The organism is Nocardia sp. NPDC005366 (genome assembly GCF_040606855.1).
GTDB lineage: Bacteria > Actinomycetota > Actinomycetes > Mycobacteriales > Mycobacteriaceae > Nocardia.
This window is the reverse complement of record NZ_JBEXFQ010000028.1, coordinates 1-57,053: the sequence shown is the minus strand read 5'-3', so window position 1 is coordinate 57,053 and position 57,053 is coordinate 1. Positions and strand designations below refer to the sequence as shown.

The window sequence follows — 57,053 nt, the reverse complement described above, 5'->3', positions numbered from 1 at the left end:
CGCGGGCTATTTCATGTCCACCGCCTCGGCCGCCGGACTGCTCACCCAGATCGGCTCCGCCCCGTATTCGGTGACCAAGCACGCCGCCGTCGGATTCGCAGAATGGCTCTCGATCACCTACGGCGACAAGGGTGTTCGCGTCAGCTGCCTCTGCCCGATGGGCGTCGACACCCGGCTGCTGCACGGCGATCTCATCCCCGGCGACGCCGCCGCCGAACTCGCCGTCAAGGCGGTGACCACCGCGGGCGCGGTGCTCACCCCGGAGCAGGTCGCCGAATCCGTCATCGAGGGTATCGATGCCGAGCGATTCCTCATCCTCCCCCACCCGGAGGTTCTGAAGATGTACCGCCACAAGGGTTCCGACTACGACCGCTGGCTCGAAGGCATGCGCCGCTTCCAGGCCGCGTTGCAGGGCTGATTCAGTCGGTGACAAGCGCGGCCGCCGCCGTGCGGATGACCTCGGGGATCTCGACCGGTTTGCGGGTGTCGGAATCGACGTAGACGTGGACGAATACGCCGGTGGCGGCGAGTTCGAGGTCGTCGCCCGCTTCCCGGAAGATCGCCAGATCGTAGGTGATGCTGGAGCGGCCGAGGCGCGAGACGCGCACGCCGACCCGCAACTGGTCGGGGAAGCTGAGCGACCCGTGGTACTGGCACGAGGTCTGCGCGACCACGCCGAGGGCGGGCAGATTCCGGATATCGGTACCGGTGGCGTCCATCAGCCACGCGTTCACCGCGGTGTCGAAGTACGAGTAGTACGTCACGTTGTTCACGTGGCCGTAGTGGTCGTTATCGGCCCACCTGGTCGGCACCGGCCAGAGCACTGGATACTGCTGCGTCACCCGGCCGACGATAGCTCAGCGGGTGTCGCGCCGTGCCGATGGTCACGCGGGCTGACGCCGAAGTGGCGCTTGAACGCGGCGCTGAGCGCGAAGGCGCTGCCGTAACCGACCTGTCGCGCGATGGCCTCGATGGTGGCGTCCGATCCCTGTAACAGGTCGGCGGCGAGTTCGAGACGCCATTCGGTGAGGAAGGCCATCGGCGGCTCGCCCACCAGCTCGGTGAAACGGCGAGCCAGCGCGGCCCGCGACACCCCGACCGCCTCGGCCAGACCGGCGACGGTCCAGCCGTGCGCCGGATTGTGCTGCAACAGCCGCAGCGCCTTGCCGACCAGCGGATCGCTGTAGGCGTGGTACCAGGCGGGCGCGTCATTGCCCGCGAACCAGCAGCGCAGCGCGGTGATGAGCAGCAGGTCGAGCAGCCGGTCCAGTACCGCGCCCTGGGCCGGTTCGTCCTTGGTGGCCTCGTCTGCGAGCAGATCCAGTACGCGGCTGTCGAATTCGCCGTGCCGCAGGACCACGACCGGCGGCAACGCGCGCAGCAGCCGCCTGCTCACCGCGCCGACGGTTTCGTAGGTGCCGGTCACCATCATGGTGGCGCCGTCCGGGGTGGTCCCCCACTGACGCACGCCGAGAGTCAACGCCTCGCACAACAATTCACCGTCCGGCGTGGTCGTGATCTGGCCGGGGTGAATGATGATCTGCGGTGTCGTCTCCGGGGAGTCGGCGATCGTATACGGCTGCGGTCCACGGAAAATGGCGACGTCCCCCGCCTCCAGTCGACGCGGCGCGGGCGATTCGGCCCGCTTCGGATCCGCGTCGGGAACGATCCAGGCCGTGCCGCGGACGATCGACAGCACCGTCAGCGGTGATTCGTCCTGGATGCGCAGCGCCCAGGGCGGGTCGAGCAGCGAGCAGACCACGAACGCGCCGCGAGCACGCGGACCTTCGAGCAAGCTGGCGAGGGCATCCACCCACCCAGGGTAGACGCCTGCCCGTGGTCTCAGGCCGACGATTGTCACCGCGTGCGCGGATGATCGTGGGTACCGTTGGAGGGGTGCCGGTTCCGACGGTCGACCGCAGGCTTCGTCTGGCCCGCGCGGCGGTATTCGCGGTTTTCGCGCTGAACGGATGCCTACTCGCGCTGTGGGTGGTGCATATCCCCGCCGTCTGCGATCGCACCGGAATCGCGAAATCCACACTCGGCACCTTCATCCTCGCGCTCGCCGGTGCGGCGCTGGTCGGAATGCGACTCGCCGGACCACTGGCCGACCGCGTCGGCAGTCGCACCATGGTCGGGGTGGCAGCGTGTCTGATCTCGGTGACGGTGATCGGTCCCGGCCTGGCGACCGGTCCGCTCACCTTGGCCATCGCGTTGGCCTGCTTCGGATTGGGCAACGGGGCGCTCGACGTCTCGATGAATACGCAGGCGGTGCATGTCGAACGAGCGTACGGCAGACCCGTCATGTCGGCGTTCCACGCCCTGTTCTCCGGCGGCGGACTCCTGGGTTCGCTCGCGGGCGCGGGCGCGCTGCGGGCCGGGATGGATATCCGGCTCACCCTGTCGATCGCCGCGGTGGCGGGACTCGCGCTCGTCGCGGTCTCGCTTCCGCTGCTCCTGCGCGACTCGGCGGCGGAATTCGTCTCCGACGCGGTCGAGGTCGTCCCGATGCCCGTGTCGCTTCATGTCGTCACCGGCACCGGGCCGGCGGCGGTCGAGGACACACGGTGGGCTCCCGCGCGGGCGGCCAGGACCCGGAAGGTGCTCGGACTGGCCGTCATCGCCTTCATCTGCTTGCTCACCGAGGGCGCGGCGGCGGACTGGAGCGCACTGCAGGTTCGCGACCACCTCGGAACCGACGAGGCCACCGCCGCACTGGCTTTCGCCGGCTTCTCGTTCACCATGACCGCGGGACGCTTCGCGACCGATCGCATCGCCGGGGCTTTCGGCGCGGTGGCCGTGGTGCGCTACGGCACCCTGATATGCGCGGGTGGACTCGCGGTCGTCCTGATATCGGTCTTGACCCCGCTGACCCTATTCGGCTGGGCCTGCGTCGGGCTCGGCCTGTCCGGCGTGATACCGCAGATCTTCACCGCCGCGGGCAATCTCGGTTCGGCGACCGTCGCCACCGACATGTCCCACGTCTTCAGCATCGGCTACCTCGGTCTGCTCGCGGGACCGGCTCTCATCGGATGGCTGACCGTGATCGTTCCCCTGACCACCGCGTTGGCCGTGCCGCTCGTAGCCGTCCTGGTCTGCGCACGTTGGGCCGGAATCGTCGCGCCGGTCGCCACCGAGCGGCGCGAGGCCACCGGATAGGTCACCTACAGCGGCGGGGCAAGGCATAACGTCATCGGATCGGGTTTCGGGTAGACGATGGCGTCCTCGTCGGCCGCCGCGCTGTCGCAGGCCGAGCGGTCGGCGGTGCCGCGAATGATCCGGACGACCTTGAAATCGGCGGCGGCCGTGCAATCGACGCGCGTACTCGCGCCCATCAGCACGCTGTTGACGCAGTCACCCTCCGCGACATTGAGGCGAAGACACAGCGTGTATTCGTCACCGCTGGTCTGGTAATAACTCTCGTAATCCCGGCTCGCGCATTCCGCGTCGGCCCCGTCCAGTCGCTGCGCCACCACATAATTGGCGTCGGCGTCGCCGCATTCGGCGACCGTGAATTCGGCTTTGACGGTACTGCCCGAAAGTTTCGCGCACTGGCCGATCGCGATCTTCTGGCCGTCGGTCGCGAAATATGTCCGCGCCGCGAAAATCGCCAACCCCAGCACCAGAAATGCGCCGACGAGCTTGAGAACCTCCACCAGTGTGCTGTCACCGGGCGCGTCACCGGGCGAATCGTCATACGACAGCGGTGGGCGATCTGATGCCTGCGTGGACCGGTGATCGGACATCTGCCGCGGGTATTGCGGCGGCGTGGTCATACGTACACTCCCTGGATCCAACTCACTGCCGTACGCGCGGCGACTCTGGCGGCCAATGTATCGGATTCCGGCACGCGACCGGTGCGCGGCTCGGGCGCACCGCACCCGCTCCGGCCGTCGACTGTACGTTGTCTTCAGGCTGGAATTATTTCGAAGATGAGGAAAGTTCGATGAAGAGCTCGACCAGAGCGCTGCTCTGTACGTTCACGGCGGCAGCGCTAGGGCTCGGCGGTGCGGGGGCGCTGGGTTTCGACGGCGCGATAGCGGCAGCCGAACAGACGGCGGACAAGTCCCGGGTGGTCACCACCGACGACGGCTGGGAACTGCGGATCACCAAATCCGCCGAGAATGTGGACCGGCAACCCAATCTCGCCAATTCGCCACTGAGCCGGGAGGCGTTCGTCAGCCTTTCGGCCGTCGCGGATATCGGCGGAGGCGGCCGGGTCGCGGTGGATTCGGGATCGCTGCAACTCGGCTACCAACTCGGATGCCAGGTCGACGTTTCCAGTGGGCTCACCATGAGCCTCGGGGTGTCCATGGGACCGAGCGTCGGGATTTCGACAACCGGGGTCAATGTCGGGGTGGGCGCTCAAGTGGTGCCGAGTATGTCGATGACGGCCAAACCGGGCAGCATCGTCAGCCTGCCCTTCGGAACGAAAGCGCTGGCCGGAGCACACGGATCGATCAGCACCGATCAGGTGCAGATCAAAGTGGACGGATGCCTCGGCGCGGTGAGCCTGCGTTCCTACGCGATCGTCTCCATTTCCACTGCCACGGCCGATAATTCGATATCCGTCTACGGCGATCCGGTGTGGCTGTGAGGCGCGCGGCCAGGATAGCGGCGGGCGTGGTGCTCTCGGTCGTCGCGCTGTACCCGGTCGCGCAGGCCGCGCCGATCGTGCCCGCCGCACCGGATCGGGAATGCGCCGATACCGAGACCTCCTGCGAGCCGCCGAAGACGACCACGGCGACGCCGCGTCCACCGGCGCTGCCGCAGCAGTCCTCGCCGAGCACGATGATCCCGCAGCAGCGGCCGACCGGGCCGAACGCCAATCCTCCTGCGGGAGCGCTGGTTCCGCCTACGCCGGGAGCGGGGCGCGGCGCCCCGATCGTTCCGGTCGGCTGACCCGGCGGTAGCTCGCCGGAAAACCCACAGCGGCCCCCGTTCGACGTGCGAACGGGGGCCGCTGTGGCGTTAGTGCGTTGTCCTACAGCGCCTTCAGTTCCTCGGTGACCGCACCGACGGACTTCTTGGCGTCGCCGAACAGCATGGAGGTGTGGTCGGCGTAGAACAGGGGATTGTCGATACCCGCGAAGCCGGAATTCATCGAGCGCTTGAGCACGATGACGCTGCGCGCCTGGTCGACGTTGAGCACCGGCATCCCGTAGATCGGGCTGGACTTGTCCTCGCGGGCGGCGGGATTGGTGACATCGTTCGCGCCGATGACGAGGGCGACATCGGTGCGAGAGAACTCGCCGTTGATATCGTCCATCTCCTTGAGGGCGTCGTAGGACACCTCGGCCTCGGCGAGCAGCACGTTCATATGGCCTGGCATCCGACCGGCGACCGGGTGGATGGCGTATTTGACTTCCACGCCCTTGGCCTCGAGCAGCGCCGCCATCTCCTTGACCGCGTGCTGGGCCTGCGCCACGGCCATGCCGTAGCCGGGGACCACGATGACCTGATTGGCGTAGGCCATCTGGATCGCGGCGTCGGCCGCCGAGGTGGCCTTGGCCTGTTTCGCCTCGCCGTCGCCCGCGCCGGGCGCGGTGCCGCCGCCACCGAAGCCGCCCGCCACGATGGCCGGGATCGACCGGTTCATGGCCTTGGCCATGAGGTTGGTGAGGATGGTGCCCGACGCACCGACGATCATGCCGGCGACGATCATGGCGGTGTTGTTCAATGCCAGACCGGCCGCGGCGGCCGAAAGACCGGTGAGCGCGTTGAGCAGGGAGATGACAACGGGCATATCCGCGCCACCGATGGGCAGCACCACCATCAGGCCGAGCACACCGGCCGCGAGCAGCAGCAGCACCATCCACCACCACGGCGCGCCGCCGTCGGAGGCGTTGACGCCGATGACCACCGCCGCCGCCACGGACACGATGAGCAGCAGCAGGTTCAGCGGCTGCTGGAGTTTGCCGACACCGATCGGCTTACCCGGCAGGATCTCCTGCAATTTGCCGAAGGCGATCAGCGAACCCCAGAACGAGATCGAACCGATGATCGCGGCGAACAGCGAACCGACGATGATGTGCACGGTCGGGGATTCGCCGTGCTTGAACGCGGAAAAGCCGCTGGTGTCGATGAATTCGGCCCACGCGATGAGTGCGACGGTGCCGCCGCCGACACCGTTGAACGCGGCGACCAGCTGCGGCATCGCGGTCATCTTGGTGTATTTCGCGGGCGGCACGCCCAACGCGATACCGACGACGAGTCCGGCGACGATCAGGATCCAGTTACCGGTATCGCGGACCGCGATCAGGGTCGCCACCACGGCGATCCCCATGCCGACCGCGGCGATCCAGTTGCCGCGCACCGCGGTCTTGGGGCCGGTCAGGCCCATCAGACCGTAGATGAACAGCGCGAACGCGACAATATAGAGAATATTGACGAGGTTGTCCATGGCCTACTTACCCGCCTTCTCCGCGCCGTCGGCCGCGACAGCCTTCTTACCCTTGAACATGCCGAGCATGCGGTCGGTGACGACGAAACCACCGATGACGTTCAGGGTTCCGAACACCACGGCGACGAACAGGATGATCTGGATCCCGATGGACGGATCCTCCATCTTGCCGAGAGTCACCAGCGCGCCGAGGACGACGATGCCGTGAATGGCGTTGGTACCCGACATCAGCGGGGTGTGCAGGGTGTTGGGCACCTTGGAGATGACGGCGAATCCGACGAATCCGGACAACACCAGGATCGCGATATTCGCGAGCAGTTCGGTATACATCAGGCCTGCACCTCTGAGTTGGTCGGTTCGCTCGGCAAGCCTCGCTCTGAGTTGGTCGGTTCGCTCGGCAAGCCTCGCTCACGGGTAACACAGGAATCGGCGAGCACCTGGTCTTCGAAGTCGGGGACGACCTTGCCGTCCACGAGCATCAGTTCCAGCAGCGCCGCGATATTTTTCGAGTACAGCTCCGACGCGTGCTCGGGCATGGTGGCGGGCAGGTTCAGCGGCGAGGCGATGGTGACCTCGTGCTTGACCACCGTCTCACCGGGTTCGGTGAGTTCGCAGTTGCCGCCGGTCTCCCCGGCCAGGTCCACGATGACGCTGCCGGGCTTCATCCCTCGCACCGCGTCGGCGGTGACAAGGCGCGGCGCGGGACGTCCCGGCACCAGCGCGGTGGTGATCACCACATCGAAGGTTTTTATCGCGTCTTCGAGGGCCTTCTGCTGCTGGACCTTCTCGTCGTCGGTGAGTTCACGGGCATACCCGCCCTCGCCCGCGGCGTCGATTCCCAGATCCAGCCATTGCGCACCCACCGAACGCACCTGATCGGCGACCTCGGGTCGCACGTCGTAACCGGTGGTGCGCCCGCCTAGGCGCTTGGCCGTGGCCAGCGCCTGTAGCCCCGCGACGCCGACGCCGAGCACCAGCACGGTCGCCGGTTTCACCGTGCCCGCCGCGGTGGTGAGCATCGGGAAGAAGCGGGTCGATTCGGACGCGGCCAGCAGGACGGCCTTGTACCCCGCCACATTCGCCTGCGAGGACAGCGCGTCCATCACCTGCGCGCGTGAGATACGCGGGATCGCCTCCACCGCGAAGGCTTGCACGCCCGCGTCGGTGAGCGCGCCTATCTGGTTATCACTGTTGCGCGGCGCGAGGAATCCGATGAGCGTCTGCCCCTTGGACAGTTTCGCCACCTCGGCGTCGCTCGGTGGGGCCACCTTCACGACGACCTCGGCCGACCACGGATCACCGATGGTCGCTCCGGCCTCGATATACGCCTCGTCGGGGATGAGCGCACCCAGTCCGGCGCCGGTTTCCACGACTACCTCCACACCCTGTTTCAGCAAGGCGGGAATTATCTTGGGCACCAATGCGACACGCCGTTCGCCCGCGTTAGACTCGCGAACGACTCCGACACGCGCTCCGCGCGGCGACGAGTCGCCCGCGCTCTGCGTTGTCTCCACTTGTCAGACTTCCTTCTCGTGCTGGCCATTAGCCACCGAACGACGGACCAATGAAGTTACTCGTGAGTAAGTTCATCGAAATCCTCGCAACTGTACTCGGCTCGCGGTGAGCGTAGCTGAGATGCCGATCACACGCCCGGACCACCGTCCGCACGTCGGGACACCCGCACCCGGCGTGACGACAGCACCGACATCCGCGTGACCCCGGTTCCGCCGCGACGCCGCGGTGCTACCGACACTTATCGACGCAGGTGAGCGTGGCGAATCCACTGCCGGCGCGACATCACGCGACGCCGCGCCTGGGCGCGTCCCGGTCGTCGGCCGCGCGCCATGACAGTGACGTGCATCATGCCGAATGCCCGATTCGGGGGTGTTCGGCGTTCGTCGTAGGTCGTATGGTCGCGGTGTGAATGCCTGCGTCTTCTGCCGCATCGTGGCGGGCGAAGCTCCGTCGACGAAAGTCTACGAGGACGACACCCTGTGCGCGTTCCTCGATATCCGGCCCATCGCCAAGGGGCACACCCTGGTCATCCCCAAACAGCACGCCGCCGAATTGGGGGACCTCGACGCCGACCTCGGCGCGGAGATCTTCCGGACCGGACACCGGCTCGCGCTGGCGATGCGCGGCAGCACACTGTCCGCGGACGGGGCCAACCTGGTGCTCAACGACGGCAAGGCCGCGTTCCAGACCGTCGCGCATGTCCACCTGCACGTCATCCCGCGCAGGCACGGCGATCTCTTCGGCTTCGCGAAGGGTTTCCTGCTGCGCAGACCACACGATCCGGCCGGAACCGCCGCCGCCATCACGGCCGGTCTCGCGGCGCTGGACGGGCAGAGCTCCGCACGCGATGTCGAAGGGAAGCAATGATGACCGAGGAGATCCCGGACCGGATCGAGACGATCGACCTGCTGTCGCGACAGTGGCAGGCCGTCACCGCGCTGGTCGCCGACCTGGACGAGGACGGATGGCGCACGCCGACGGCCCTGCCGGGCTGGACCGTCTTCGACGTCGTGGCCCATATGATCGGCACCGAATCGTGGCTGCTCGGCGAGAAGCCGCCCGCCCGTGAGCCGGGCAGTGACGAGACGGATGTGCGCGCGCTCCCCCACGTCCGCAACGAGACGGCAGTACTCAACGAGATCTGGGTCGACCGGCTGCGCCCGCTGTCGGGGGCGGAGTTGCTCGAGATGTTCGGCCGGATCACCGACCGACGTCTGACGATGCTCGGCAAAATGGACGACGCCGTATGGAAGACCCCGACACCGTCGCCGATCGGACAGGTCAGCTACGGCCGGTTCATGCGGGTGCGCCTGTTCGACTGCTGGATGCACGAACTCGATATCGCCGACGCCATCGGCAAAACCATCGACGAGGGCGGACCGCGCGGTGAGCAGGCATTCGCCGAATTCGCCGCATCGCTTCCCCGGGTGCTCGCCAAGCGCGGCAAGGCTCCGGACGGATCACGGATAACCCTCGACCTGACCGGCCCGCTGGCGCGGACGCTGCATATCGCGGTCGACGGCAGGGCCGCCTATGCAGACACATTCGATGATCCGTGCACCGTGGCCATCCGGCTCGATTCGGGGCTGCTGGTTCGCCTCGGCGGCGGGCGCACCACCGCCGAGGAGCATGCCGATGACATCACCGTCACCGGCGACGAGGAACTCGGCCTTCGACTGGTCCGCAACCTGGCCTTCACCATCTGATGCGCCTATTCCTGTCCAGCTACCGATTCGGGGTCCACGCCGACCGGTTGCGCGCACTCGTCGGCGAACCGGGCCGTGTCGCGGTGATTCCCAACGCCTGCGACGCCTGGCCCCAGTTCTGGGAGGCCGCGATCGCCAGCGATATGACTCCACTGCGTGCGCTCGGCTACCTCCCCGAGGTGCTCGACCTGCGCGATTTCATCGGTCGCACAGCGGAATTGGAGCAACGGCTGGCCGAATTCCCGATGCTGTGGGTGCGCGGAGGAAATACCTTCGTCCTGCGCGCCCAATTCGCCCGCAGCGGAGCCGATCTGGTGCTGCCGCGACTACTGGCCGCCGACACGCTGGTCTACGCCGGGTACAGCGCGGGCGCCTGCCTGCTCACCCCGGATCTGCACGGGCTGGAGACCAGCGACGACCCCGCCGAGGTCGAGCCCTTCTGCGGAATCGAACCGCTGTGGGACGGACTGGGATTGGTCGATCGGCCGATCGTGCCGCATCTGTCTTCGGCGCTGGACCCGGAGGGCACCTGCGACCGGCTCGCGGCGCAGTTCCGCGCGAATGGAGTACCGCATTGGGGACTCACCGATGACGACGCGGTCGTCGTCGACGGCGACCGCGTCGAGGTGCTGCGCGGGCCGTCCTGATCCTGGATCAGTGACCGCGTGTCGGCGCCGCGGCGGTCGGACGGGTGCGAAACACCACCCAGCGCATAGCGCTGTACATGAACACCGCTTCACAGCCCCCCGCCAGCAGCCGGGACAGGTGGTATTCGAGGCCGAGCCCGGTGAGGCCGGTGCCGACGCCGAGGATGAACGTCGCGTAGTTGATCGCGACCACCACGACGTAGATCGCGGCCTGCCTGCCGACCGGGGCGTGCGAATGGAAGTTGAAGGTCCGGTTCAGGACGAAACTCAGCGCGAACGCGCAGATGTATCCGACCGTGACCGCGAGCCATACCGGCAGGCCCCACCAGCCGTGGAAGATCGTCAGCAGGATCAGATCCACGCCGAACGTGCCTCCGTTGATGAGCGCGAACCCCAGAAGGGTCGGCGGCACAAGGCGATTCAGCCCCCACGGCAGACGCGCGACGACCACTTCGCACCACCGGGTGAACCGGTCGGGAAGGGTTTCGGTGGTGACCGCCGGATCGAGCACGACGTCAGCATGCCAGCGGTAGGTGGCCGTCAGGTGAGCACTCGGCAAACCGATCGGCGTCTCAGCCGAGCCGGGTGCGCGTTTCGGGGCGGTCGAGTGCCGTCCATTCGGCCATGGTGCGCCGCCTCGTGACGATGTCCGCGTCCGCGAGCAGGGCGTCGAGCAGCACCGTCGGATCCGCGCGCCACTGTTCGGCGATCTTCGCCAGCGCGTCCTGGCCGAACAGTCCCGAGTGATCGAGCGCGGTGAGCCACTCCCCGAAATCCCCCGCGCGGATTCGCCGCAACACCGCGGCGTCGAGACCTCCGTCCGCCGCCTCGCCCGCGAATGCGGCACTCACCAATTCGCGGTAGTCCGGCGTTTCGCTCGGCATCGCACCAGCCCTCCCATCTCGTCGTATCCCGGAACCACGGGTGTTCCGGCGCACCCGCGCCCACCGTAGCGCCGACGCGCGGTGACGCGCGCGGCCCCGCCGTGCGGATCCCGCCGTGCGCATCCCGTCGTGCGGCCTCGCCGTGCGGATCCCGTCGTGCCGGGATCGGGACGTTACCGTGGACGACTGTGGAACTGCATGACCTGATCGACCTGCTTCCCGAGGGCGCGGTACTCACCGATCCCGACCTGCTGACAGGTTACCGCCACGACTGGGCCCGCGACCCCGACGCGGGAACACCGCGCGCGGTGGTTCGCGCCACCGGCACCGCCGACGTGGTCGCGACGCTGCGCTGGGCGCACGAGCACCGGGTGCCGGTGGTGCCGCGCGGCGCGGGCTCCGGGCTGTCCGGGGGCGCGACGGCCGTTGACGGCGGAATCGTGCTGAGCACCGAGCGGATGCGCGATATCACCGTCGATCCGGTCACCAGGACCGCGGTGGCGCAGCCGGGACTGTTGAACGTCGAGGTCAAACGCGCGGTGGCCGAACACGGGCTGTGGTATCCGCCGGACCCGTCCTCCTTCGAGATCTGCTCGATCGGCGGCAACGCCGCGACCAACGCGGGCGGGCTCTGCTGCGTGAAGTACGGCGTGACCGCCGATTACATCCTCGGAATGGAGGTGGTGCTCGCCGACGGCACCGCGGTGCGGCTCGGCGGGCCGCGGCTGAAGGATTCGGCGGGGCTCTCCCTGACCAAACTCTTCGTCGGCAGCGAGGGCACCCTCGGCGTCATCACCGAGGTGACCTTGCGACTGTTACCCGCCCAACCGCGCCAGAGCACCGTCGTCGCGACCTTCGCCACAGTGACCGCGGCCACCGAGGCGATCCTCGCGATCACCGGGGCGCTGCGCCCGTCGATGCTCGAATTCATGGACGCGGTGGCGATCAACGCCGTCGAGGACGAAATGCGCATGGGGTTGGATCGTTCGGCGGCGGCGCTGCTGGTCGCCCGATCGGACGCGCCGGGCGAATTCGCCGCCCGCGAGGCCGAGTCGATGGTGGCCGCCTGCGAGAAGGCCGGAGCGTCCGAGGTTTTCCATACCGAGGATCCCGAGGAGGGCGAGGCGTTCACCGCGGCGAGACGCTTCGCCATTCCCGCCGTGGAACGTATCGGCCCGCTGCTGCTCGAGGATGTCGGCGTCCCGTTGCCCCGGCTCGGCGATCTGGTCACCGGCATCGCCGCGATCGCGCGGCGCAACGATGTAGTGGTCTCGGTGATCGCGCACGCGGGCGACGGCAATACCCACCCGCTGATCGTGCACGACCCCACCGATGCCGCGAATACGGCGCGCGCGCATCGCGCCTTCGGCGAGATCATGGAACTGGCCATCGAACTCGGCGGCACCATCACCGGCGAACACGGTGTGGGCCGACTCAAGAAGGCCTGGCTGCCCGCTCAGCTCGGACCCGATGTCATGGCGCTGACCCAGCGCGTCAAAGATGCCCTCGATCCGCGCGGCATTCTCAATCCCGGCTCGATTCTGTGATCCGCGAACCGTCGCGGTCACACCTATACACTCGGTTTCGAGCGTGGCCCGGCCTCGGTCGGGCCGGAACATATCCGACCACCGAGGAGTTTTCCCACAACATGACCACCAGGCTCGAGCACAATGTCGCCGACACCCGTTTCGAGATCTATATCGACGACACCCTCGCCGGGTACGCCGACTACGCCGAACGCGAGGACGCGAAGGTTCGCGACTTCCACCACACCATGACCTTCCCGGAGTTCCGTGGTCATGGTGTCGCGGGCCAAGTGGTCGGATTCGCGCTCGACGAATCACGCTCGCAGGGTTTCACCATCATTCCCACCTGCTGGTACGTGGACAAATACGTCGCCGAGCACAGGGAATACGCCGACCTGGTGGCATAGCCCACCCCTGTCGTCCACCCCCGTCATACACCCCTGTAGTCCACCCCCGTCGTCCACCCGCTCAGCGTAACCACTCCGCGATGAGCGGGCCGAATTCCTCGAACGCCTTCGCGCTGGTGAGTTCGTTGTGCGCGCGGGCGGACCGGTGCTCGACGATCGCACCGGTCACGTAGGGACGCCAGGTCTCGGCATTCGGGCTCATGCCCGGGCGCGTGCTCGTGCTGCTGATGAAGTGCAGATCCCCGTCGAACACCTCGGGGCGATGCGCTGCCGTCTCACGGATCAGCTCGCGGTAATCGTCGTAGAGATGACGCAGGTCGGCGGCGGTGAGCTCGGCGAAAGCGCCGCCCGCCGCGCGCAGGAGTTCGGCGGCGCGCTCCGCCGTCGCGACGCCGTCGGCGGGGAGCAGGTCCGGATCGATGCCGCCGAATTCCGCCAGCAGGACTTCGGGGGGCGGAATATCGTCGGCGCTCTCCGGTGCGGAATCGGCGCGACCGTCCATGACGATCAGGGTCGAGACGGCCGTACCGCGCCGCTGGAGTTCCACGGCGACGGCGTGGGCGATGGGCCCGCCCGCCGAATAGCCGAGGACGCGATACGGCCCACTGCGCTCGACCCGCTGAATTTCGTCGGCGTAGTGCGCGGCGCGGGCCCGCAGGGTCCGTTCCGGTCTCGCGTCACCCGCGACGCCGGGTGACTGCAGGCCGTAGACCGGGTGGTCGTCGTCGAGGTAGCGCACCAGTCCGGCGTAGCCCCACGCCAATCCGATGGCCGGATGCACGCAGAACAGTCCGGGCCCTCGGCCGCCTTCGCGCAGCGCGAGCAGGGTGCGCAACGCGGGATCGACACCGCGAGGATCGGTGTCAGCGGCGATGCGCTGCGCCAGCGCGCCTGGTGTCGGGTCGCCGAACATCCACTGCACCGGCATGGGGAATCCGAGTTGTTCGCGGATTTCGGCGACCAGCCGGACGGCGACCATGGAGGTGCCGCCGAGTTCGAAGAAGTTGTCGTCCAGCCCGACCCGTTCGGCCCCGAGCACCGTCTCGAAGGCGGCGACGACGGCCTGTTCGGCCGGTGTCACCGCGGGGCGGTAGGGCAGATCGGCACGGCGCGGCGCTGGCGGCGGCTCGTACACCACGGTTCCCGGCGGCGCGGTCACATCCAGGTCGCCGATGACCAGCCCCGGATCGGCCGTCAGGGCGTCGAGCGCCTCGGTGAACCGGCGCGTGAGGGTCCGCGCGGTGGACGGCTCGAACAGGTCGAGAGCGTAGGTGAGATTTCCCGCCATCCCCGCCGGTGCGCCGTCGGCGTCGAATTTCTCGGCGAGCATCCATTCCAGGTCGAATTTCGCGCCGACCGCGGGGATGTCGATGAGGCGAATATCCAGGCCGGGCATCGTGATCGGCTGGCGATCGAAGTTCTGGAATATCAGCAGCACCTGGAACAGCGGGTGATGCGCCGTCGACCGGGCAGGCGCGAGTACTTCGACCAACTGCTCGAACGGCAGGTCGGCATTGCCGAAGGCGTCCAGGTCGCTGTCTTTGACCGCGGCGAGCACTGTCTCGAAGGTGGCGTCGATGTCGATGCGGCTGCGCAGCACCAGCGTATTGACGAACATGCCGACCAGATCGTCGAGTTCACCGTCACCGCGGCCGGCGATCACCGAACCGATCGCGATATCCGTGTCGCCGGACAGTCGGGCGAGCAGTACGGCCAGCACCGCGTGCGCGACCATGAAGGTGCTCACCCCGTGCCAGCGGGCGAGCCGTCGAACCCGCTGCTGCACCGCGACGTCCACCTCGAACTCCACCATGCCCGCGCGGTGGGTCCGTACGGCGGGGCGCGGATGATCGCTCGGTAGGGCCGCGACCTCGGGCAGACCGTCCAGCGCGGCTCGCCAATACGCCGACTGGCGGAAAGCCACGCTGTCCGGATCGTCGGCCGCGCCGAGCAATTCCCGCTGCCAGAGCGCGTAGTCGGCGTAGTGCAGCGGCAGTGGCGCCCACAGCGGTGCGGCGCCCGACCTGCGCGCGCCGACGGCCACCATCACATCGCGGGTGAGCGGCGCGAGCGACCAACCGTCGGAGGCGATGTGATGCAGCACGAGTATCAGCGCGCAGTGCCGCGGTGTGTGTCGCAGCAGTACGACCCGCACCGGTAATTCGCTGGTCAGGTCGAAACCACGCGCGCTCACCCGCGCCGCCGCCTCGGTGACCTCGTCCGGGCCGACATCCGATACGCACACCGGCACATAGGCCTTCGCGACGGGGCGCACATCCTGGTAGGGCTCGCCGTCGGCGTCGACGGGGTAGACGGTCCGCAGCGATTCGTGTCGTGCCACTACGTCCATGAGCGCGATCTGCAGGACCCCGATATCGAGTTCGCCCTCGATATCCACCGCGATCGGCACATTGTGCGCGGGCGACCGTGGGTCGTAGCGGTTGAGGAACCACATGCGGCGCTGGGCGGCCGAGAGCGGGATATGCCTCGGCCGTGGTCGTGGACCCGGTCGCGGACCGGGCACCGCGGTGGCCTTCCGCACGGCCTCGGCGAGTTCGGCGACCGACGGCGCGTCGAATACCGTGCGCACGGCGATCCTGGTGTTCAGCGCCGCGCCGAGTCGCGCGACGATGCGCGTCGCGATGAGCGAATTGCCGCCGAGGGCGAAGAAGTCGTCGTCGAGTCCGACCCCGGGCACCCCGAGCAGATCGGCGAAAGTCTCCGCGATGACCCGTTCGGTGGGGGTGGTCGGCGGGCGGTAGCGCCCGGACCGGATATCGGGGGCAGGAAGGGCGCGGCGATCGAGTTTTCCATTCGCCGTGCGCGGCAGCGCGTCGAGGACGACGATCGTCGCGGGGACCATATACGAGGGGAGACGATGCGCGACAGTGCCTTTCACCGTCGCGATCCGCAGGTCCGCGCCCGGCTCCGGCACCACGTAGGCGACGAGTACCTCCCCGACGGCGGGATCGGTATGGACAACCACCGCCGCCTGACGCACCGACGGATCGCTTACCAGCGCCGATTCGATCTCGCCGAGTTCGATACGCAGGCCGCGTAATTTCACCTGGAGATCGGAGCGGCCGAGGTACTCGAGATCGCCGTCGCGCCGTCGCACCAGGTCGCCGGTGCGGTACATCCGTTGTCCCCGTGGCCCGTGCGGATCGGCGACGAATCGGGCGGCGCTGTGGCCGGTGCGGCCGTGATAGCCGCGCGCCAGCGCGGGACCCGTCAGGTACAACTCGCCGACGACGCCGTCCGGCACCGGGTGCAGCCGCGCGTCGAGCACCCGTGCGCACATCCCCGCGATCGGCGTGCCGATGGTGATCGTGTCGCCGGGGCGCAGCGGGGCGCTTCCGGTAGCCCAGATGGTCGCCTCGGTCGGGCCGTAATCGTTGAAATGCGTGCGTCCCGGTGCGGCCCATCGCGCGACGAGTTCCGGCGGGCAGGGTTCGCCCCCGGTGACGATCGCGCGCAGCGCCCCGCATCGCGCGGCCGACGGGTTTCTCGTCGCCGAGGCGGCGTCCGGCTCGTGCCGATTCCCGCCCACCAGAGACGGATCGACCGAGCCGAGCGCCGACGGCGTCAACGCGATATGCGAAACCCGCTCGCGCATAAGCAGTTCACCCAGTTCGACACCGCCGAACGCGGTAGGTCCGGCGACGACGAGGGTCGCCGCCGCGCCGACGGCGAGCAATATCTCGAGTACGGCGGCGTCGAAACTCGGTGAGGCCACGTGCAGGATCCGGGAGTGACGGTCGATGCCGAGCCGATTACGTTGTGTCACGGCCAGTTCGGCGAGTCCCGCATGGGTGACGACGACGCCCTTCGGCCGCCCGGTGGACCCGGAGGTGAAGATGACGTAGGCGGGATTCGCCGTACGCGCGACACCGTCGGGCTCGACCGGCGTTGGCGCGGTCTGTGCCATGGCTGCGGCGGTCTCGGGATCATCGAGCGCGAACCACCGGATATTCCCCTGCGTTTCGTCCTCGGCGGATCGCGCCGCCGCTCCCGCGATGGCCAGCTGCGCGGCGCGCGTGACGCCGAGTCGCGCTCCGGAATCGGCGAGTATCTGCGCGACGCGTTCGGCCGGATAGGCCGGATCGATCGGGACGAAGGCCGCCCCGGTCTTGGCCACCGCCCAGACCGCGAGCACGGATTCCATCGAACGGCGCACGGCCACCGCGACCAGCCCCTCGGGCGCGGCTCCGGCCTGAATCAGCATCCTGGCCAGCCGATTCGACTGTTCGTCCAATTCTCGGTAGGTCAGGGTTCGCGCGCCGTCGACCACGGCGACGCCGTCCGGATAGACCGCCACCGCCGCGGCCAGCAGATCCGGCAGGATCACCGGTTCGGCGGCGACGGGGCGCGGCGCGGCGAGAACCGAGGTCCGCTCGGCCGGGGTGAGCAGTTCGATATCGCCGACGACCAGCTCGGGCCGGTCCGCGACGGACCGCAGTACTCGCAGGAAACGGTCTGCGAAATGGCCGATGGTATCCGCGTCGAACAGGTCGGTCGCGTAGCACAGGCGCAGAGACAGACCGCTGTCCGATCGAGTCACCGTGACGCTGAGGTCGAAACGCAGTGTGGGCTGATCCAGGTCGACCGGCTCGATGGTCAGCTCGGGCAGTGTCAGTCGCACCGGCGTCAGATTCTGGAAGATCAGCATCACCTGGATCAGCGGATGCCGCGCCGCCGACCTGGCGGGGTCGAGCACGTCGACCAGGCTCTCGAAGGGCACGTCCGCGTGGGCGAATGCGTCGAGGTCGGCGCGGCGCACCCGGTCGAGCAGGGTGGTGAACGGGAGCTCGGTCGCCACGTGCGTGCGCAGCACCACGGTGTTGACGAACATTCCGACCACGTCGTCGAGTTCGGGTGCGCCGCGTCCGGCCACCGGGGTGCCGATCGCGATATCGGAGGTCGCGCTGAGCCGGGCCGACACGACGGCGAGGGCGGTATGCACCACCATGAACAACGAGCAGTGCTCGGCACGGGCCAGCGCTTCGAGCCGCGTGGTCGTCGCCGCGTCGAGTTCGGCGCGCACCGTACCCGCACGCATGGACGGGGTGGCCGGGCGCGGCCGGTCGGCGGGCAGGTCGAGACGATCGGGGAGGCCGTCGAGGGTTTCGGTCCAGAACGCCAGTTGGCGGGCGAGTAGCGAATCCGGATCGTGCGCCGATCCCAGCCGTGCACGCTGCCACAGCGTGTAATCCGCGTACTGCGCCGGCAGCGGAGTCCAGCGAGGGACGGTGCCGTGCGCGCGGGCCTGGTAGGCCGTCATGACGTCGCGGGCCAGCGGCCCCATCGAGAATCCGTCGGCCGCGATGTGGTGCACGACCAGGACGAGCAGGTGGTCGGCATCCGCGCCGTCGGCGTCGGTGATCCGGAACAGTGCCAGGCGCAGGGGAACCGCGCCGGTGACGTCGAATCCGGTGATGACACAGCGCATCACCGCCTCCGCCAGCTCCCGCTCGGCGACCGGCACCGGATCCAGGGCGAGACCGACCTCGTCGGCCGGCAGCACGACCTGGTAGCCGATGCCGTCGTGACCCGGATAGACGGTGCGCAGGGATTCGTGGCGGACGAGGACATCGGTGAGCGCCGCGCGCATGGCGGACGTATCGAGGCCGCCGCGCAGCCGCAGCACTACCGGGATGTTGTACGCGCCGGATTGCGGATCGTATCGGTTGACGAACCACATCCGCTGCTGAGCGGGTGCCAGCGGAATGCGATCGGGGCGCGGGCCTGGCCGCGGCAGGATCGTCTCCGTCGCCGGTCCTTCGGCCGCGAGTGTGCCCAGCCGCGCCGCGAGCGCGCGGACCGTCGGCGCTTCGAACAGCATCCGCACCGGCACCTGCGTGTGCAACGCGATCCCGAGCCTGGCGACCACACGGGTGGCCGAGAGCGAATCGCCGCCGAGGGCGAAGAAATCGTCGGCCGCCCCGATTCCGGTGCGATCCAGCACCGCGCCGAAGGCATCGGCGACCACTTCCTCGACACCGACCGGTGCCACGTATCGCGCCGCGCGTTCCGGTTCGGGCAGCCCGCGCAGATCGACTTTGCCGTTCGCGGTCAGCGGCAACGCGTCGAGCACCGTCACGGTGGACGGGACGAGGTGCCGGGGCAGGCGGTGCGCCAGATAGTCGATGAGTTCGGCCGGATCGAGGTCGCCGCCGCTCGCCGTCGCGTAGGTGTCGAGCAGGTGCTCACCGTTGGCGCCGACGTGCGCCACCGTGACCGCGAGCGTCACGCGCGGATGACCGCGCAGCATCGCGTCCACTTCGCCCGGCTCGACGCGGATGCCGCGCAGTTTCACCTGGTCGTCGTTGCGGCCGACATATTCCAGTCGCGAACCCGAGATCCTGCGCGCCAGATCGCCGGTGCGATACATCCGCGCTCCCGTGCCTCCGAAAGGATCGGCGACGAACCGTTCGGCGGTCAACCCGGCCCGTCCGGTGTATCCGCGCGCGATGCCCGGCCCCGTCAGGTACAACTCCCCGGTGGTTCCGGCGGGCACCGGTCGCAGCCACGGGTCGAGCAGCGCGACGCCGACCCCTGGCAGCGGCGCGCCGAGGCCGGGACGTTCGCCGACCTCGAGCGCGGCGGTGAAGGTCGCGGCCACAGTGGCCTCGGCGGGACCGTAGGAGTTCAGCAGCGAGCGCCCTACGCCGAGCCGCGCGGTCAGATCGGGCGGGCACGCCTCACCGCCGGTGACGAGTACCCGTACTCCGTCCAGCGCGTGGGTGGGCAGGGTCGCCAGGACGGCCGGGGTCGAGAACACATGTGTCACCGACGATTCCGCGATCACCTCGCCGAGTTCCGCGCCCGCGTTCACCCTCGGTGGGGCGATCACCAGTGTCGCGCCCGCGTAGGACGTCGTCAGCCACACCATGATCGCGGCGTCGAAATTCGGGTTCATGCTCAGCAATACCCGCTCCCCCGCGCCGAGGTCGGTCACGGCGCACACGCCCGCCGCCAATCCGTTCAGTCCGGCGTGACTCACCACGACACCCTTCGGCGCTCCGGTGGAACCGGAGGTGTAGATCAGGTAGGCGGGGTTCCCGGCGCGCAGCGGCCGGAGCCGGTCTGCGTCGGTGACCGGCGGGCTCGAGACCGGCACCGGGTCCGTGAGATCGATACGGTGCCAATTGAATCCGTCCGGCATTCGCTCGCGGTAGTCCGCTACCGTCACCCCCAGCCGGGCGCCGGAGGCGAGGGCGATCGCGGTGATACGCGACGCCGGGTAGTCGACGTCCACCGGGACGAAGGCCGCGCCGGATTTGGCGATGGCCCACGCGGCGACGATCCACTCCGCAGAGCGCGGGGCCGCGAGCAATACCGTCGTCTCGGGACCGGCTCCCGCCTCGATCAGGGTTCTGGCCAGCCGGTTCGAGCGGGCGTCGAGTTCCGCGTAACCGAGTCGGGTCGTGCCGTCGACGACCGCGTCTCGGTCGGCGCGGACCTCGCGGCGCAGCAGATCGGGGAGCAGCACTATCGGCCGCGGACGGGAGGACGGTTGCTCGATCCGGTCCGTTCCGCGCACCGCCGCGGTGGGCCGAGCCGGATCCCGCGCGATCCTCGCCAGTATCCGCGCCAGCCGCGCGGCGTTCTCGTGTGCTTCGTTCTCGTCGAAATACCGGGCGGAACAGGTGATCACCAGGTGCAGACCGTCGCGAGCCTGCGCCGCGACCGAGAGCGGATAGTGCGTGCCGTCGCGGCCTCGAAAACCCCTCAGCCGCAGATTCGCTCGCTCGACCGCCGCGGCCAGCGCCGCCGCGTCGACCGGATACGACTCGAAGACGATGGTCGTGTCGAACAGCGGTCCGAGACCGGCGGCCGACTGGATCTCGTTGAGTCCCAACGTGTGGTGCCCGATCAGCGCGCCCTGTTCGCGCTGCACCCGCGCCAGCAGTTCGGCCACCGGTTCGGCGGGCGCGAGCGCGATGCGGACCGGGACGGTGTTCACCATCATCCCGATCATGCGCTCGGCGCCTGGCAGTTCGGCCGGGCGATCGGATACCGTCGCGCCGAAGACGACATCGGTCTGTCCCGTGGACTCGGCGAGCAGCAAAGCCCAGGCGACCTGGACCACCGTGTACATGGTGAGGCCGCGCTCGGCGATCAGGCGGGACAGCGCCGCTGAATCCGCCGCCGCGAACGGGATTTCGAGTTCGTATTTCGCGGATTCCGGTGATCCCGGCGTCGGTTCGCGCCCCGCCGTGACCAGCGTCGGGCCGCGGAGGTCGGCCAAGGCCGACGACCACGCGGTTCGTGCCGCCGCCTCGTCGCGGCCCGCGAGCCATTCGAGATAGTCCCGATAGCCGGCCGGTTCGCCCGATCCCGCGCCGAGTCCCTGGCTCTCGTAGAGGGTGAGCAGTTCGCCGAACAGCAGCGGCATCGACCAGCCGTCCAGCACCAGATGATGATTGGTGATGATCAGCCGCACATCCCGCACACCGCAGCGGACGCAGAGGAAGCGGATCAGCGGCGGGCGCCGCGGGTCGAACGGTGTCGCCAGTTCCGCCGCCGCGAGTTCGTCGCACTCGGCCGGGACCGCATCGACGGACCGCCACGGCGTCGCGACGTCGGCGAGCACCACCTGCACCGCGGTATCGACATCAGCCACGAAGGCCGTGCGCAGCACCTGATGACGGCGGATCAGCGCGGCAGCGGCGGCGGCCAGGCGGTCGACATCGGCCTGGCCGTCGAATTCGAAGACCGATTGCACGGAATAGGCGTCGGTGTGCCCGGATTCGAGCTGGGCATGGAAGAGCAGTCCACGCTGCAACGGAGCCAGCGGCCACACATCCTCGACGGACGGATACCGTGCCGTCCACTCCTCGATGCGCTCCTGGGTCGAGCGGACCAGGGGCAGATCCGAGGGGGTGAGACCGCCCGCATCCGGGGTTTCCAGCATTCGGGCGATCCCCGCCAGCTCCGAAACCCACTGCGCGACGAGCTTTTCCACATTGTCGCGATCGATCGCGCCGGAGGCGAAACTCCACACCGCGTGCAGCACGGGGCCTTCACTGGATTCGGCGATGATCGCGTCGATCGTCAAGACCGCGGCGGCGGGCAGATCCGCGGCGCCGACACCGCCGAGCCGCGCCGCGAGGGACACCGGCAGCCACGGCGGGGTATCGCCTTCGGTTTCCGCAGCGGCGACCTGGCCGAGATAGTTGACGCCGAGCTGAGGCAGCGGGGCCGCGCGCAAAGTTGCCGAGGCGCGCGGATCGAGGTGGCGCAGCAGTCCGTACCCGATGCCGCCGTGCGGCACCGCACGCAACTGTTCCTTGACCGCTTTCACCGCGGCGTCGGTGGTATCGGCCGCGCCGATGTCGAGCCGCACGGGGAACTGGCTGGTGAACCAGCCCACCGTGCGTGACAGATCCGCGCCGGGAACCAGGCTCTCGTCGCGCCCGTGCCGTTCCAGCATCAGCAGACGAGGCCCCGCCGCATGGGCCGATACCAGGGCCGTGGCCGTGAGCAGGGCTTCTTCCACACCGCACCGGTAGGCCTTCGGCATGCGGTCCAGCAGGGTGGCGGTCACGTCGCGCGGCAACCGCACCTCGACGTGGTCGAGCGTGCCGCCCACGTCGACGGCCGGGTCCAGTGGTCGGTGGCCGAGTGGCGGTTCGGGTGCGGCGAGCACCGCCTCCCAGTAGCGCAGCTCGTCGGCCCATTCCGGGCGCAGGGCCGCCGCCCTGACGGCATGGGCCCAGGTGCGCATGGATGTGCCGGTCGCAGGCAGTGCGGGCGCTTCGCCCGCAGCGACCCGCGCCCACGCCGCCATCAGATCGGCGATGATGATGCGCCACGAGATCGCGTCGACGGCCAGGTGATGGATCACGAGCACCAGTCGTCCCCGCCCTTGCGCACCGGGATCCATCCAGGTCGCGGCCACCATGACCCCCGCCGTCGGGTCCAGACGTCCGGTCGCCGCCGCGATCGCCGCGTCGATGGACACCGCATCGATGGACACCGTGTCGATGGACACCGCATCGGTGGCCGTTTCGTCCAAGGCCGTTGTGTCGACAGACCCGCACGGTAGGTGCGCCAGTATGCGGTCGGCGGATACCGAGCCCGGCGGGCGCACATCGAAACCACCGGGAATAACGCGGGCGCGCAGCATGTCGTGGCGATCGAGTACCGCCTGCACGGTGCGAGTCAGCCGCGGGCGATCCATCCCGGTCGGCAGCGCCAGCACCATCGATTGCGCGAAACGCTCCCAGCCCGGCTGCTCGAGCAGCCAGTCCACGATGGGGGTGCGTGGCACGAATCCCACACCACCACCGGGCATTTCAGGCAGCGTCCGGGGGCGGTCCGCTGAGGTGACGACCGCGGCGAGCGCGGCGGGCGTCGGATGTTCGAACACATCGCGGGCCGAGAACACCAGGCCGTCGGCACGCGCCAGCGAAACCAGTTGGATCGACAGGATGGAATCCCCGCCCATCGCGAAGAAGGACGATCGCGCCCCTACCTGTTCGACGCCGAGCACCTGGGCGAACAGCGCGCACAGGGCCCGTTCGGTATCGTTCGCGCCCTCGGTATCCGCGCATTCCTCGGTCGGTTCCGGCAGCGCGCGCCGATCGACCTTGCCATTGCTGTTGAGCGGCAGGGCGTCCAGCACCGTGATGACGCTGGGCACCATATGTCCCGGCAGTCGTCGCGTGCTGAACTGCCGCAGCTCGTCCGGGTCCGCCACCGAGGTATCCGGGTGGGATACCGGCACCACATACGAGGCGAGCACCGTCCGTCCGGTCACCCCGGCGCGCGCGACGGTGACCGCGGCCTCCACCGAAGGGTGGGTCTCCAGCACCGCGTCGACCTCGCTCGGCTCCACCCGCATACCACGCAGCTTCACCTGGAAATCGGTGCGGCCCAGATAATCCAGGCTCATCGCGCCGTCCCCATCCCGATCGGTGGCGGCACGCCAGCAGACCAGATCGCCGGTGCGATACATCCTCGCGCCGCCCCGATCGAACGGATCGGCCACGAAGCGCTGCGCCGTCAGTCCCGCCCGCGATATATAGCCGCGAGCCAGGCCCGCCCCCGTGATGTACAGCTCCCCCGGCGTCCCGATCGGCACCGGTCGCAGCCGTCGATCGAGGACGAGTACCCCGGTGCCGGGCACCGGCCTGCCGATCCCGCCCGCACGTTCGTCGGTGAAGGTGGCCGCGATGGTCGTCTCGGCCGGGCCGTACGAATTGAGCAGCCTGCGCCGGGAGCCGAAACGTGCTGTCAGCTCCGGCGAGCAGGTCTCACCGCCGGTCACCACGACCTGAACGCTGGCGAAGGCATCCTCGGGCAGCGTCGCCAACATCGACGGTGTACCGGTCAGGTGGGTGACGCGATGTTCGGTGACCACCGCCCCGAGGTCGGACCCCGCGACCGCGTCGCCCGCGGCGATCACCGCGGTCGCACCGGAGCTGAGGGCTACCAGCAGTTCCAGCAGCGCCGCGTCGAAAGCGGGGTTGAGGCAGTGCATGATCCGCGCACCCGGAGCGGGCCGGTACGCCTCGTGCGCCCCCTGGACCAGCCCCGCCAACCCCGCGTGGGTCACTACGACACCCTTGGGCGTCCCGGTCGACCCGGAGGTGAAGACCACGTAGGCCGGATGCTCGCCGCGCAATCGCCGGGGTGGATCCACCGCGGGGCGGTCGTCACGGGTCTGACCGTTGCCCCGCGCCTTCCCCGCGACCGGCTCGGTGTCGGCGTAAGCGGCGGGGCGAGTTGCGCCGTTGCCATCGTTCCCAGCCCCCGCGCTCGGCTCGTCGAGCAGTATCCACCGCACACCGTCCGGTAGCGACTCGCGCACCGATGACACCGAAATACCCAGTCGCGCACCGCATTCGACGGCCATGTCGGCGACTCGCGCCGCCGGATTCGCGATCCCGACCGGTACCTGGGCGGCCCCCGACCGCGCGACGCCCCAGAGCGCGATCGCCGATTCCACCGAACGCGGCAATGCGACGAGAACACAGCATTCAGGACCGCACCCGGCATCGATCAGTCTGCGCGCCAGGAGATTCGACTGCCGGTCCAACTGTCCGTACGTCACCGTGCGCGCCCCCGCACGCACCGCCACCGCCCGAGGACCCGCGGCGCGCAACCCCCCGGCCAGCAGTTCGGGCAGCAGCAACGGCGCGGGGGCGGGCGGACCGTTGACGCCGTCGAGCAACTGTCGCTCGTCATCGAGGAAACAGTCGAGATCGCGCAGCGCAGTGCCCGGATCGGCGGCGAGCAGCGATTCGAAGATCCGCATGAACCGATGATGATGGCGGGCAAGGGAATTCGAGTCGTAGAGATCGGGATTGGCGTGGAAGTCGACGTGTATCGGACTGTCGGCGCCGTGCTGGTACAGATTGACGAACAGGTCATCGATCGGTCCGGACGTGAGCACGTGCAGATTCGATTCGATGCCGGTGAAGTCGACCTCGGCCGGGAACAGCATGATGTTGAAGACCGGGCCGATGAATCCGCGCCCGGCGGGACCGGCGCCGGAATCGCCCGCGTCCTGCCGGATCTCCTCGTACCGGAACCGTTGATGCCGCAGCGCTCCTGACACCTCCAGCCGCACCGCGTCCACCACATCGGCCACCGTGTCGGCGTCGTCCACAGTGATCCACAGCGGCACCACATTGGCCAGCATCCCGCCGGAACGGCGCAGGACGGCGGTGGTGCGCCCGGAAACCGGCAGGCTGAGCACCACATCCGGCGATCCGGTCATCCTGGCGTAGTAGGCCGCGAGTGCGGCCATCGCCAGCGCGGGCGATCCGACTCCGAACCGCGCCGCCGCGCCGTCGAGCAACTCGGCCATCCGCGCCGAGAGCGTGATCCGGTGCTCGCGTCCGACGGCATGGGCGGGCGCGGCCGACTCGACCAGGCTGCACCGCCGTGGCATCCCCTCGACCCGTTCGGCCCAGTAGGCCGCGTCCGCGGCGAATCTGGTCGACCCGCGGTAACTCGCCTCCGCGTCGAATACCGCGCGCAGACTCGCCGCCGACGCGGGTTTCGGCGTGTTGCCCGCGAGCATCGCGTTGTACAGCTCAGCCACCCGGTACAGCAGGCCGACCGAACCGAATCCGTCGAGCACGATGTGGTGGACCCGCGAGTACCACAGCACCCGGTCCGGCCCTACCCGGATCAGCGTGGAGATACCGGGCCGATCGTGGAGCAGATCGATCGGCGCCGCGACATCGGCCCGCATCCAGCGCATGGCCTCGCCGTCGGGATCGGTGGCATCGGACAGATCCAGATACGCCACCGTGGATTCGATCGTCTCGTCGATGATCTGATAGGGCTGGGAATCCTTTTCGGCCAGCCGCAGGATCCCCGAGCCGAATTCACGCGCGGCGCGCAGGGCCGCGTCGATCAATACCTCGATATCCAGCGGGCCGCGCATCTCGATGTACTGCGCCTCGTACAGCGGCACATCGGGGTCCAACTGCTGGGCGTACCACATCCCCAGCTGCGCCGGCGAGAGCGGGAATTCCGTGACGGTGGCCGGGACATGCGACAGTGCGTGTGACATCGGTGCTCTCCCCCCGACATCATCGGGCGCGCATCGGGGCGACGCGCACCGGCTTGTCAGCCGCCCCGCCGCCCGCCGCCGTAGCCGGTTCGGATTCGCGTTCGTAGACGGGCACCTCGGGGCCCCTCCCCGCGATCAGCCTGCTCACCACCGCTTTGCGGACATGGGCGGGCAGGGCGGGCGCGAATTTCTTCACATACGAGGACATCCACTCCGGGCGCTCGACCAGGAACGGGAAGTCGGTGGCCATCATCGTGCGGACCACGAGCATCGCGATGGGCGCGTCGAGCGGATGGAAATCCTTGTTCCAGAGTCCCGGCTGCGCGCAGCCCGGGTAGAACTGGCCGAGCATGGTGCCGAGTTCGACGAAGCCGGTCTTGAGTTCGCGGTGCAACTCATCGATGAGGGAGTAGTCGTGCAGATCGGGGAAAACCGTGATCAACGCCCGCAGCACCGCCGCGCCGCCGCCGGTGGGGGGTAGTCCGAGGTACAGATCCTTGGCGTCGGCCAGGACGAGCCGGACGAAATCCGGCCACGGGTGCGCGCCGGGAATGCGGCCGATCCACATCAGATCGCGCCGCATGGATGGCGCCGCGTACGGGCATACCGGTCCGTCCCTGCCGAGCGCCGGATGCGGCGCCGTCAGATATTCTCCTGCCCAGTTGCGAATGACAGCGATCGCGGCTCCGGTGAAGTCGGATTCGATCTCGGTCGCGGACAGCGGGAACCAATACATTCCCGACCGCGGCCCGATAACGATCTTGGTCATCACTCACCTCATCACTCCACGAAGTCGAGTATCCACCCAGCGACCACCGATTTAAACCTGTACTGCCCTACCCGAATTTATGGGTCGATTCTTCTGTAAATCGAGTGATGAATATCGCCTGCCCGCGCCCCGCGCCCGGCGAATCACGAGAAGACGCTGTTCACAGCTAGAACCAACGGCCGAAGGGTCGACTTCTTCCACGTTCCTTGACTGATCATCGAACTCCCGAGCGATGTCGTTACCATTTCCCGTCCACACCGGGTATCGAATCGGTACGCACCCCGGATACAAATAGACAAACAAATGGATTCAACTGCATCGCGCAAAATGTTTCGCCGTCCCGAAAACGGAGAGAGTATGGACGAACCACACTCGGACGATGTGCGCATCGGGGTTCAGCGACGGTGTAACCCACAGGAGTAGCGCCCCCGCCCCACCGGCCGACCAACTCCTCGATGAACCGTTACGCCGCCCCCCACCGCGCCCACCCTGGCGGGCCGATTCGTGACTGTCATGTGTTTTTCGGGGTTGCATTCGGTACCTGGGTCACATCTGTCGGCCGGGACCTGGCCGCACGGGAATCGGCGTGCTGTTCGTCCTTCACCTTCACCTTCGAACCCGCCGACGCCGGGACTGTGATGCGGATCGAGGCACCCGCCACCTACGTCGAGGTGCTCGATGCGTTGGACCGCTGCGCCCGGGCCGCCGTCACCGGGGCCGGTCGATGACGGGTATGCGTAGCGGGGAACTGGCCGCCGCGGCCGGAGTGAACGCGCAGACGTTGCGCTACTACGAACGCCGCGGTCTGCTCGCCGAACCGGACCGCTCTCCGGGCGGGCATCGCATGTACCCGGAACAGGCACTGTCGGTGCTACGGGTGATCAAGGCCGCCCAACGTCTCGGGTTCACCTCGATGAGGTCGCCGATCTTCTCGCCGCTACCCAGCTCGGGCATCGCCGTGCCGATGCATCGCCGCCGGAATCCTCGGCAGCGGAACACTATTGGTGAGCCTGTCGTGGCTCGAACCCCTCGGCTTCGTTCTGCTTGCCGTTGGTGCGGCGGGACTGATCTGGTCGCGCACGCGCGGTCGCCGCACCAGCGGCACCAGCCCTTCCGCCGACGGCGACGACGGCGGGTGCACGAGCGCTGGATGCGGATGCGCCGCTACCGCGACGCCGTGCGTCCGGGTTTCGTAGGCTCGCCAGCCATGACCGTTCTGCGTTCGATCCTCTTGTTCGCCCTGGCCGCCGTCGCAGAGATCGGCGGCGCTTGGCTGGTCTGGCAAGGAGTCCGTGAACAACGCGGCTGGGCGTGGATCGGCGCCGGTGTCATCGCCCTGGGGTTGTACGGGTTCGTCGCCACCCTGCAACCCGACGCCGATTTCGGGCGCATCCTCGCTGCCTACGGTGGCGTCTTCGTCGCCGGGTCGCTGCTGTGGGGCATGGCGTTGGACGGATTCCGCCCCGACCCTCTCGACATCACCGGCGCTACGTTGTGCCTGATCGGGGTCGCCGTCATCATGTACGCACCGCGTTCCGCCTGAACTACGGCCGCCGCCCAACGAACGATGCAGATCCCGCGCTTCGACGGACTGGGAACATCTCACGGCCCGATAGCGGCCTGACGATGCGAACCCGGTCCGATCGAAGCACCTCGCGAGTGACGGATCTACCCCTTGAGCAGGGCACGCGACATGACGACGCGCTGGATCTGGTTGGTTCCCTCGTAGATCTGGGTGATCTTGGCATCGCGCATCATGCGCTCCACCGGGAAGTCGGTGGTGTAGCCGGCGCCGCCGAAGAGTTGGACGGCGTTGGTGGTGACTTCCATGGCCACATCGGAGGCGAAACATTTCGCAGCCGCCGAGATGAATCCGAGATTCTTCTCGCCACGCTCGGCGCGGGCGGCCGAGGTGTAGACCATCAGGCGCGCGGCCTCGATCTTCATCGCCATATCCGCGAGCATGAACTGGGTGTTCTGGAAGTCGGCGATGGCGGTGCCGAACTGCTTGCGGTCCTTGGTGTAGGCGATCGCCGCGTCCAGCGCGCCCTGGGCCAGGCCGACGGCCTGCGCACCGATGGTGGGGCGGGTGTGATCGAGAGTCTGCAGCGCGGTCTTGAAACCGGTGCCCGGCTCGCCGACGATGCGGTCACCCGGCACCCGGCAGTTCTCGAAGTAGAGTTCCGCGGTGGGCGAGCCCTTGATGCCGAGTTTGTGCTCGAGCGGGCCGACGACGAAACCCTCGTCGTCCTTGTGGACCAGGAACGCGGAGATGCCGTTGGCGCCCTTGTCCGCGTCGGTCACCGCCATCACCGTGTACCAGGAGGATTTGCCGCCGTTGGTGATCCAACACTTGGAGCCGTTGATGATCCAGTCGTCGCCGTCTTTGCGCGCGCGGGTACGCATACTCGCCGCATCGGAACCGGCCTCGCGTTCGGACAGCGCGTAGGAGGCCATCTCGCCGTTGACGATATCCGGCAGCACCTTCTGCTTCAGTTCCTCGGAACCGTTCAGGATCATGCCCATGGTGCCGAGTTTGTTGACGGCGGGGATCAGCGAGGAGGAACCGCAGACGCGCGCGACTTCCTCGATCACGATGCAGGTGGCGACCGAGTCGGCGCCCTGGCCGCCGTACGCCTCCGGCACGTGCACCGCGTTGAAGCCCGCGGCGTTCAGCGCGGTGAGCGCCTCCTCGGGGAAGCGGGCGTTGCCGTCGACATCCTTGGCGTGCGGGGCGATTTCCTTCTCCGCGAGTCCGCGGATGGCCGCCCGCAGTTCGTCGTGGAAGTCCTCGAGCTTGAAGAGGTCGAAATTCGGATTTCCCGCCATGGGGGCACTCTCCTGGTCTGTGGGTCTCGATCGCTGCGCTGCGCAGAGTATCCTGAGCGGCACTCAGTGCCACATCACGACCGAGTATACGCCGAAGATCCACGTCACAGGGGGATACTTAATGGCACTGGGTGTCAGTTGGCGTGCTGGACGACGGTGCCGCACTTCAGACCGCCCACAGCGCGTGATCTCGGCCGAGGCGTTGTTCGCCGGTTCACAGCGTACCGAGTTTGCGGGCGAGCAGATCGGCGACCTGACGCGTCGGCATATCCCGCGGGAAGACCGCGACCACCAGATCCTCATCGCCGCGCACCGGGCCGCGACCGCGCGGAATCGCCGCCAACTCGATCCGCAGATCCGCCGCGCCCGCGTCCGATTCACCGCGGACCATGCGCCGCAGCAGATAGTTGTGCGTCGCGGTCACCGCCGCCGTGAACTGCACCCTGGCCAGATCGGGCACCTCGGGCAGACGCTCGCGCAGGTAGTCGGTGAACAGCCGCTCGTACCGGAAGACCGTCACGATCTCGCGGTCCCGCAGTGCGGGCACCCGGCGCACCACCCGGTACCGTCTGGCCGCGATCTCGCGCCACTGGGTGAACCGCTCGAAAACCTGCACCACCGCCGCGCAGACCGCCTCCCACGGATCCTCCTGCGCGCCTTCGAGATACGCGGCCGCCTGCGCCAACTGCGATTCGTGATCGGCGAAGACCACATCCTCTTTCGACCGGAACTGCCGGAAGAACGTCCGCCGCGAAATCCCCGCCGCCTCCGCGATCTCGTCGACGGTCGTCGCTTCGTAGCCCTTCTCGGCGAACAAGCGCAGCGCCTGATCCACGACCGTCAGCCGGAAGCGGGCGGCGTCGCTGTCCATCCGGGCCCGAGCGCTTTCGCCAATGTTCACCGGACCACAGTACTGGCCGACACAGACCGCGAATCCGCGTGACCGAAGCGGTTTCGATCGGTTCCGGATATTTCGTCTGAATTCGGCCTGGTAGAGGCTGGCGAAGCTGATCTCCGACGAGGCACTCGGGACTCTGCGCGCTCCGTGACGGCCGACTCGGCTGACTAACCGAGCAGCTTGGTGCGCAGGGCTTCGTCCTTCTCCAGCACCATGGTTTCCAGGCTCGCCTGGAACACCGCCATGCGCTCGCGGAGGTCGGGATCGCTCGCGCCGAGAATGCGGGCGGCGAGCAGCCCCGCGTTGCGGGCCCCGCCGATCGAGACGGTGGCGACGGGGACGCCCGCCGGCATCTGGACGATGGACAGCAGTGAATCCATACCGTCGAGGTATTTGAGCGGGACGGGCACGCCGATGACCGGCAGCGGCGTGGCCGAGGCGACCATACCGGGCAGGTGGGCGGCGCCGCCCGCGCCCGCGATGATGACCCGCAGACCCCGACCGGCGGCGTCGCGAGCGTAATCGAGCATGCGCTGGGGCGTACGGTGCGCCGAGACTACGCCGACCTCGAACCGAATCCCGAACTCCGCCAATGCTTCCGCCGCGGCCTCCAGCGTCGGCCAGTCGGAGTCGCTGCCCATGATCAGGCCAACAAGCGGATTACTCATGGGGATCCCATCCGTCGGTCCATACCGCGTGCGACATCCAATGCGCCGCCCGCTCTGCCTGCTCTCGCGCCACCGCGACATCGTCGCCGAGCACGTTGACGTGCCCGATCTTGCGATCACGGCGTTCGCCTTTGCCGTAGAGATGCACCTTCGCCCGCGGCAACCGCGCGAACAGATGGTGCAGCCGCTCGTCCATCGACATCTGCGGCGCCTGCGGCGCACCGAGGATATTCGCCATCACCGTGACCGGCGCGAGGGGCGCGGTGTCGCCGAGCGGGTAATCGAGCACAGCGCGCAGATGCTGCTCGAATTGGCCGGTCACCGCGCCGTCCATCCCCCAGTGACCGGAATTGTGCGGACGCATAGCGAGCTCGTTGACCAGCAGCTCGCCCGCGCGGGTCTCGAACAGTTCGACAGCCATCACACCGACGACGCCGAGTTCGCGCGCGAGTTTCAGCGCCAACGTCTCGGCCGCTGCGGCCGATTCCTCCGCCAGATCCGGCGCGGGCGCGATGACGACCGCGCACTGTCCGTTGCGCTGCACCGTCTCGACCACCGGCCAGGTCGCGGCCTGCCCGTAGGGGGAGCGGGCCACCATCGCGGACAGCTCGCGGCGCAGATCGACCTTGGCCTCGGCCAGCAGCCGCACGCCGTTGGCCACCTGGTCGGCCACCAGGGCCTCGGCCTCCGCGGCGGAGGCGGGCATCCAGACGCCGCGTCCGTCGTAACCGCCGCGCACCGCCTTCAGTACGAAGGGCCAGCCGTGCTCGTCGCCGAAACGCACCGCGTCGGCGGGTTCGGCGACCGGCGTGAAGGCGGGCACGGGGACGCCGAGTTCGGACAGCTTCACGCGCATCGCCAGCTTGTCCTGCGCGAAGACCAGGGCCCGCGGCGGCGGCTGCACGTTCACCCCTTCGGCGACCAGCGCCTCCAGATGTTGTGTCGGCACGTGTTCGTGATCGAAGGTCAGCGCGTGCGAGCCGACGGCGGCCTTGCGCAAGGCCGCCAGGTCGGTGTGACTTCCCAGCACGACTTCGGGGCTCACCTGGGCCGCCGGGTCGTCGGGATTCTCGGCGAGTACGCGCAAACGCTGGCCGAGCGCGATCGCGGCCTGGTGGGTCATCCGCGCGAGCTGGCCGCCGCCGACCATGGCGACGGTGGGCATTGTGGACGGATCGAAGGAACGGGGCGTCACGTTCGCCAATCTTGTCATGTCAGGTGGCAATGAACGCTACCGGTACACTCGGCGCTTGTGTCATTCGTCGACGGCGTGGTCAGCGTCCTCCCCCAGCCCCTCCGGGAGATCGCCTTCCGTCATCACGAATTGATCAAATTCGCCATCGTCGGCGCCACCACCTTCGTCATCGACGGCGGCATCTTCTACGCGCTGAAGTGGACGGTGCTGGCCGAGAAACCGGTCACCGCGAAGATCATCTCCGGTGTCATCGCCGTCATCGCCTCCTATGTCCTCAACCGCGAGTGGTCGTTCAAGAACCGCGGCGGACGCGAGAAACATCACGAGGCGCTGCTGTTCTTCGTCGTCAGCGGCATCGGCGTGATCCTGAGCAATATTCCGCTGTGGATCTCCAGTTACGTGCTGGACCTGCGGCAACCGGATGTGAGTTTCACCGTCGAGAATGTCGCGGACTTCGTCAGCGCGTTCGTCATCGGCAACCTGCTGCAGATGGCGTTCCGGTTCTGGGCGATGCGCCGATGGGTTTTCCCCGACGAGATGAGCGAGATCGTCGAGGAGTTCGAGGAACTGCTCGAAGAAGAGCGACTCGACCGCAGTTAGCGCGGTTCGGTGACCGCGACGTTGCCCTGCCTGCTCGTCGGGGACGCGCCGAGGAATACGGCGAACAGCGCGGGCCTGCGCCGCTGTAATTCCAGCCTGCCGCCGTCCGCTTCGATCAGCGCCCTGGCCAGCGCCAGCCCGACGCCGGTCGAACCGCCCGCCGAGAATCCCCTGTCGAAGATGTGCGGGGCCAGTTCGTCGCGCACGCCGTCACCCTCGTCGGCGACCTCTACGCACACCAGTGGTTCTCTCGCGTTTCCGGGACGGACGGTGCGCACCGACACCGTGCAGGTGCCGCCACCGTGCATGAGCGCGTTGTCGACCAGCACTGCCACCGCCTCCCGCAACCGCTGCGCGGTGATCGGTGCGCTCAGTGTGCGATCACCGGTGAGGACCAGGGTCCGGCCCGCCTCGGTGAACGGATGTTTCCACTCCTCGACGACCCCGCTCAATTCGTCCATCACCGGAATCGGATCGCGGTCGGCGGCATCCTCGTCTCGTGAGGCGCGGACCAGATCATCGATCGCCTCCGTCAGCCGATCGACCTGAGCCATCGCCTCCTCGGCCTCGTGCACCACCGCGGGATCCGAATGCGCGGACAATTCGTCCAGCCGCAGCCGCACCGCCGTCAGCCTGCTGCGCAACTGGTGGGAGACATCGGCGACGAGCGCGTGCTCGCGTTGCAGACGGCCCGCGATCTCGACGGTCGCGGAATCGAGTACATCGGAGACGCGGTCCAGTTCGGAGATACCGTGCCTGCGCGGATCGGGCCGGAAATCGCCCATGGCCAGACGCGCGGCACGCGCTGCCACATCCCGCAGCGGATCGGCTACCCGGCGCGCGGTCACCACCGCGACCGCCGCCGCCGCGGCGAGCGAGACCAGCACGGCCAGCGCCACCACCGCGACCGCTTGGCGCTGCATGGCATGCATCGGCGCGGAGGGCACCTCCAGCCGCAGCGATCCCGACGTCCCCATCGACAGCGATTCCACCAGTGGATCTCGGACCTCCACCACGCCGACATCGAGCCGCGAGGCATTGTCCTGCGGGGTCGGGTAGACGACGGTGAGTTTGCCGTCTTTCGGCACGAGCGGGCCGACCGAACGGGTATCGAGGCCGCCGCGCACCATGCCGTCCTGCTGTTCCTGACCGATCACCTCGGTGGCGATCCGATCCAGGCGGTCCTGCAGATCGTTGCGGGTGATGTCCTCCACCCACAGCCAGGCGGTGTAGATGAGCGGTACGCCGAGCACCACCGTGGTGATGGTCAGCACGGTGAGCATGGAGCGCAGGATTCTGCGACGCACGTCAGTCGGTGTTCAGCCGGAATCCGACGCCGCGCACGGTGACGATCCGGCGTTCCGCCATCGGCCCCTCATCGCCGATCTTCCGGCGCAGCCACGACATATGCATATCCAAGGTCTTCGAACCGCGTAGCTCGGCGTCGCCCCACACCTCGCGCAGGATGGTCTCGCGCGCCACCACCTGACCCGCCCGGTCGATGAGCACCTTGAGCAGTTCGTATTCCTTGTTCGCCAAGCCGATCTCGACGCCGTTGACCAGCACCCGGCGCGCGGCCGGTTCCAGCCTGATCCCGCCGACCTCGACCGCTTCGTCGCCGATACCGCTGCGCCGCAGCAATGCCCGGACGCGAGCCAGTAACTCGGCGAGGCGGAACGGCTTGCCGACGTAATCGTCTGCGCCCGCGTCCAGGCCGACCACGAAATCCACCTCGTCGGTGCGCGCGGTCAGCATCAAGACGGCCAGATCCGCACCGCGCGCCCTGACCTGGCGGCACACCTCGAGCCCGTCCATACCCGGCAGGCCGAGGTCGAGGATCAGCAGATCGTGATTGCCCTCGAGGGCGCGGCGCAGGACGGCTGGGCCGAAACTCTCCACCGTGACGGAATAGCCTTCCCGCCCCAGTGCCCGCGAGAGCGGCGCGGCGATGGCCTCGTCGTCTTCGGCCAGCAGTACGGCGGTCATGGTCTCAGATTACGGACAGCGGCGGACACGGCGCGCGTGACGGGCCACGGGTGCGGTGTGACCGCGCGGGGCTCGTCGCGCGTCACGGAGTCGGCCGGGTCATCAGTAATCGCCGTCCGGGATACGGCTGCCGCGGTGCCCGTGGCCGCCGACCTGGTCGCGCTCGACCTCGAAGACCTGGCGGTAGAGAAGGGCGTGCACGCCCTCCACATCCGGGATGTCGTCGTATTCCAGCGGCTCGTCGGAGGACGACCCGATGATCAGCGTGCCGGTGCCGAGCATGCGGTCGAACAGTCCGTGCCGGAACTGGACACTCGAGATCCGGTTCATCGGTATGTCGATGCCGGAATGCGTCAGCACTCCCTGGCGGACGAGCACGCGCCGCTCGGTCACGATGAAATGCGTCGACTTCCAACTGACAACCGGTGCGACGCAACGCCATCCGAGAATGGCGAGCCACAGCACCAGCACCACGATCAGTAGTATCGAGCGCGTCGGCGGATCGGTGGTGCGGTAGACGAATCCCCCCGCGAAGCCGGCTACCGCCGTGGCGAGCAGCAATGTCACCGCAGGCCAGAACAGCATTTTCCAATGCGGATGGCGATGGAGTATCAATTGCTCGTCCGGCGCGAGCACATCCTCCGGATAACCCATGCAGGAACCCTACCGCGTCGAGGTGTCCTGATACCTGACACCGAACACGGCGTGCTGCACAGTCTTCAGCCCGCGGGGGTGAATTCGCCAGTCCGGTCGTCGGCGAGAACCGATTCTGTCATTCAGTATTCGGCGCGCAAATGGGTGACGTCGCCCGCGGAGACGGCGCGGTCTCCGATCACCACCCGGCCGTGCCGGTCGATATCGGTGGCGACGCCGATGAGGACTTCCCCGCCGGGCAGTTCCGCCCGCACCCGCGCTCCCAGGGTCGCGCATCGTTCGCGGTAGGCGGCGGCCAACTCGCCGACATTCCATCCGGCATCGCGCCACGCCGTGAAGCGACGGGCGAATTCGGTCAATATGCTCGCGGCCAACTCGGTGCGATCGACGCTGGACGCTCCGGCGAGCGTCAGTGAAATCGCGTGCGGCACCGGCAGTTCCGCCTCGTCCAGGCTCACATTCAGCCCGACGCCGATCACCACGGCGGGCGCTTCGCCACCCGAGGCGACCTCGGCGAGGATGCCGGCGACCTTACGTCCGCCGATCAGCACATCGTTGGGCCATTTGAGATTCGCGTCCACGCCCGCGGTCGCGCGCAGCGCGTCGACCACCGCGACTCCGGTGAGCAGCGGCAGCCAGCCGAGTACCGCGGGATCGATCCCGCGCGGTCGCACCAGCAGCGACATCGCTATCTGCGCCCGCGGCGGACTCACCCAGTTGCGCGCGTGTCGCCCGCGCCCGGATTCCTGCGCCTCGGCGATGAGCACGCTGTTGTCGGCCTCACCGCGCCCGGCCCGCGCGATCAGGTCGGCATTGGTCGATCCGGTCGACTCCACCACGTCGACGCGGGTGAAGAACGCGAGTTCCGGCGACTCGGCGACGACGCGCCGCAAACGCCGCGCGTCCAGCGGTGGTCGCTGCGCGGATTCCGACGGTGGCGTTGTCACCCGGGGCACGCTACCCGGCCCGCCCCGGGTGACCCGCCTGGGATTCACCCGACGAGACCGAAGTTCGCGGCCGTGACGCGGTTCGCGATCGCGCCGAACCCCCGTGTCGACGACGCGCTCCGGCTCCGGAGCGAACTCAGCGAACTCAGCGAACTCCATGGCACCGGAGCCGTGGTGGCCTCCCCTGCCGATCCTTCAGATCCCTCCGGTGCGGGTTCCCAGTACTCCGGATCCAGAATCGTCGGTTCCGTCTCCACGGCCCGCGCACTCGTCCACGCCGCGGCCGCGGCGTATTCCGCGACTCTTCTTCCCCACTCCCACATGGTCCGGCTCCTCCCCAGAGCTGAAATTCGGACCACGCCACGGTATCCGGGGTCGCGGGGCGCAGGCCATCGAATTTCGCCATGCGCCGGGCACTGTCGGTGACCGGATCCGTTGTGGGACCGCACAATCTCCAGCCGCGATCGACCAGGAACTTTGACCCGTCGAACCTGGTCGGAACATGATCTAGCTGCGGTTATTCTACTGACGGGTAGCCCATGCTGGGTTACGGAGCGGCACCGCCTCTGGTTACACTCGGCGACCATGACGAGTGTCCAGCAGCAGTCCGCCTCGGGTTCGGCGGACTCCCCCGATATCCACACCACCGCCGGGAAGCTGGCTGACCTGCGGAATCGGCTGGAAGAGGCGCAGCACCCGATGGGTGAGGCCGCAGTCGACAAGGTGCACGCCAAGGGCAAGATGACCGCGCGCGAGCGCATCATCGCCCTGCTCGACGAGGGTTCCTTCGTCGAGCTCGACGCACTGGCCAGGCATCGCTCGGTGAATTTCGGCCTGGAGAGCAACCGGCCGCTCGGCGACGGCGTCGTCACCGGTTACGGCACCATCGACGGCCGCGACGTCTGCATCTTCAGCCAGGACGTCACCGTCTTCGGCGGCAGCCTCGGCGAGGTCTACGGCGAGAAGATCGTCAAGGTCATGGACCTGGCACTCAAGACGGGCCGCCCGCTGGTCGGCATCAACGAGGGCGCGGGCGCGCGTATCCAGGAGGGCGTCGTCTCTCTCGGTCTGTACGGCGAGATCTTCCACCGCAACATCCAGGCCTCCGGCGTGATCCCGCAGATCTCGCTCATCATGGGCCCGGCCGCCGGTGGTCACGTCTACTCCCCCGCGCTGACCGACTTCGTGGTGATGGTCGACGGGACCAGCCAGATGTTCGTCACCGGTCCCGACGTCATCAAGACGGTCACCGGCGAAGACGTCACCATGGAGGATCTGGGCGGCGCGCACACCCACATGACCAAATCCGGTGTCGCGCACTACGTCGCCTCCGGTGAGCAGGACGCCCTCGACTACGTCAAGGATCTGCTGTCCTACCTGCCGAGCAACAACCGCGCCGAGGCCCCGCGTTTCCCGGCCACCGACCCGATCACCGGGGCCATCGAGGATTCCCTCACCGACGAGGACCTCGAGCTGGACACGATCATCCCCGACTCGCCGAACCAGCCGTACGACATGCACGAGGTCATCCGGCGCCTGCTCGACGACGACGAATTCCTCGAGGTCCAGGCCGAGCGCGCGATGAACATCATCGTCGGCTTCGGCCGGGTCGACGGCCGCAGCGTCGGCCTCGTCGCCAACCAGCCGACCCAGTTCGCCGGCTGCCTCGATATCGACGCCTCGGAGAAGGCCGCGCGCTTCGTGCGCACCTGCGACGCGTTCAATATCCCGATCATCACCCTGGTCGACGTTCCCGGCTTCCTGCCCGGCACCGGACAGGAGTACAACGGCATCATCCGGCGCGGCGCCAAACTGCTCTACGCCTACGGCGAGGCCACTGTGGGCAAAATCACGATCATCACTCGTAAGGCCTACGGTGGCGCCTACGACGTCATGGGTTCGAAGCATATGGGCGCCGATGTGAACCTGGCCTGGCCCACCGCCCAGATCGCCGTGATGGGCGCTTCCGGCGCCGTCGGATTCGTGTACCGCAAGCAGTTGCAGGAGGCTGCCAAGGGTGGCGCCGACGTCGATGCGCTGCGGCTCGAGCTCCAGAACGAGTACGAGGACACCTTGGTGAACCCCTACGTGGCCGCCGAGCGCGGATACGTGGACGCGGTCATCCCGCCCTCGCACACCCGCGGTCAGATCGTGTCCGCGCTGCGGCTGCTCGAGCGCAAGATGGTGACCCTGCCGCCGAAAAAGCATGGCAACATCCCGCTGTGAATCCGCGATACCCTCGGTAGGCCGCGCACACTTGTTGCATAGACGCAATGAGTGGATCTGAGGATGACCATTTCATCATCCGGAGACATCGAGCAGGGGTGTCCGGCCCTCGGGCTGGACACCCGATCGAGGTAGAGAGAGGATCTGGCACTGTGACGACCGTGGCAGAAGAAGATTTGTTGACCACCGCCGAATTGGAGCTCACAGTCGACCCGATCGCAGACGAGGTCGAGGCGATCGTGGAGACCGCCGTGGCCGAAGGCGCGGGCGCGGCGGAGCAGCCATTCATTCGCATCATCAAGGGATCGCCCAGCGACGCCGAGATCGCGGCGCTGGTCTGCGTACTCAGCGCCGCGGCGAACGGCGCGGCGGTGAGTGACAACGGACCGTCGGATGCCTGGGGTCGCCCGACCCTGATGCACCGTGGCACATCGCCCTTCTCACCGTACGCTTTCCCACAGCTGTCGCATCTGCGCTGACGTGAGCGGGGGCGGCGAGCGAACGATCGATACCGTGCCGGACAGGCACGCCGGGAGCGGACTCGGCGCTCGAGGGGCGCGGCCGTGACGCGACTCGTTCTCGCGTCCGCGTCCCCGGCCCGCAGAGAAGTACTTCGCTCGGCGGGTATCGAGCCCGTCGTCATGGTCTCCGACGTGGACGAGGACGCGGTGGCCGCCGCCCTGCCTGCGGGGACGCCGCCGCAGGTGGTCGTCATCGAATTGGCCAGGGCAAAAGCCGAGTCCGTCGCCGCCGGATCCATCACATCGAAGGCCGGCGGTCTCGGCTCCGATTGCGTTGTCGTCGGGTGCGATTCGATGTTGTCGGTCGATGGCGAGCTCCAGGGCAAACCCCACACCCCCGAGGTCGCGCGGGCGCGCTGGGCCGATATGGCAGGCCGCAGCGCCGACCTCATCACGGGCCATTGCGTGCTGCGCGTGCGCGAGGGCAGGATCGTCGGCTCGGCGGTCGACTGCAGTTCCACCACCGTGCATTTCGCCAAGCCGGAGCCGGAGGAACTGAACGCCTATATCGACAGCGGTGAACCGCTGGCCGTCGCGGGCGCGTTCACACTCGACGGCCGCGGCGGCTGGTTCGTCGACCGGATCGAGGGCGATCCGTCGAGTGTCATCGGAATCGGGCTACCACTGCTGCGCCGACTGCTTGGCGATGTCGGTGTCGGCATTGCGCACCTGTGGGCCCATTCGCCCGACTGACGTCGACGTCAACGGCGGCTCTCCCACCGACGCTCGATCCGCCCCCACCGGCACCGCCAGATCGCGATTCTCCGGGTTCCTGCGCGCAGCCACGAGTTCGAGCCGCACCACGCATAGTTCCGGCTCGACGAAGGGATGCAGCCGCGCATTCACCACACCGCGGGCACCGTTGCGATCCAGGACTTCGTCGATGAGGCCGAGATGGACGTTGCAGACCACCTCGGAGTGGGTGCGAGCCAGATCGCGCAGCGGGCACGCCGTCATCTTGACGAGCACCTGCTCATCGCTCTCGCCCGCCGGATCGCGTTCGGGCGCGAAGCCGAGCTCCGAGAGCAGCGTCACGGTGACATCCTTGGCGTCCTCGAGTGATTCCACCGCGTGATCGCCCGCGTCCAGTTTGGCGCCCCAGGTGCGGCCCGCGGTGACGGCGGCTTCGGAGCGGCGGCGCGAATCGGAGCCGAGCTGATCGGCGAGCACCTCCGCCAACTCCTGGTAGCCGACCGATCGCTGAACGGCGCTATAACCGATACGCGGGCGACCGCGACCGCGCGGCGGCTGCTGGAATTGTCTTACCAGTGATTCCTTGGTGAGAACGTCGAGATGAAATCGAACAGTGGTGACATGTTGTCCGGTAATTCGGGCCAGTTCCTGGGCATCGAGAGGTTCGCTGGCGCCACGTAGGATCGCGAGCAGTCGACGTCGCGGCCAAGAATCGGACATAGCTCACCCCTCCTCCCGGGAGATTTTATCGGATGCCGGTGCGATTTATTCGCCCATTCAGCCGATTCGTGATCTGAAACGAGTTTCACTTTCGTCCCACACTTACCATCGCTGTGATATCCGAACCGCCGTAACCACCCGTCTACCTCGCGTGAAGGACCCCATACCGTGCCCGTCGCTCCGGACCAACATCCCGCTTTCGGTTCCTACGCACATCCACACCGATTAGTAACCACAGAGTGGCTGTCGGCAAACATAGGCACGCCGGGACTCAAGATCATCGAGTCGAACGAAGATATCCTTCTCTATGACATAGGCCACGTTCCCGGGGCCGTCAAGATCGACTGGCGGGGCGACTTGAACGACCCGGTCGCCCGTGACTATATCGACGGCGCCCGATTCACCGAACTGATGCGCGCCAAAGGAATCGAGCGCGACGATACCGTGGTCATCTACGGAGATCGGAATAACGCGCAGGCGGCGCACACATTGTGGTTGTTCACGCTGTTCGGTCACCAGGATGTCCGACTACTCGACGGCGGGCGCGAGAAGTGGATCTCCGAGGAACGCGACACCACCTTCGAACCCGCCTATCCGGCCCGCGTCGACTACCCGACGGTGCGCCGTGACGACGCCGTCGCGCGGGCGTTCCGCGACGACGTGCTGGCCCACCTCGGCAAGCCGATGGTCGACGTGCGCGCGCCACAGGAGTACTCGGGCGAGAGCGCGGGCGAACCGGAGGAGGCCGCGCTACGCGGCGGGCATATACCCACGGCCGTCAACATCCCCTGGACCCGCGCGACGACCACGCACGGGCGCTTCCGTCCCCGCGCCGAATTGGACGAGATCTACGGCGCGCTCGCAGGCAGCGACGACATCGTGGTCTACAGCCGCGTCGGCGAGCGATCCAGCCACAGCTGGTTCGTGCTGACGTATCTGCTCGGATACGAGACCGTCCGCAATTACGACGGTTCGTGGGCCGAATGGGGCAATTCGGTGCGACTGCCGATCGCCAAGGGGGATGAACCGGGGCCCGCGCCCGCTACGGCGCCGAGGCGCGCCCGCTCGCGCTAGCTCGACGCCCCGTCTGATCTGGGCGTATCTCACACCGACCGCGATGGTGTGATCCGCGACCTACTGCCGAGTAGGACTATCCGAGTTCGGAGTCTGTTGACAGACTGCCTACACTCGCCCGAGACGTTAATAGTCGACCACGGGAAATGGAGCCTGCGCAGCAACCCACCCCCGCGACGCGACCAAGAAGATTGCAACCAGGAGGCTCAGTGCCCAGCCATGCCAGCGAGCGGATCACAAAGGTACTCGTAGCTAACCGAGGCGAGATCGCCGTGCGCGTGATCCGGGCGGCCAAGGATGCCGGAATCGGCAGTGTCGCGGTCTACGCGGAACCGGACGCCGACGCCCCCTTCGTGAAACTCGCCGACGAGGCGTTCGCCTTGGGCGGTCAGACCTCGGCCGAGTCGTATCTCGTCTTCGACAAGATCCTCGACGCCGCCGCGAAATCCGGTGCCGACGCCATCCACCCCGGCTACGGATTCCTGTCCGAGAACGCCGACTTCGCCCAAGCGGTCATCGACGCCGGGCTCATCTGGATCGGTCCCTCCCCGCAGTCCATTCGCGACCTCGGTGACAAGGTCACCGCGCGTCATATCGCCGAGCGGGCCAAGGCCCCGATGGCCGCGGGCACCAAGGATCCGGTCAAGAACGCGGCGGAAGTGGTGGAGTTCGCCGAGCAGTACGGCGTTCCGGTCGCGATCAAGGCCGCGTTCGGTGGCGGTGGCCGCGGCATGAAGGTCGCCCACACCATCGAGGAGATCCCCGAACTCTTCGAATCGGCCACCCGCGAGGCGGTCGCCGCCTTCGGTCGTGGCGAATGCTTCGTCGAGCAGTACCTGGACAAGGCCCGCCACGTCGAGGCGCAGGTCATCGCGGATCAGCACGGCAACGTCGTGGTCGCGGGCACCCGTGACTGCTCGCTGCAGCGCCGTTTCCAGAAGTTGGTCGAGGAGGCGCCGGCGCCGTTCCTCACCGACGATCAGCGCGCACGTATCCACGCCTCGGCCAAGGCCATCTGCAAGGAGGCCGGCTACTACGGCGCCGGCACCGTGGAGTACCTGGTGCAGGGCGACACCGTCTCGTTCCTCGAGGTCAACACCCGCCTGCAGGTCGAGCATCCGGTCACCGAGGAGACCGCGGGCATCGACCTGGTGCGTCAGCAGTTCCGTATCGCCGAGGGCCACGAACTCTCGATCACCGAGGATCCGACCCCGCGCGGGCATTCTTTCGAATTCCGCATCAACGGTGAGGACGCCGGCCGCGGGTTCCTGCCCGCCCCCGGACCGGTCGCGGTGTACCGCGAGCCGTCGGGCCCCGGTGTGCGCGTCGATTCCGGCGTGGTGCAGGGCAGCGTCATCGGCGGCCAGTTCGACTCGATGCTGGCCAAGCTGATCGTCACCGGCGAGAACCGCACCCAGGCGCTCGAGCGCGCCCGCCGCGCACTGGCCGAGTTCCAGGTCGAGGGCCTGGCCACGGTCATCCCGTTCCACCGGGCGATCGTCGAGGATCCGGCGTTCATCGGTGACGGCGAGACGTTCGACGTCTACACCAAGTGGATCGAAACCGAGTGGGTCAACAACGTCGAGCCCTACACCCCGGCCGGTATCACCGAGGACGAGGACGAGGACCTGCCCCGGCAGAAGGTGGTCGTCGAGGTCAGCGGCCGTCGCGTCGAGGTCTCGCTGCCCGGTAGCTTCTCCGTCGGCGGCGGCGCGGCCGGTAGTAACGGCGCCGGTGTGATCCGCAAGAAGCCCAAGCCGCGAAAGCGCGGCGGCGCGGGTGGCGCGGCGGCCTCCGGTGATTCGGTCACCGCACCGATGCAGGGCACCGTGGTCAAGGTCGCCGTCGAAGAGGGCCAGTCCGTCGAGGCGGGCGATCTCATCGTGGTACTCGAGGCCATGAAGATGGAGAATCCGGTCAACGCCCACAAGGCGGGCGTGGTCACCGGCCTGTCGGTAGAGGCGGGCGCCGCTATCACCCAGGGCACCGTGCTGGCCGAGATCAAGTAGGACCGCCGGATCGTAGGAAAGCGGGCGTGGACAACGGAGTCCACGCCCGCTTTCGCGTCCTGGAGACGCTCGGTGACCGGCGATGTGCCGTCCACCCGGGCCTGTCGTATCGTGATCCGGTGACCAGTTCCTCGATCGGCCCCACCGTGGCAGAGGTGATCCGCGCGCGCCGGGAGTCGGCGAGCCGGGCCGACGGATATCGCCTGGTGCTCGTCATCGAAGGCGGCGGCAGCCGCGGGGTGTACGCGGGCGGCATGGTGCAGGCGCTCGAGGAACTCGGACTCTCGGGTGTCTTCGACGCCGTGTACGGCACGTCCGCCGGTGCGCTGAACGGCGCGTGGTTCCTGTCCGGCCGGGTCGTGCCGGGGATGCGGACGTGGACCGATCCGGTCATCATGCGCACCACCGTCGACCCGGCCCGGGTGCTGCGCGGACGCAGGGCCTTCGATCTGCACTACCTGGTTCACAAGGTCTACGAGGGCATCGAGCCGATGGATTTTCCGGCGATCCTCGGCAATCCCACCACCTTCCACCCCGTCGCCACCGATATCCATACCGGGCTCGCGGTTGACCTGCACCCCCACATCGTCGACCAGCACACCCTGCAGACCGCCCTGCGCGCCTCGGCGGGCCTGCCGATCCTGGCGGGACCTCCCGTCGCCCTCGGCGCATCGCACTACTTCGACGGCGGTCTGGCCGAATCCGTGCCGATCCGGCTCGCGGTCCGCGACGGCGCCACCCACTCGCTGATCCTGCGGACCCGCCGCACCGACGAAAACCGGCCGCGCGCGTCCCGCCTACATCAGGTCGTCGGCGGCGGCTACCTGCGGTGGCGCGCCCCCGGCGCGTACCGGGCTTGGCTGGCCCGCGGTGGTCAGCAGAGCGCCGAGGACCGCTTCACCGCAGGGCTCGCCACCGCTGCCCTCCAGATCCATCCCCCACTCGGCTCTCCCGATATCGACAGCTCCTCCCGCGACACCGATCTGCTCACCGCCGCCCTCGAAATCGGCCGCCAGGCCACGCACGCCGCCCTGGCCGCCACCGTGAACGCCGCCTGAGTGCGGGGCGCGGATAACCCGTCGGCCGTGCCGCCCGACCGCTACCAGAGGTAGACGGAGGTGCCGCCGGACAGGATGAAGTCGTGTAGTTCGAGGTGGTTCGGGGTGGCATCGGCGGGGATGTCGAAAACCAGTTGGGTGGTGGCGGACCCGCCGGGAGCCACTTCGAAGGAGTAGCCCTGGCCGTGGCCGAGGGTCTGCCACGCGGTGGCGGTGGTGTCGTGGTCGATGGCGCGGGATCGGCTGTCGACGAGCTTCTGGCCGAAGGGCAGGAACCACTTGGTCTCGTCGGAGATATTGCGCACGTCGAGGCTGACGATGAGGTAGGTACCGCGCGGCGATTGCAGGCCGACGCGGTCGACCCCGGATTCGACGCCGGTCACCGCGAATTCGAATTTGCCGTCCCGCACCGCCGTTCCGGCGGGCGCGGGTCCCGACGATGATTCGCCGGGTCCGGGACTCTCCTCGGCGACGACAGGTGGGCGGGCCGCCGTCGAACCGTCCGAGCCCGAGGTGCCCGTCGCGATGAGCGCGAAACAACCCGCCGCGAAGGCGAAGGGGGCGAGGAAGATCACGACGAGCGCGCCGATCACTTTGGTCAGCACGCCGCCTCGCCGCCGCTTCGGCGCCCGACGCCGCCTCGGCACCGGACGATGCGGCGGCATCACCTGCGCCGGCCCACGCGACGGCCACCGCACCGTACCCCACTGGCCGCCTACCGGCGGACGCCGCGGGTACCATCGCCGCCCCGGCGGCGGCGCCGGCGGACGGACATACGGGTTCGGCTGGTATACCGCCGGTACCGGCGGATAGTCGCCGGCGGCAACATCGAGGCGAGTCTCGACCCGGGTCGGCGTCGGACCCGGCTCCGGCATGACCGCAGTCGGAGTCGGCATCCGCGCCGCGGGAGCCGGATACGGCTGCGCCGATCCGGGATTCGGCTTTCGGGTCTCGACCCGCGTCGGCGTCGGTGCTTCGACGCGGGTCGGCGCCGGCCCGTCGGGGAGGCGCTCGGTCGGTGCGGGCTGCGACCCGGCGGGGATCGAAGAGGGCTGGGGCGGAAAGTCTTCCGGGGGCATGCCGGTGGCGGCCCGTGCGGCGCCGGCGAATTCGCCCGCGGTCGGGTATCGCTCTGCGGGTTCCTTCGCCATGCCACGGGCGATGACGTGATCGAGCGCTCGGGGGATCGCCGGATTCAGGGTCGCGGCGGGGGGCGGGTCGATCAGCAGGTGCCCGCGCATCTGCTGGGCCGGGTCGGTGTTGCCGTAGGGGCGTCGACCGGTGAGGCATTCGTACAGCACGCAGGCCAGCGAATAGACGTCGGTGCGCGCGTCGGATCTGCCGCTGAAACGTTCGGGAGCCATATAGGCCCAGGTGCCGATGGCGAGACCGGTCGCGGTGACAGCCGTCTGCCCCGCCCGGTGGGCGATGCCGAAATCGATCAGATAGGTGAATCCGTCCGGCCGCACGAGAATGTTGGCGGGCTTCACGTCACGATGAACGAGGCCTGCCCGGTGCGCGGTATCCAGCGCCGCGGCGACCTGGCCGAGGATATCGACGGCGACCCGCACGGCCATCGGCCCTTCGGCGGCCAGCCGGGCCGCGAGGTCGGTGCCTTCGACGAATTCCATGTCGATGTACAGCCGCCCGTCGATCTCGCCGTGCCGGTGGATCGTCACCAGATGCGGATCACGCAGGGCCGCCGCGAGTTCGGCCTCCCGCTCGAATCGGATGCGGTAGCTCGCGTCCGCCGCCAGTTCCTGGGGTAGCAGTTTCAGCGCCACCCGGCGGCCGTCGGGGTCGCGCGCGAGCCAGATCTGCCCCATCCCGCCCTTGCCGAGCAGCCGTTCCAGTCGGTATCGACCGAACCGAGCCTCGCCCATCGCGAACCTCCCCGTCACCATCGACGTGCGCCGCCGGAGCCGGTCCCGCCTCTCGAATGACCAGATGCCGCACTACCCGGCCTCACTGGGAGCCTAGCGCCGCCCCGGCTCGGCGAACAGCACGAACCGTGTGACCTGCCCGACGTCGTCGCGCCGGCGGTGACGCGACCCGTCGCGCGCCCGCGCTAGCCTTGACTGGTGGCAGAACTACCGGAGGTCCGGATCGGCACCGCCGAACGCGAACACGCGATGCGGCGGCTGTCGGATAATTTCGCGGCCGGGCGGCTCAGTGTCGCGGAGTTCGATGAGCGCAGCGCGATCGTCGCGGCGGCGGTGACGCGCGGCGATGTGGCACAGGTCTTCTCCGATCTGCCGCCGGAGCCGTTATCCGCCGCCGACGCGCCCGCCGAGCGTGAGCGCCGATTTCTGTCGCAATGGCCGGAGCGGATCATGGCGGTGATTCCGATCGTCGCGCTGATCCTGTTCTTCACCACCGGCAGTTGGCTGTGGTTTCTCGCCATCCCGCTGTCGGCCGCGCTGCTGTTCGGCGGCAGGCACGATCGTCGCGAAGATCGCTGATGGAGCCCATCGAGATCAACGCCGGCAGCTGGTATCTGCGTGCCATGCGCGCCGACGAGCGCATCGATGATCGCCCGGCGCTCGCCGAGGGCGGCGTCACCGATCCCGAGTACATCGCCAGACGAACCGCCCAGTGGGATAACGAAACCCACTTCTCCTGGGCGGTGTGCGAGCCGACGACGGCCGAGATGGTCGCCGAAATCGGCGTCACCCCGGCCGAGGACGGCTCGGCGCGGATCACCGGGTGGGCGCGCGCGGGTTACGAGCCCGCCCTCCAGGACGGCCTGGGTACGGTGCGACGTTTCGTCGCGGGCGCTCTCGGCCTACGACCCGCCTGAGTCGGTAACGGGACAACCGAGGATTCGCCGCCGCCGGGGTCTCGCCCGTCCGAGGCACAGGGCCGCCGCGCACGATCGGCGAGGACGCACCGGATCAGTCGACCGACTCGAGCACCCGTTCCAGCGCGTCGACGGCGGTATCCAATTCCTCGACGGTGACGGTGAGCGGCGGACGGAAGCGGATACCCCTTTCGCCGGTTCCGAGGAGCATGACGTGCTCGCGTTCCCGCAGCGCGGTCACCAGATCATCGCGCAGTCGCGCCGAGGGCAGGGTGATCGCGCACATGAGTCCGCGGCCACGCGGTTCGGTGACGCGCGGATGCGCCCGTGCCAGGTCCTCGAGACGCCGCAGTAGGTGCGCACCGAGCGCCGGGACGCCTTCGACGACTCGGTCGCGTTCCATCACCTCGAGGATGCGCCGGGTGCGCACCATATCGGTGAGGTTGCCGCCCCAGGTCGAGTTGAGGCGGGAGCCGACCGCGAACACATTGTCGGGCACCTCGTCGACGCGCCCGCCCGCCATCACTCCGCACACCTGGGTCTTCTTGCCGAATGCCACCACGTCGGGTTCCAGGCCCAGTTGCTGATAGGCCCAGGTGGTTCCCGTCATGCCGACCCCGGTCTGCACCTCGTCGATGATGAACAGGGCGTCGTTGTCGTGGCACAGCCGCTGCGCGGCCTGCAGGAATTCCGGTCGCATATGCCGGTCGCCACCCTCGCCCTGGATCGGCTCGGCGATGAAACATGCTATGTCGTGCCGGTTTTCGGCGAATGCGCGGCGCAGTTGGTCGAGCGCGCCCGCCTCGTCGGCCTCGATATCGCGTCCGGCGGCGCGGTACGGGGTGTCGATGCGCGGCCAGTCGAACTTCGGGAAGCGCGCGGTTTTGACGGGATCGGTATTGGTCAGCGACATCGTGTAGCCCGAGCGGCCGTGGAACGCGCCGGTCAGATGAGCCACCTTGGCGCCGAGTTCGGCAGGCCTGCCGTGGGATTCGTTATGCCTGCTCTTCCAGTCGAAGGCGATCTTGAGCGCGTTCTCCACCGCGAGGGCGCCGCCGTCGATGAAGAACAGATGCGGTAGCCGCTGATCGCCGAGGACGCGCGCGAAGGTGTCGACGAAGCGGGCCATCTCGACGGTGTAGATATCGGAGTTGCTCGGCTTGTTCAGCGCCGCGGTCGTCAGCGCTTCACGGAATTCGGCGTCGTCGGCGAGCGCCGGATGGTTCATGCCCAGCGTGTTCGACGCGAAGAAGCCGAACATGTCCAGGTAGATGCTGCCGTCACGTTCGTCGACGAGTCGGCAGCCTCGGGACTTCCGTAGGTCGAGCACCAGGTCGAACCCGTCGGCGAGGATATGCGCCGACAGGATCTCGTGTACGCGGTTGGCGGGGGTGACCGGTGCCGTATCACCGCCCCTTCGGGTGCGTTCCAGTTCGATGGTCACACCGGTAGGGTACGTAAAAATTTACGCTTTCTCTACATGAGGGCGGATAATTTAGCGTCAGCGGCTAGCTATCGTAGAATGTCTGCAGAATGATGGTACTTCGAGTCCTGACGTTGGCGGTCGCCCTGATCTCCTGTAGCAACTGTTCGAGGTGCCGCGGCGAAGCCACCCGTACCAGCAACACGTAACTCTCGTCGCCCGCTACCGAGTGGCATGCCTCGATTCCGGGGATGTGTTGCAGCACGGCGGGGGCGTCGTCGGGTTGCGAGGGGTCGAGAGGAGTGATCGCGACGAATGCCGACAGCAGCTGTCCGAGCGCCTCGGGGTCGACATGCGCGGTGTAGCCGCGAATCACGCCACGCGCCTCCAGCCTGCGCACCCGCGATTGCACCGCGGAGACCGATAGGCTCGCCTTTTCGGCCAGGTTCGACAGGGTGGCGCGACCATCGGCCATCAGTTCACGAATCAGCAGTCGATCTATGTCATCGAGTACGGGTCTTGCCGGTGTATCCGCCATCAGCGAAGGCTAACCCAGCGAACGCTACTCGTGGCGGAAACGTCGACTCGTTCACATCCGGCAACACGACAGCACCCAAAGGCGTAGCGGAGCAAGCAATGACAGATACTCTCAGCGATCAGCTCACCCTCGAACTCGCCCAGCGGGCAGCCGCGTTGTTGCGCGGTCTCGGGGCCGAGATTCCTGACCCCGGCGACCTACCGGTCCGCACCCCCATCACCGGGGGGCGTCTGCTGACGCTGCGGACCGACACCCTGGCCGAGGCCGAGGCCGCGATCACCCGCGCCGACGCGGCCTTTCGCGCCTGGCGCACCGTTCCCGCCCCCGGACGGGCGGCGGTGGTGCGCAGGCTGGCCGAATTGCTGACCACACACCGGACCGAACTGGGCGAACTGGTCACCCTGGAGGCGGGCAAAATCGGCGCGGAGGCCGTCGGCGAGGTCCAGGAGATGATCGATATCTGCGAGTTCGCCATCGGGTTGTCGCGCCAGCTCTACGGCCACACCATGCCGTCGGAGCGGCCGGGACATCGCCTGATGGAGACCTGGCACCCGCTCGGTGTGGTCGGCGTGATCTCGGCATTCAATTTCCCCGTCGCGGTATGGGCGTGGAATACCGCGCTCGCACTGGTCTGCGGCGACACGGTGGTGTGGAAACCTTCGGAGACCACGCCGCTCACCGCGCTCGCCTGTCACACGCTGGTGCGTCGCGCCGCCGTGGATGTCGGCGTCGATCCCGAAGTGCACCAACTGATTCAGGGCGGTTCGGAGATCGGCGCGCGGCTGGTCGACGACGAGCGGGTCGCCCTGGTAAGCGCGACGGGTTCGGTGCGTATGGGCCGGATCGTCGCGCCGCGGGTGGCGCGGCGTTTCGGGCGGTGCCTACTGGAACTCGGCGGTAACAACGCCGCCGTCGTCACGCCGTCCGCCGATCTCGAATTGGCCGCCCGCGCCATTGTTTTCGCGGCGGCGGGCACCGCGGGCCAGCGGTGCACCACATTGCGCAGACTGATCGTGCACGCCGATGTCGCCGGGCCGCTGCTGGATCTGATCGAACGGGCGTATCTTCAGCTGCCCGTGGGCAATCCGCTCGACGAGGGGGTGTTGGTCGGACCGCTGATCAACGCGGCGGCCCACGAGAGTATGCGCGGCGCGTTGGAGCGCGCGCTCGATGACGGCGGCGAATTGCTCTGCGGCGGCGAGCGCGTCGAGATCCACGGCGACGACGCGTACTATGTCCGGCCCGCGATCGTGCGGATGCCCGCGCAGACCGCCGTGGTACGCGAGGAGACCTTCGCCCCCATCCTCTACGTGCTCGCCTATCACGATTTCGATCAAGCCATCGCACTGCACAACGCGGTGCCACAGGGGCTTTCGTCCTCGGTTTTCACGACCGACCAGCGGGAGGCCGAAAGGTTCCTGGCCGCCGACGGTTCCGACTGCGGCATCGCCAACGTCAATATCGGCACCTCGGGCGCGGAGATCGGCGGCGCCTTCGGCGGCGAGAAACAGACCGGCGGTGGTCGCGAATCCGGTTCGGACTCGTGGAAGGCCTACATGCGCCGCGCCACCAATACCGTCAACTACTCCACCGAACTTCCGCTCGCACAGGGCATACAGTTCGGCTGACCGTCCGTGACCTGGCGATTAGGCCACCGGACCGTCCGCGTGTAGGGTTTGAGATACCCAACGCGGGGTGGAGCAGCTCGGTAGCTCGCTGGGCTCATAACCCAGAGGTCGCAGGTTCAAATCCTGTCCCCGCTACAACAGGTCCAGGCCAGAGAGATTTCGGTCTCTCTGGCCTGGACCATTTTTCGGGTTCGGGGTCTTTTATTCGCCCCTATTGTCGGGGAACACGGCATTCTGGATGGTTTGCGCCATGCGTTTGCTGGGTCTGCCTCGGGTGGCGTAGGTGTTCAGGGTTTCGCTGGGGTTGGCGTGGCCGACCTGGTCGGCGACCATGACCGCGGACAGGCCCGCGTCCAAGCCGAGGTCGACCATGAGCTTGCGGAACGAGTGCGCGGTGATCGAGTCGGGGATGCCCAGGGCCAGGCGCACGCGCCGCCATTGGTCGTTGAAGTTGGTCGGGTCACGCAGGGTGCCGGTGCTGGACTGGAACAGCGGTGTGGTGCCGTCTTTCATCGGTTTCAGGGTCGGGATGCGTCGTTGGAGCATCACCATGCAGAACTCGGGTAGCTGGATCTCGTAGTAGCGGTTCTTCGCGTTGCCGGGAGTCTCGTCGACAGTTTGGCGGATCAGTCCTGTGCCGGGTACGCGGATCACGTGGGCGCGGACGGGGATGATCCCGGTGTCGGGGTCGTAGTCCTCGAGCAGGAACGCCAGCAGCTGTGAGATGCGGGCTCCGGTAGCCGAGAACATGGTGATCGGGTCGGCGAGGTCGGCGCGGTCGCAGAACTGCGCCACGGTCGGTATCCGATACTTGGGGTCGGGTGGGACGAGTACGCCGTTCTTGGTGACCGGCAGGGGCAGGCACGGGGTGTCGCTGTGCCGGAGGTCGACCAGCAGCGTTCGGAGTTCGGGCAACGTGAGCGCGGTCGACCCGTTGGCGGGCTTCTGTTCGATGGGTTCGGTCTCGCGCACCGGGTTGTGTTTCCAGACATCGAATCTGACACCCAAGCCGCACATCCCGGACAGGACCGTGCGGGCGCCCTTGGCGTCGGCTCCGCTGTGTTTGGTGTATTCCTGGAGGAATCGCTCCAGCCGTTGGGTCGAGAGTTCACGCAGCCGTACGCTGCCGAGCGCTTTGACGATGGCTGCGGCGACGCGGTCGTAGCGCAGGATCGTGTTGGTGGCGCGTTTCTTGACCTCGATCAGGTATCTGCGATATTCGGTCCACAACTGCGCAACGGTTGTCTCACCGTTGATTTCCCCGGCACCGGCGTAGGTCCGTTCCCGCAGGTGTTCCAGGAGTCGGCGTTCGGCGGCTGCGCCAGTCCGGTCGGTGGTGCCCGCGGGTGAGGCGCGTTTGGCCTTGCGGGTGATCCCGTCGTGGTCGCGGACTTTACATTTCGCTTCCCAGTGGTTGAGCCGCAGCTGTGAGCGTGTGATCTTTCCCCAGGTGCCCAGGGGCATCGGTGGTCGACCGGCCATCAGCGGGCCCCCGTAGTCGGGGCATGGGTGTACGCCATCGTTTTCGTCTCCCGTAGTTGTGCGTCACCGTGGGCTAAGACGGTGTGTATTCACATCAATTCTACGGGGCGCGAACACAATTGAATTCCACACCTACTCTGTGCGGAATTTCGATGCGGCTATTTCTTGTCCGGTGTATCGGAGACGACCATGATGCCGGTGGTCTGAATCCGCAAGGGAGGGCGCGGGTGTCGGTTGGTCGCGGCGAGGGCGCGGATGAGTTCGTTGACGAGTCGGCGTTGTTCGCGGCCGAGGATGCCCGCTTCCGGGGCGGGGACGAACGGTTCGACCATCTCGAGGTAGAGGCCCGCCCAGTGGGCGACGTCGCGGGTGTCGAGTTCGAGTGTGTCGGCGACGGCGCGGATGGTCTCGAGGGAGGTCTGGTGGTCGGGGTCGTCGATGAGTCGGGCGACGGTGGTGGCGTGGATTCCGGCGGCGGCGGCGAGTTCGTTTCGGCTGGTAAGGCCGACCGCGGCCATCGCCGAGGCCCAGGGTTCGGGGACAGCGCGCTTGCGTGGCATGTTCCACACACTAGGGCATCAGTAGACACTCGCATAAGAGATGATGCGGAACTATTCACATCGGTTCGGAAGCGAGTGGCCGAATCCCTTGCTGTACAGGCGAATACCCATTGCAGAATCTACCGACCCGATAGACACACTGCTGCTGTGGTGGTAGGTTCCTGGGAGGGGAGTATCCAGGAGGGAGGGTGAGACCGATGGCCTATCGAGCAAGGCTGAGATCACCGACCGCTCTGCGAGAAGCGATGTCGGCCGAACGGATTCCGGTGCGCGTGCTGGCACGGCGCGCGGGATGCGGGAAGTCCATCGTCGGTCTGCTGCGCTCGGGCGCACGAACCACTTGCACTCCCGCGACTGCCGCGAAACTGGCTGCGGGCCTGGATATCCCCGCCGAAACCTTGTTCAGGATCGAGGGTGAGGAGTAGCGGCAGGCACGCCACAGATTTGTCTACGGGAGAAATTTAGTTGACCCGGCGGGCTTAGCCCCCCGCCGGGTCGGCACACATCTACGGGAGTAGAACATGCAACCCAAGTCTAACCCGGCCACCACTTCATTTGTGGCCGGGTCCGCCCAACATCACCGAATCGGCTGGTGGTGGTGATGGTGATCGAATTCAAACCCGCGGTACGCCGCAAAAGCCCCGCCCGCCTCGCCCTGGCCGGTCCGTCCGGTTCCGGCAAGACCTACACCGCGCTGAGCTTGGCGTGGGAATGGGCGCAACGCGACGGCGGCGGGATCGGGATGGTCGACACCGAGCGTGGTAGCGCCAGCAAGTACCAGGGCACCAACGGCTGGCAGTGGCAGACCCTCGAACCCGACCGGTTCTCCCCGACCAGCCTGGTCGAAATCCTGGGAGCCGCTGCCGGACAAGGGTTCTCGGTGTTCATCATCGACACCTGGTCGCATTATTGGATGGGCCAGGACGGCATGCTCGAACAGGTCGACCGCCGCAAAGCCGGGAACAACAGCTTCTCGGGGTGGAAGGAAGTCAACCCCGACGAGCGGCGCATGATCGACGCGATGCTCACCTTCCCCGGGCACCTGATCGTCACCCTGCGCACCAAGACCGAATACCTCGTCGTCGACGACGACAAAGGCCGATCGGTCCCGCGCAAGGTCGGCACCAAACCGATACAGCGCGACGGCCTGGAGTACGAGTTCGACATCGTCGCCGACCTGGACCTGAGCAACAACCTGCACATCTCCAAAACGCGCCTGCCGTTCCTGAACGGGCAGGTCATCCAAACACCGGGCGCGGAGCTGGCGACCCAGATCGCGGATTGGCTCGAGGGCGGTGAAGAAGTCCCGACCGTGTCGGAGTTCCGCCAACGTGTCCTCGACGTCGAGTCCTTGGACGACCTGCGGGAGCTGTATCGCGAGATCGCCTCCTACCGACTGCTCGGCGCACCGACCGTGGACCACGAGGGCACACCGACGACGCTGCGTGAGCTGGTGGTGGCGATCAAGGAAGCCCTCGAGGCCGTGGACGCCAAACTCGCCGCTGCACGCGGCGCACAGGATCACGACGGGGAGAGGGGGTGAAACAGAATGGCGAGACGATGTGACGTTGCGGGCTGTGGGCACGGGCTGCTCAACACCGACGAGATCGCGGATCGGCTGCGGGTGAGTCGGCAACTGCTGTTGCAGTGGCGAACCCAGCCCAAACCCCACCGGCTGGCGAACAAAGGGTTCCGGCTCAACGGCGAGTCGGGACCGCTGCGGTGGCTCGAATGCGACTGGCACGCCTACCTCGAGGCTATCGACGCACAGAGGTCGGCGTGAGTCGGGTGCGCGGGCGTTCTGGGCCTCACGCCATGAGCATCGAAGCCCAGGACGCCCGCCGCATCTTCATCGAGGAATACCGGTTCCTGCGCGAAGGCCAGATGTCACACGAGTCGATCGCACGCAAGTTCGGCATCAGCGTCGCGACGTTGCAGACCCGCGTGATGCGCTACGGCTGCATGGTGTTGACCGCGGTCGAGCAACGCGCCTCCGACCACCTCGACGCGCTGATCCAACGCGGTGAGCCGTTCACCCTCGACGAACTCGGCGGTGTCGAGGACACGGTGGTGTTCTGGCTGATCGGTACAGCGCTCAAACGCGGCCGTGTCCGCTCCTCACAGACCGAGGCCGGGCGCAAGCACCGCGCCTCGGTCTACACACCGGTCGGAGGCGACCGCTGATGAGCGCATCCGAGACCGCCCCCGCGCACCCCGCCGTGGCGGTGCCGGTGACTCGGCCCGATGACCCGTTCGGCGACGGCCAGTCCTGGTACGCCGTCGACCAGACCCGCGATGACACAGGCCAGCTCACGCGGGTGCTCTACGAGTGCCGATACCTGATCGAAAGCGGCAAGTCGGCGGCGTGGGTGACCGAACGGCGTTGGCACGATGGCGAATCCGAGTCGCGTGATGTCGAACAGGTCGCCTGACCCAAAGGTCAGCGACGCGCACGGCAGGTCGGACACCGAGACGGTGTCCGGCCCCCGTGCGTCGGCTGACCGGCGCAAGGACCCGCGCGGTTACATCACCCTGAGCGTCGATTTCCTGGAGAACCATCGCACCGGGCCGCTGTCGCCGGTGACCAAGCTGACGCTGATCGAGTTGTGGATCTACTGCCACCGCAACCGCACCAACGGCACGATCCCCGCCGCCCAGGCCCACCGTCTGGTGCACAAACGTGTGCGCGAGGTGCTCACCGCGGCCGGGTGCTGGCATCAGCGCGCCTGCACACCGTCCGCGCCGTGTGCCTTGGGGGCGTGCAGCGCGAGCGCCTCGTGCGGGCGTCAGGTGTACGCGCTGCACGACTACGACAAGCACCAGCTCCGCTACACCGCGACCGGCGATGCCGCACTCGATGATCCGTTACGGGATCGGCGTCCCTACATCAAGCTCGCCGTGGACTTCCTCGACAACCACCGCACCGGCCCGCTGTCACCGGTGGCGAAACTGGCGTTGCTCGACTTGTGGATCTACTGCCACACCAACCGCACCAACGGCGTCGTACCGCTCTCGGCGTTCCGCAGGATCGCAACCCCGCGCATCCGCGCGATGCTCATCAAGGCTGGATCGTGCCACCACGACGCCGACGTGGTGCCACCGTCACGCCACCATGACGCCGACACGGTGCCGACATCACGTCGTCACGAGGAC

General features: G+C 67.8%; 51 protein-coding genes, 1 tRNA gene and 1 pseudogene (1 of these 53 running past the window's edge). 29 read left to right on the top strand and 24 right to left on the bottom strand.

Translation table 11 applies throughout. The annotated features are described in order from the left end of the window. A protein-coding gene (locus tag ABZS43_RS27220; RefSeq protein WP_355038807.1) for an SDR family oxidoreductase crosses the window boundary here: on the top strand, positions 1-418 show its 3' portion. It extends 383 nt beyond the left edge of the window; 418 of the gene's 801 nt are visible here — the last part of the coding sequence; the start codon falls outside the window, past its left edge; it ends in the stop codon at positions 416-418. A gap of 1 nt (position 419) precedes the next feature. Here ABZS43_RS27220 and ABZS43_RS27215 read toward each other — a convergent pair whose 3' ends face one another. Further along, positions 420-842 (bottom strand): thioesterase family protein, encoded by a 423-nt coding sequence (locus ABZS43_RS27215; RefSeq protein WP_355038806.1) that lies wholly within the window; start codon positions 840-842, stop codon positions 420-422. Beyond that, the gene (locus tag ABZS43_RS27210; RefSeq protein WP_355038805.1) at positions 839-1,813 is read right to left on the bottom strand and encodes an AraC family transcriptional regulator; all 975 of its coding nucleotides are present in this window, start codon (positions 1,811-1,813) and stop codon (positions 839-841) included. Before ABZS43_RS27210 ends, ABZS43_RS27215 begins: the two co-directional genes overlap by 4 nt. A gap of 59 nt (positions 1,814-1,872) precedes the next feature. On the opposite strand from ABZS43_RS27210, the gene ABZS43_RS27205 reads away from it, so the two are divergent. After that, positions 1,873-3,159 (top strand): MFS transporter, encoded by a 1,287-nt coding sequence (locus tag ABZS43_RS27205; protein ID WP_355038804.1) that lies wholly within the window; start codon positions 1,873-1,875, stop codon positions 3,157-3,159. Positions 3,160-3,164: 5 nt separating this feature from the next. Here the strand turns inward: ABZS43_RS27205 and ABZS43_RS27200 are convergent, their stop codons facing one another. Beyond that, a complete protein-coding gene (locus ABZS43_RS27200) occupies positions 3,165-3,776 on the bottom strand; it encodes a hypothetical protein (protein ID WP_355038803.1) in 612 nt (203 codons plus the stop codon). A gap of 170 nt (positions 3,777-3,946) precedes the next feature. Between ABZS43_RS27200 and ABZS43_RS27195 the strand changes: the two genes are divergently transcribed. Together ABZS43_RS27195 and ABZS43_RS27190 are read left to right on the top strand one after the other, a co-directional pair. After that, positions 3,947-4,597, top strand: coding sequence for an MspA family porin (locus tag ABZS43_RS27195; protein WP_355038802.1), 651 nt, complete (start codon positions 3,947-3,949; stop codon positions 4,595-4,597). Then, positions 4,588-4,902, top strand: a complete 315-nt coding sequence (locus tag ABZS43_RS27190) for a hypothetical protein (RefSeq protein WP_355038801.1) — start codon at positions 4,588-4,590, stop codon at positions 4,900-4,902. The genes ABZS43_RS27195 and ABZS43_RS27190 overlap by 10 nt, the downstream gene beginning before the upstream one ends. Before the next feature lie 82 nt (positions 4,903-4,984). Here ABZS43_RS27190 and ABZS43_RS27185 read toward each other — a convergent pair whose 3' ends face one another. Genes ABZS43_RS27185 through ABZS43_RS27175 form a run of 3 tightly spaced genes read right to left on the bottom strand, consistent with a single transcriptional unit; the run spans position 4,985 to position 7,917 of the window. After that, positions 4,985-6,403 (bottom strand): NAD(P)(+) transhydrogenase (Re/Si-specific) subunit beta, encoded by a 1,419-nt coding sequence (locus ABZS43_RS27185; RefSeq protein ID WP_355038800.1) that lies wholly within the window; start codon positions 6,401-6,403, stop codon positions 4,985-4,987. A gap of 3 nt (positions 6,404-6,406) precedes the next feature. Continuing rightward, entirely contained in the window at positions 6,407-6,733 is a 327-nt protein-coding gene (locus ABZS43_RS27180; RefSeq protein ID WP_355038799.1) for an NAD(P) transhydrogenase subunit alpha, read from the bottom strand. Next, entirely contained in the window at positions 6,733-7,917 is a 1,185-nt protein-coding gene (locus tag ABZS43_RS27175) for a Re/Si-specific NAD(P)(+) transhydrogenase subunit alpha (RefSeq protein WP_355038798.1), read from the bottom strand. The genes ABZS43_RS27180 and ABZS43_RS27175 overlap by 1 nt, the downstream gene beginning before the upstream one ends. 406 nt (positions 7,918-8,323) lie before the next feature. Between ABZS43_RS27175 and ABZS43_RS27170 the strand changes: the two genes are divergently transcribed. Genes ABZS43_RS27170 through ABZS43_RS27160 form a run of 3 tightly spaced genes read left to right on the top strand, consistent with a single transcriptional unit; the run spans position 8,324 to position 10,271 of the window. Next, entirely contained in the window at positions 8,324-8,785 is a 462-nt protein-coding gene (locus ABZS43_RS27170; protein ID WP_355038797.1) for an HIT family protein, read from the top strand. Beyond that, a complete protein-coding gene (locus ABZS43_RS27165) occupies positions 8,785-9,624 on the top strand; it encodes a maleylpyruvate isomerase family mycothiol-dependent enzyme (protein ID WP_355038796.1) in 840 nt (279 codons plus the stop codon). The genes ABZS43_RS27170 and ABZS43_RS27165 overlap by 1 nt, the downstream gene beginning before the upstream one ends. Next, positions 9,624-10,271, top strand: coding sequence for a Type 1 glutamine amidotransferase-like domain-containing protein (locus ABZS43_RS27160; protein ID WP_355038795.1), 648 nt, complete (start codon positions 9,624-9,626; stop codon positions 10,269-10,271). The genes ABZS43_RS27165 and ABZS43_RS27160 overlap by 1 nt, the downstream gene beginning before the upstream one ends. Before the next feature lie 7 nt (positions 10,272-10,278). Here ABZS43_RS27160 and ABZS43_RS27155 read toward each other — a convergent pair whose 3' ends face one another. Together ABZS43_RS27155 and ABZS43_RS27150 are read right to left on the bottom strand one after the other, a co-directional pair. Continuing rightward, positions 10,279-10,830 (bottom strand): GtrA family protein, encoded by a 552-nt coding sequence (locus ABZS43_RS27155; protein ID WP_355038794.1) that lies wholly within the window; start codon positions 10,828-10,830, stop codon positions 10,279-10,281. A 13-nt stretch (positions 10,831-10,843) separates the two neighbouring features. Next, on the bottom strand, positions 10,844-11,155 hold the full coding sequence (locus ABZS43_RS27150; protein WP_355038793.1) for a hypothetical protein: 312 nt from the start codon (positions 11,153-11,155) through the stop codon (positions 10,844-10,846). Positions 11,156-11,343: 188 nt separating this feature from the next. On the opposite strand from ABZS43_RS27150, the gene ABZS43_RS27145 reads away from it, so the two are divergent. Next, positions 11,344-12,702, top strand: a complete 1,359-nt coding sequence (locus ABZS43_RS27145) for an FAD-linked oxidase C-terminal domain-containing protein (protein ID WP_355038792.1) — start codon at positions 11,344-11,346, stop codon at positions 12,700-12,702. Then, complete coding sequence (locus ABZS43_RS27140) at positions 12,699-13,088, top strand: GNAT family N-acetyltransferase (protein WP_355038791.1); 390 nt, start codon at positions 12,699-12,701, stop codon at positions 13,086-13,088. The genes ABZS43_RS27145 and ABZS43_RS27140 overlap by 4 nt, the downstream gene beginning before the upstream one ends. A gap of 61 nt (positions 13,089-13,149) precedes the next feature. Here ABZS43_RS27140 and ABZS43_RS27135 read toward each other — a convergent pair whose 3' ends face one another. Further along, a complete protein-coding gene (locus tag ABZS43_RS27135) occupies positions 13,150-26,622 on the bottom strand; it encodes an amino acid adenylation domain-containing protein (RefSeq protein WP_355038790.1) in 13,473 nt (4,490 codons plus the stop codon). A 19-nt stretch (positions 26,623-26,641) separates the two neighbouring features. Then, positions 26,642-27,391, bottom strand: a complete 750-nt coding sequence (locus ABZS43_RS27130; protein WP_355038789.1) for a DUF6875 domain-containing protein — start codon at positions 27,389-27,391, stop codon at positions 26,642-26,644. Positions 27,392-27,906: 515 nt separating this feature from the next. Between ABZS43_RS27130 and ABZS43_RS27125 the strand changes: the two genes are divergently transcribed. The 3 genes and pseudogenes from ABZS43_RS27125 (at position 27,907) to ABZS43_RS27115 (ending at position 28,934) form a co-directional block, all read left to right on the top strand. Further along, positions 27,907-28,119: a hypothetical protein gene (locus ABZS43_RS27125; RefSeq protein ID WP_355038788.1), complete on the top strand. Its 213-nt coding sequence runs from the start codon at positions 27,907-27,909 to the stop codon at positions 28,117-28,119. Beyond that, positions 28,116-28,241: pseudogene (locus tag ABZS43_RS27120) on the top strand (MerR family DNA-binding transcriptional regulator); the annotation flags it as partial. The gene ABZS43_RS27125 and the pseudogene ABZS43_RS27120, both read left to right, overlap by 4 nt. A 357-nt stretch (positions 28,242-28,598) precedes the next feature. After that, complete coding sequence (locus tag ABZS43_RS27115) at positions 28,599-28,934, top strand: YnfA family protein (RefSeq protein WP_355038856.1); 336 nt, start codon at positions 28,599-28,601, stop codon at positions 28,932-28,934. Positions 28,935-29,059: 125 nt separating this feature from the next. On the opposite strand, the gene ABZS43_RS27110 is transcribed toward ABZS43_RS27115, so the two are convergent. The 4 genes from ABZS43_RS27110 to ABZS43_RS27095 form a co-directional block, all read right to left on the bottom strand. Further along, complete coding sequence (locus tag ABZS43_RS27110; protein ID WP_355038787.1) at positions 29,060-30,220, bottom strand: acyl-CoA dehydrogenase; 1,161 nt, start codon at positions 30,218-30,220, stop codon at positions 29,060-29,062. 214 nt (positions 30,221-30,434) lie between these two features. Further along, positions 30,435-31,091 carry a TetR family transcriptional regulator gene (locus ABZS43_RS27105; protein ID WP_355038855.1) on the bottom strand — a complete coding sequence of 219 codons (657 nt, stop codon included), beginning with the start codon at positions 31,089-31,091 and terminating at the stop codon, positions 30,435-30,437. Positions 31,092-31,285: 194 nt separating this feature from the next. Continuing rightward, positions 31,286-31,786 (bottom strand): 5-(carboxyamino)imidazole ribonucleotide mutase, encoded by a 501-nt coding sequence (purE, locus tag ABZS43_RS27100; protein ID WP_355038786.1) that lies wholly within the window; start codon positions 31,784-31,786, stop codon positions 31,286-31,288. Beyond that, positions 31,779-32,999: a 5-(carboxyamino)imidazole ribonucleotide synthase gene (locus tag ABZS43_RS27095; protein WP_355038785.1), complete on the bottom strand. Its 1,221-nt coding sequence runs from the start codon at positions 32,997-32,999 to the stop codon at positions 31,779-31,781. The genes purE and ABZS43_RS27095 overlap by 8 nt, the downstream gene beginning before the upstream one ends. A gap of 39 nt (positions 33,000-33,038) precedes the next feature. Between ABZS43_RS27095 and ABZS43_RS27090 the strand changes: the two genes are divergently transcribed. Continuing rightward, positions 33,039-33,581 carry a GtrA family protein gene (locus tag ABZS43_RS27090; RefSeq protein ID WP_355038784.1) on the top strand — a complete coding sequence of 181 codons (543 nt, stop codon included), beginning with the start codon at positions 33,039-33,041 and terminating at the stop codon, positions 33,579-33,581. Here the strand turns inward: ABZS43_RS27090 and ABZS43_RS27085 are convergent. The 4 genes from ABZS43_RS27085 to ABZS43_RS27070 all read right to left on the bottom strand — a co-directional run bounded on the left by ABZS43_RS27085 (position 33,578) and on the right by ABZS43_RS27070 (position 37,114). Then, entirely contained in the window at positions 33,578-34,888 is a 1,311-nt protein-coding gene (locus ABZS43_RS27085) for a HAMP domain-containing sensor histidine kinase (protein ID WP_355038783.1), read from the bottom strand. The genes ABZS43_RS27090 and ABZS43_RS27085 overlap by 4 nt on opposite strands. A gap of 1 nt (position 34,889) precedes the next feature. Beyond that, positions 34,890-35,567: a response regulator transcription factor gene (locus ABZS43_RS27080; protein ID WP_355038782.1), complete on the bottom strand. Its 678-nt coding sequence runs from the start codon at positions 35,565-35,567 to the stop codon at positions 34,890-34,892. A gap of 102 nt (positions 35,568-35,669) precedes the next feature. Further along, entirely contained in the window at positions 35,670-36,221 is a 552-nt protein-coding gene (locus ABZS43_RS27075) for a PH domain-containing protein (protein ID WP_355038781.1), read from the bottom strand. 122 nt (positions 36,222-36,343) lie between these two features. Continuing rightward, the gene (locus ABZS43_RS27070; RefSeq protein WP_355038854.1) at positions 36,344-37,114 is read right to left on the bottom strand and encodes a biotin--[acetyl-CoA-carboxylase] ligase; all 771 of its coding nucleotides are present in this window, start codon (positions 37,112-37,114) and stop codon (positions 36,344-36,346) included. 639 nt (positions 37,115-37,753) lie between these two features. Here ABZS43_RS27070 and ABZS43_RS27065 point away from each other — a divergent pair. From ABZS43_RS27065 to ABZS43_RS27055, 3 genes are all read left to right on the top strand, one after another. Beyond that, positions 37,754-39,394 carry an acyl-CoA carboxylase subunit beta gene (locus tag ABZS43_RS27065; RefSeq protein ID WP_355038780.1) on the top strand — a complete coding sequence of 547 codons (1,641 nt, stop codon included), beginning with the start codon at positions 37,754-37,756 and terminating at the stop codon, positions 39,392-39,394. A gap of 152 nt (positions 39,395-39,546) precedes the next feature. After that, complete coding sequence (locus ABZS43_RS27060) at positions 39,547-39,873, top strand: acyl-CoA carboxylase subunit epsilon (RefSeq protein WP_355038779.1); 327 nt, start codon at positions 39,547-39,549, stop codon at positions 39,871-39,873. An 84-nt stretch (positions 39,874-39,957) separates the two neighbouring features. Then, a complete protein-coding gene (locus ABZS43_RS27055; RefSeq protein ID WP_355038778.1) occupies positions 39,958-40,608 on the top strand; it encodes a nucleoside triphosphate pyrophosphatase in 651 nt (216 codons plus the stop codon). Here ABZS43_RS27055 and ABZS43_RS27050 read toward each other — a convergent pair. Then, positions 40,534-41,328, bottom strand: coding sequence for a transcriptional regulator (locus tag ABZS43_RS27050; protein WP_355038777.1), 795 nt, complete (start codon positions 41,326-41,328; stop codon positions 40,534-40,536). The genes ABZS43_RS27055 and ABZS43_RS27050 overlap by 75 nt on opposite strands. 168 nt (positions 41,329-41,496) lie before the next feature. Here ABZS43_RS27050 and ABZS43_RS27045 point away from each other — a divergent pair, with 168 nt between their 5' ends. The 3 genes from ABZS43_RS27045 to ABZS43_RS27035 all read left to right on the top strand — a co-directional run bounded on the left by ABZS43_RS27045 (position 41,497) and on the right by ABZS43_RS27035 (position 45,469). Further along, complete coding sequence (locus ABZS43_RS27045; protein WP_355038776.1) at positions 41,497-42,402, top strand: sulfurtransferase; 906 nt, start codon at positions 41,497-41,499, stop codon at positions 42,400-42,402. A gap of 209 nt (positions 42,403-42,611) precedes the next feature. After that, positions 42,612-44,411, top strand: a complete 1,800-nt coding sequence (locus ABZS43_RS27040; RefSeq protein ID WP_355038775.1) for an acetyl/propionyl/methylcrotonyl-CoA carboxylase subunit alpha — start codon at positions 42,612-42,614, stop codon at positions 44,409-44,411. Positions 44,412-44,437: 26 nt separating this feature from the next. After that, positions 44,438-45,469, top strand: a complete 1,032-nt coding sequence (locus ABZS43_RS27035; RefSeq protein WP_355038774.1) for a patatin family protein — start codon at positions 44,438-44,440, stop codon at positions 45,467-45,469. Between the two features lie 41 nt (positions 45,470-45,510). Here the strand turns inward: ABZS43_RS27035 and ABZS43_RS27030 are convergent, their stop codons facing one another. Continuing rightward, a complete protein-coding gene (locus tag ABZS43_RS27030) occupies positions 45,511-47,352 on the bottom strand; it encodes a protein kinase (protein ID WP_355038773.1) in 1,842 nt (613 codons plus the stop codon). Between the two features lie 198 nt (positions 47,353-47,550). Here ABZS43_RS27030 and ABZS43_RS27025 point away from each other — a divergent pair, with 198 nt between their 5' ends. Both ABZS43_RS27025 and ABZS43_RS27020 read left to right on the top strand, forming a co-directional pair. Beyond that, positions 47,551-47,931 (top strand): DUF1707 domain-containing protein, encoded by a 381-nt coding sequence (locus ABZS43_RS27025; protein ID WP_355038772.1) that lies wholly within the window; start codon positions 47,551-47,553, stop codon positions 47,929-47,931. Beyond that, positions 47,931-48,269, top strand: a complete 339-nt coding sequence (locus tag ABZS43_RS27020; RefSeq protein ID WP_355038771.1) for a hypothetical protein — start codon at positions 47,931-47,933, stop codon at positions 48,267-48,269. Before ABZS43_RS27025 ends, ABZS43_RS27020 begins: the two co-directional genes overlap by 1 nt. 94 nt (positions 48,270-48,363) lie before the next feature. Here ABZS43_RS27020 and lat read toward each other — a convergent pair whose 3' ends face one another. Further along, entirely contained in the window at positions 48,364-49,713 is a 1,350-nt protein-coding gene (gene lat / locus ABZS43_RS27015) for an L-lysine 6-transaminase (RefSeq protein ID WP_355038770.1), read from the bottom strand. Positions 49,714-49,777: 64 nt separating this feature from the next. Continuing rightward, positions 49,778-50,230 carry an Lrp/AsnC family transcriptional regulator gene (locus tag ABZS43_RS27010; protein WP_355038769.1) on the bottom strand — a complete coding sequence of 151 codons (453 nt, stop codon included), beginning with the start codon at positions 50,228-50,230 and terminating at the stop codon, positions 49,778-49,780. Between the two features lie 98 nt (positions 50,231-50,328). On the opposite strand from ABZS43_RS27010, the gene ABZS43_RS27005 reads away from it, so the two are divergent. Together ABZS43_RS27005 and ABZS43_RS27000 are read left to right on the top strand one after the other, a co-directional pair. Further along, the gene (locus ABZS43_RS27005; RefSeq protein ID WP_355038768.1) at positions 50,329-51,858 is read left to right on the top strand and encodes an aldehyde dehydrogenase family protein; all 1,530 of its coding nucleotides are present in this window, start codon (positions 50,329-50,331) and stop codon (positions 51,856-51,858) included. Positions 51,859-51,919: 61 nt separating this feature from the next. Continuing rightward, positions 51,920-51,993, top strand: a tRNA-Met gene (locus ABZS43_RS27000). Positions 51,994-52,059: 66 nt separating this feature from the next. On the opposite strand, the gene ABZS43_RS26995 is transcribed toward ABZS43_RS27000, so the two are convergent. Then, the gene (locus ABZS43_RS26995) at positions 52,060-53,340 is read right to left on the bottom strand and encodes a tyrosine-type recombinase/integrase (RefSeq protein ID WP_355038767.1); all 1,281 of its coding nucleotides are present in this window, start codon (positions 53,338-53,340) and stop codon (positions 52,060-52,062) included. 158 nt (positions 53,341-53,498) lie between these two features. Then, positions 53,499-53,900: a helix-turn-helix transcriptional regulator gene (locus tag ABZS43_RS26990; RefSeq protein ID WP_355038766.1), complete on the bottom strand. Its 402-nt coding sequence runs from the start codon at positions 53,898-53,900 to the stop codon at positions 53,499-53,501. A gap of 197 nt (positions 53,901-54,097) precedes the next feature. Between ABZS43_RS26990 and ABZS43_RS26985 the strand changes: the two genes are divergently transcribed. The 6 genes from ABZS43_RS26985 to ABZS43_RS26960 form a co-directional block, all read left to right on the top strand. After that, positions 54,098-54,325, top strand: a complete 228-nt coding sequence (locus ABZS43_RS26985) for a hypothetical protein (protein WP_355038765.1) — start codon at positions 54,098-54,100, stop codon at positions 54,323-54,325. A gap of 176 nt (positions 54,326-54,501) precedes the next feature. Further along, positions 54,502-55,443: an ATP-binding protein gene (locus ABZS43_RS26980; protein ID WP_355038764.1), complete on the top strand. Its 942-nt coding sequence runs from the start codon at positions 54,502-54,504 to the stop codon at positions 55,441-55,443. Between the two features lie 6 nt (positions 55,444-55,449). Continuing rightward, positions 55,450-55,683, top strand: coding sequence for a hypothetical protein (locus ABZS43_RS26975; protein ID WP_355038763.1), 234 nt, complete (start codon positions 55,450-55,452; stop codon positions 55,681-55,683). Positions 55,684-55,715: 32 nt separating this feature from the next. After that, positions 55,716-56,084 carry a hypothetical protein gene (locus tag ABZS43_RS26970; protein ID WP_355038762.1) on the top strand — a complete coding sequence of 123 codons (369 nt, stop codon included), beginning with the start codon at positions 55,716-55,718 and terminating at the stop codon, positions 56,082-56,084. Continuing rightward, positions 56,084-56,332 (top strand): hypothetical protein, encoded by a 249-nt coding sequence (locus ABZS43_RS26965; protein WP_355038761.1) that lies wholly within the window; start codon positions 56,084-56,086, stop codon positions 56,330-56,332. Before ABZS43_RS26970 ends, ABZS43_RS26965 begins: the two co-directional genes overlap by 1 nt. After that, positions 56,313-57,053: hypothetical protein (locus ABZS43_RS26960; protein WP_355038760.1), on the top strand; the 741-nt coding region annotated here is incomplete at its 3' end. The genes ABZS43_RS26965 and ABZS43_RS26960, both read left to right, overlap by 20 nt.

What these genes read in the sequence shown, in the direction of transcription:
- ABZS43_RS27205 (WP_355038804.1), top strand. Translation starts at nt 1,873, where the DNA reads ATGATCGTGGGTACCGTTGGAGGGGTGCCGGTTCCGACGGTCGACCGC.
- ABZS43_RS27200 (WP_355038803.1), bottom strand. Translation starts at nt 3,776, where the DNA reads ATGACCACGCCGCCGCAATACCCGCGGCAGATGTCCGATCACCGGTCC.
- ABZS43_RS27195 (WP_355038802.1), top strand. Translation starts at nt 3,947, where the DNA reads ATGAAGAGCTCGACCAGAGCGCTGCTCTGTACGTTCACGGCGGCAGCG.
- ABZS43_RS27185 (WP_355038800.1), bottom strand. Translation starts at nt 6,403, where the DNA reads ATGGACAACCTCGTCAATATTCTCTATATTGTCGCGTTCGCGCTGTTC.
- ABZS43_RS27180 (WP_355038799.1), bottom strand. Translation starts at nt 6,733, where the DNA reads ATGTATACCGAACTGCTCGCGAATATCGCGATCCTGGTGTTGTCCGGA.
- ABZS43_RS27165 (WP_355038796.1), top strand. Translation starts at nt 8,785, where the DNA reads ATGACCGAGGAGATCCCGGACCGGATCGAGACGATCGACCTGCTGTCG.
- ABZS43_RS27160 (WP_355038795.1), top strand. Translation starts at nt 9,624, where the DNA reads ATGCGCCTATTCCTGTCCAGCTACCGATTCGGGGTCCACGCCGACCGG.
- ABZS43_RS27150 (WP_355038793.1), bottom strand. Translation starts at nt 11,155, where the DNA reads ATGCCGAGCGAAACGCCGGACTACCGCGAATTGGTGAGTGCCGCATTC.
- ABZS43_RS27135 (WP_355038790.1), bottom strand. Translation starts at nt 26,622, where the DNA reads ATGTCACACGCACTGTCGCATGTCCCGGCCACCGTCACGGAATTCCCG.
- ABZS43_RS27130 (WP_355038789.1), bottom strand. Translation starts at nt 27,391, where the DNA reads ATGACCAAGATCGTTATCGGGCCGCGGTCGGGAATGTATTGGTTCCCG.
- ABZS43_RS27115 (WP_355038856.1), top strand. Translation starts at nt 28,599, where the DNA reads ATGACCGTTCTGCGTTCGATCCTCTTGTTCGCCCTGGCCGCCGTCGCA.
- ABZS43_RS27110 (WP_355038787.1), bottom strand. Translation starts at nt 30,220, where the DNA reads ATGGCGGGAAATCCGAATTTCGACCTCTTCAAGCTCGAGGACTTCCAC.
- ABZS43_RS27105 (WP_355038855.1), bottom strand. Translation starts at nt 31,091, where the DNA reads ATGGACAGCGACGCCGCCCGCTTCCGGCTGACGGTCGTGGATCAGGCG.
- purE (WP_355038786.1), bottom strand. Translation starts at nt 31,786, where the DNA reads ATGAGTAATCCGCTTGTTGGCCTGATCATGGGCAGCGACTCCGACTGG.
- ABZS43_RS27095 (WP_355038785.1), bottom strand. Translation starts at nt 32,999, where the DNA reads ATGACAAGATTGGCGAACGTGACGCCCCGTTCCTTCGATCCGTCCACA.
- ABZS43_RS27080 (WP_355038782.1), bottom strand. Translation starts at nt 35,567, where the DNA reads ATGACCGCCGTACTGCTGGCCGAAGACGACGAGGCCATCGCCGCGCCG.
- ABZS43_RS27075 (WP_355038781.1), bottom strand. Translation starts at nt 36,221, where the DNA reads ATGGGTTATCCGGAGGATGTGCTCGCGCCGGACGAGCAATTGATACTC.
- ABZS43_RS27065 (WP_355038780.1), top strand. Translation starts at nt 37,754, where the DNA reads ATGACGAGTGTCCAGCAGCAGTCCGCCTCGGGTTCGGCGGACTCCCCC.
- ABZS43_RS27050 (WP_355038777.1), bottom strand. Translation starts at nt 41,328, where the DNA reads ATGTCCGATTCTTGGCCGCGACGTCGACTGCTCGCGATCCTACGTGGC.
- ABZS43_RS27030 (WP_355038773.1), bottom strand. Translation starts at nt 47,352, where the DNA reads ATGGGCGAGGCTCGGTTCGGTCGATACCGACTGGAACGGCTGCTCGGC.
- ABZS43_RS27020 (WP_355038771.1), top strand. Translation starts at nt 47,931, where the DNA reads ATGGAGCCCATCGAGATCAACGCCGGCAGCTGGTATCTGCGTGCCATG.
- ABZS43_RS27010 (WP_355038769.1), bottom strand. Translation starts at nt 50,230, where the DNA reads ATGGCGGATACACCGGCAAGACCCGTACTCGATGACATAGATCGACTG.
- ABZS43_RS27005 (WP_355038768.1), top strand. Translation starts at nt 50,329, where the DNA reads ATGACAGATACTCTCAGCGATCAGCTCACCCTCGAACTCGCCCAGCGG.
- ABZS43_RS26995 (WP_355038767.1), bottom strand. Translation starts at nt 53,340, where the DNA reads ATGGCCGGTCGACCACCGATGCCCCTGGGCACCTGGGGAAAGATCACA.
- ABZS43_RS26990 (WP_355038766.1), bottom strand. Translation starts at nt 53,900, where the DNA reads ATGCCACGCAAGCGCGCTGTCCCCGAACCCTGGGCCTCGGCGATGGCC.
- ABZS43_RS26985 (WP_355038765.1), top strand. Translation starts at nt 54,098, where the DNA reads ATGGCCTATCGAGCAAGGCTGAGATCACCGACCGCTCTGCGAGAAGCG.
- ABZS43_RS26980 (WP_355038764.1), top strand. Translation starts at nt 54,502, where the DNA reads ATGGTGATCGAATTCAAACCCGCGGTACGCCGCAAAAGCCCCGCCCGC.
- ABZS43_RS26975 (WP_355038763.1), top strand. Translation starts at nt 55,450, where the DNA reads ATGGCGAGACGATGTGACGTTGCGGGCTGTGGGCACGGGCTGCTCAAC.
- ABZS43_RS26970 (WP_355038762.1), top strand. Translation starts at nt 55,716, where the DNA reads ATGAGCATCGAAGCCCAGGACGCCCGCCGCATCTTCATCGAGGAATAC.
- ABZS43_RS26965 (WP_355038761.1), top strand. Translation starts at nt 56,084, where the DNA reads ATGAGCGCATCCGAGACCGCCCCCGCGCACCCCGCCGTGGCGGTGCCG.